Origin of the sequence: Mesonia aquimarina (assembly GCF_003667275.1) — a bacterium.
In the GTDB taxonomy this organism is placed as follows: Bacteria; Bacteroidota; Bacteroidia; order Flavobacteriales; family Flavobacteriaceae; genus Mesonia; species Mesonia aquimarina.
The window spans coordinates 1-57,671 of record NZ_RCNV01000010.1; the positions used below are offsets into that span (position 1 = coordinate 1).

The window sequence follows — 57,671 nt, forward strand, 5'->3', positions numbered from 1 at the left end:
CTTCAATCGCCTTATCTGCGATTGCGGGTGCAAATGTAAAACTTATTTTTAATCTGACAAGCTTTTATTTTACTTTTTTTTAAAAGTTTTTTTTAGCTCCTTAAAACCAAATAAACACTTCCAAATAATCCCGATCCCTCTATGAACTTTTACAACCGCTTAGCGCAATTGCGGGTGCAAATATACAACCCTTTTTCTTCCCAAAACAAACTTTTTTAATGAAAATTTAAAAGTTTTTTAACCCCAACAAGCAATCCGTTGATTGTCAATCTATACAAATGAAAATCCTACAAAAAGAAATTCCAAACTAAACCAAATCGAAGGGAGAAATCACGGGAAGGATGAATCGGTGATGAGAAACTTGTATTCTGATTCCATAAAAATTGAGCGTTTTCTAACTTAAAAAAGATACGCGTTTGACGAATTTTTGCATTCACAATAAAGTCTAAGGAAGGAAAACCCTCTAGCTCATAATCATTTTGAACAAAAAATTCTGCTAAAACAGGATCGTAAGCATTCGCTTTATAAGATGTAAAGTATTTAAAAATAAATCCTGTTTGCAAATAAAGATTTCGCTCAAAAAAATGATTATCATAATAAAGCGCCTGGCGAGTCACAAAATCGGGTACTCTAAAGACATCTTTTCCGTTTAATACTTGCTGATACATTATAGTATTATCTAACGAAAAATGCCCTAATGTGAATTTTCTCTTCAACTTATATTTTGCATAGCTTACATTTTCTCCATATTGAAATGGTGTAACTAAAGAATCTGCCTCTGTATTTTCAGCTATATTATCACGCAAACCAAAATAAGTATAATTATTAATCTGTGTAAAATCTGCTTCTATATTGGCTATTTTTTTTGCATTTAATGTCAAACTTATATTTTGAGACTGTATATTATCGTATGTATTTCTCCAATTGTAATTAACATAATCACTCTGAAAAAGCAAGAAATTAAAATTAGGGGCTCTGGAATTTACGGCAATGCCGGCTTCAACAGCATAATTTTCATTTAACTTATAATCTGCTTTTGCTTTGATGTAATTGCCAGAAAATTCATCGCTGAGATTGATCATCGCATCTGCCTTAAGATTAAACCCGCCGATTCTTTTTTGATAAGCGCCTCCTACTGATAAGAAGTTTCCGGTGAGCCTATTGGGAATTACTCCGTCATCTAATATTAATTTAGAACGGTATCCATAATTATAATCTGTAAAGCGAGTTTTAAAAGTAAAATCTCCTAAGATATTATTTTGATATCTTCCGTAAAGTGTATTGGCTACGCTTTGATATTCTACTTCGTCTCGTAAAGAAGTATCTTCATATGTATTACCATATCCAGCAAAAGCCGTTTCCTGGGTAAAGCTATATTCTTTATCTGTAAAATTTAATTGATGCCCGATTCTTAATTGATTATTTCCTGTTGAGTCATTTCCTTTTAGTACCTTATAGTGATGCTTCAGAAAAAAACGCTTTGTCAATAATAAAGTTTCGGCGTCTTCATAATTAACTTCAAGAACAGATCGATCGTCAAATTCATCATCACCAGAACTATATTGCTGATTTGCTTGGGGACTTAAGCCCCCATTTTCTTCATTACTTAAGTCTTGTGAGACAAAATGTGTTTTTAAATCGTAACGGTTATTTTTTGTTTGGTAATTTATGGTAAAACGAAAACTCCCCTGACTAGCTAATATGTGCTGATATCTTCCCAAGGAACGCAAACCACGATACGCGATTGAAAAATTTAAACGCGGCGTCATATTAGTAGTAAAAAAAGCGTCTACATTTTGTCCTTGTTCAAACGTAGTTTTAAAATAGAGTTCCGTTAAAGGTGTTGGTACATTATAATAATGAATATCATCAACTTCGTAATACGGAAAATGTTTACCGCGCGCACCAATATCCGGTAATAAAGAAACATCTTGAAAAGAGTACCCCAATTGATTGTAGGGTTGACCAACATTGGTAAATGGTAACAGTTCAAAATTATCTTTCCGCAAATAATTATACTTATAGTCCTTATATATACTCAAAGTAGTATCTACATAAGTTGTATCATTTTCTACCGATATAATTTTATAATCTTCAATCGGGGGTTTTTCACGATTATCTACTACCGTTTTATTATCATCTTGATTATTGATATTACGAGTGTTCCCGTTTTGATTTGTTCTGAGTGTTTGCGAAAACAAAACAGCTGGCAGAACAATTAATATGAGTAGAAATAAGTACTTCTTCATTACATAAATTAACTGCCACAAAAGTATAATTTTTTAATGAATGTAAATTTTGATTATTATCTATTCTTTGCATAGCTTCAAAATAGTACCTTTGGCGTATGTTAGCCCTTCAATATAATACCAATTTATTAGAGTGCGGAACCGATGAAGCCGGAAGAGGCTGTCTTGCCGGACCAGTTACTGCTGCTGCTGTTATCTTGAAGAAAGATTTTAGCAATGAAGTCTTAAATGATTCAAAAAAATTATCACTAAAAAACAGAAACACACTTCGGGAAGTTATAGAACAAGAAGCGCTCAGTTTTGGTGTGGCACATATAATGATGAAAAAAATAGATGAAATAAATATTCTGAATGCTTCTATCTTGGCAATGCACAAAGCGATTGAACAATTAAAGTGTTTGCCGGAGCATATTGCGGTTGATGGAAATAAATTTAAACCATTTCAAGAAATTCCACATGAATGCATCATTAAAGGAGACGGTAAATATTTGAATATTGCAGCGGCTTCTATTTTAGCAAAAACACATCGCGATGAATTTATGACAAAAATTGATGCTGAATTTCCGCAATATCAATGGAAAAAAAACAAAGGCTACCCTACAAAAGCGCATCGCGAAGCCATAAAAAATTTCGGTCCCACAAAATATCACCGTCAAAGTTTTAAACTTTTACCAGATCAACTTTCTTTAGACCTTTAATTATTACTGCTTTTTTTATTTTTGTTTAACATAAAAAAGGTTGTAATACACTTATATTTGAAATATTGCTTATGAAAAAGTTTCTAGTTTACCTCATCGTTATTTTTATGTTTTCTTGCGACAATCAGCAAGAAAAAAAGTCTGATTTGCTCAATTTTGTGCCGCCAAAAACAGCTGCAATTTTAAAAACAGACAATTTAGATGCTTTTAGAGAAAACATACAAGAAAATAAACTTGTTCAAGAAAACGCATCTATCGATTTAATTCAGTTTTTTTCTAAAAACTTGTTTCTCTTAAATCACATTCAATTAGACCAAGAAAGCTTACTTTGCTATACAAAAAACGGGCGAGATCAATACGGATTTACACTAATTACCGCACACCGGCCTACAATTGTAAAAACCGATTCTATTACCGATAAAAAAGTAGAAAGTTTCACCTACGACGGACAAGAAGTACAAAAATACACCCTTGAAAACAAAGTAGGTTATGGGACAAAATTAAATGACAAGTTTATTTTTAGTAACTCCAAAATTGTATTAGAAAATATTATTAGAGTACACAATAATAAACTTCCACAAGATCCGCAGCTTACAGAAATCTATGCAGTTGCCGGAAATAATAATGCCGCATTATTTATAAATCATCCCCGCTTAGGTGAAATTTACGCAGAATTAACCCCTAAAAAATCATCGGCTTATTTAGCCAGTTTTTCTGATTGGAGCGCTTTAGATATTCAAATTGAAGAAAATAGTCTTCAGTTGAATGGAGTTTCCAAAGCAAACACACAAGAGAACAGAGTGCTAAATATTTTTAAAAATACGAAAGCGCAAACTAATGAAATTGCCGATATTACCCCTGTAAACGCTTCAGGAATTTATTCATTTACCTACAGAAAATACGAAAATTTACGTCAAAATATTTCAAGCTTTCGCGAAAAAGACGTTCCCGAACTAGAAAATGAAGCTCTATTAAATTCTGCTCAAGAAATTGGCGTTATTTATGCCAACAAAAAAGCTGCGGTAATTTTAAATTCAATCGACAATAGCATTACCCAAGATGCACTTTTAGCAAGTCAGCAATTAAAAGATGAATTTAGAGGAATCTCTATTTACGAATTTTCTAGTCCTAATTTTTTCCATACCGCTTTTTATCCGTTAATAAAACAGAAAAAATTAAACTTTTATGCTGTAATCGATCACTTTTTTGTTTTTGCCGAAAACCAACAAACTATCGAAAATATTATTGCCAATTACCAAAACCGAAGCATTTTGGGAAATCAAGCATATTACCAAGCAACACGAGAAAAATTAAGTGACGAATCTTCTTTATTATTTATAGGAATAAACGAGAATATAAAAAACCTACTAGCCGAAAGTGTTGCCGAAAAACATCAAAACGATTTTAAAAAATTAGCTTTAACCGGCAATCAATTAAGTGCTTTACAATTTGTGTATGATAAAGATTTTGCACACGTAAACCTGTTAATTGAAAAAGCCGAAGCAACTAAAAAAACCGGCGGAAGCGCCCAATTAAACAGCATTAAACTAGAAGAAGAATTGGCAACGCGACCTATTTTTGTAACAAATTGGCGTACTAACAATCAAAATATAGCAGTACAAGGAATTTCTAATACACTTTATATTTATGATGGCAGCGGAAATTTACGTTGGAAGAAAAAATTAGACGGAAGAATTTTAGGTGATATTCAAGAAATGGATATCTATAACAATAATAGAATTCAACTCGTCTTCAATACTCAAAATAGTTTTTACCTTTTTGATATTGATGGCGATACGGTAAAACCATTTCCTAAAGAATTTTCTGAAACTATTACGCAACCACTCGCCGTTTTTGATTACGACAATAACAGCAAATACCGCTTTATTGTTACTCGTGGAAATAAACTTAGTATGTATAATAAGGAAGGGAAAGAAGTAAAAGGATTTACCTTTAACAAAACGAAAAGCGATGTTTCACAAACACCAAAACATATTAGAATTGGTAAGAAAGATTATATTGTAATTCCTGAAAATAATGGTGATTTACATATTTTAAATCGCGTTGGAAAAACTAGAGTGAAAGTTGATCAAAAGATAAATTTATCTGAAAATGATTGGTTTTTATATGACTCTAAATTTACCTCAACTACCAAAGATGGAAAATTGATTCAGATTACAGAAAACGGAAAAAGTAGCACAAAAAATTTAGATCTTGCCGAAGCCCATACTATAGATGCTACAGCAAAAACCTTAGTGAGTTTTTCTGAAAACCTGCTCACTATTAAAGGTAAAAAAGTAGAGCTTGATTTTGGTCTTTATACCGAACCAAAAATATTTTACATCAATAATAAACTTTACATCAGCATTACCGACACGCAAGCGAGCAAGGTGTATTTATTTGACAGCAATGCTAATTTACTTTCCGGTTTCCCTGTTTACGGAAATTCTGCAATTAGTTTAGCAAATTTAGACAACCGCGGAAGTTTAGAATTTTGCGTTCAAGGGGAAGAAGATAGCATTCTGATTTATTCGCTGGAATAAACTATGAATTCAATTGGGCTTTTTCACATTTGTACAAAAAAACCCAATTGAATTTCACTTACAATTAATTTGCTCTTAAATTAAAGTATAGATGTAGATTTGGTTCAGGAATTTGTATAGAATATTTTGTACAAGTTCCTTCACAAGAAGTACAAAAACAACTATCGCCTGCTTTTTTTAGTTTGCATCCGGTTTCACGACAATCAAAAGTTTTACACGTACATAAACCTTCTTTTAAGGAAAAACTTGAAGGTCCTATTTTATTTAAGTCTGATGAAATTCTAATACCTCCTTCTTCATTCTCTACTAATAAATAATAAAGAAGCTCATCATTATTATCAAGAGTTTCTTCAATTGTAATTTCATCAATTGATAAGCTCTCTTCTTCTAAAACTTTTTGATAAAAATCTTCTAACTGTTGAGGAGTTATTTCATGAAATTCGTTATTGTCATCAAAAACACCTATTGTATTCTCTTCAAAAACCGAAAAACTTGCAGCTGTTAAATCAAAATTATCTTGTTTAGCTTCTTCTTCATTGTTTGAACAAGCGCATAGTGAAACGAGTAAAGTAAGAATGATTAAATTTTTAAACTTCTTCATAATTCATTTATTTAATTAATACTTAGAATCTGAAAAAGTTATAACATTCTAGCATATAAACCAAAAATATTTTAGCTTAATTCTATTTCAAATAAGGTAATAAAATGCTTCAATAGTTTTTCCTTTACTTCAGCTACAGGTATTTCTTTTTTCCCTAATTCAACATTTAAGGAAGTAACTGCTTTATCTTGTATTCCACAAGGAACAATATTGTCGAAATAGCCTAAATCAGCATTTACGTTTAACGCAAAACCATGCATGGTTACCCAACGACTCGCGCGAACGCCCATGGCACAAATTTTTCTAGCGAATGGCGTACCTACATCTAACCACACGCCTGTTTCACCTTTACTTCGTTCGGCTTTTAAACCGTATTCGCCCAAAGTTAAAATAACCATTTCTTCTAATAAGCGTAAATATTTGTGAATATCGGTAAAGAAATTTTCCAAATCAAGAATAGGATAACCCACTACTTGGCCAGGACCGTGATACGTTATATCGCCACCACGATTAATTTTATAAAAGGTTGCGCCTTTTTTTTCTAGTTCGGCTTCATTCAATAGCAAATTTTTAAAATCGCCACTTTTCCCCAAGGTATAAACATGCGGATGTTCCACAAAAAGTAAATGATTTTGCGTTGGCAAGTCAAGCTCTTCTCTCCTATTTTTAATTTTGGTTTGTAAAATAGCCTGAAACAGTTCTTCTTGAAAATCCCAAGTTTCCTTATAGTCTTTAACGCCTAATTCTTGTACTTCAATTTTTTTATTCATCACCAATAATTTGCTACTGCAAAGTTACAATTATTATTAGTGGGATATGAAAAGGAGGCTCTCCATAAAATTAAAAAGCGTCATTCTGAATTTATTTCAGAATCTCATCCTACGGAAATACAAAAATTATGAGAACCTGAAACAAGTTCAGGTTGACAAAAGCAGATTTTTCAGACAGCCTCTTTCAACAAATCACCTTCACTCGGTAAACGAGTTTTATTTTTTATTTAATCGATAGTTTTTTGATGATAGTTTTTGTTTTAGTTGAAATCTTCAAGAAATAAACACCGGTAGAAAATTCTGAAATGGAAACTTCTTGTTTTCCCGAAGCGTTTTGAGTAGGAAATTCCTTAACTAATTTCCCGTTCATATCAAAAAGTTGCATTTTTTCAACTTCAGCATTACTTAATTGAATTGTGATAATTTCGCTTGCCGGATTTGGATATACTGAAAAATCTATCGCTTCAAAATTTCCGGTAGAAAGCGCTACGCTATCTTCTAAATAATCGGGTACGCTGTTTGAATTTGTATCGTCATCAGTCGGGTCGCCATTTTGATTGTAATCTTCATCTGCGGTTAATACCCCATCGCCGTCATCGTCATCATCTAAATAGTTTGGAATGCCATCACTATCAGTGTCGTCATCATTTAAATTTCCGTTGTTATTTACATCTTCTGTAGAAGTCACCACTAAATCGCTATCTGAATCTTGGGTACAATCTACAACAGAAAGCATAAAATCAGTCGTCGCGTAACAATTTGAATTAGTACTTTCTACGCGTACATAAACGATTTGACCATTAGAAACATTTGCGTAATTTGTAGGATCTGCAATTTCAAAATCTCCATCATTAGCATCAGCTAAAGTTCCATAAAAACTCACTTCAAATTCAGATGGATTTTGACTTCCTAAAACAGCACTTTCATTCAATGTTAGATCAAACGTTCCTAAACCTTGATTTCCGCATCCTGCCATATCTGGTGCTGGATCTACGGTAACTTCTTCCGCAACTTCTAGAAAAAGATTAGAAATCGCATAATTACCACTCCCTAGCTCTTCTACTCGAGCGTATAACATTTCGTTAAAAGCAGTTGTATTTGTATATGTTGGTAATACTGGATTTACCGCATTTTGAGCATCTGGATTGGTAACATGATAAGTCACTTGAAAATTTGTGGTCAGTTGACCGTTTAACACATCATTATCTGCTTGCGTTAAATCGAATGTAGCAAAACCATCTGTATTTATTTCACATATAGTTAAAGTAGCATCACTTGCTGTTACTTGTGCAAATGTTAGGCTTACAGCCATTAGGCTAAATAATAGTAATAGTTTTTTCATGATATTGGTTTTCGTTTCTATATATAAAACAAATCAACTAAAAAAACTCCTACTTCGCTATTTATTTAAAAAGCTTTTCCTTGCTTTTTTGATTGCTAACTTCTTTGTAATTATCTTTGCGCCTCTAAAAATAGAAATGACTTATGCAATTATCTGAACAAGAACTTGTACGAAGAGAAAAATTAGCTTCGCTTAGAAAATTAGACATCAATCCGTATCCTGCAGATCTGTTTCCCTTAGATCATACTTCTGCTAAGATTAAACAGGAATTCGAAGAAGGAAAAAAGGTTATTATCGCCGGTAGATTAATGTCTAGAAGAATTCAAGGAAAAGCTTCTTTTGCCGAATTACAAGATTCTGAAGGACGCATTCAAGTTTATTTTAATCGTGACGAAATTTGCCCGGGAGAAGATAAAACCCAATACAATGATGTCTATAAAAAATTATTAGACATTGGTGATTTTATTGGGATTGAAGGAGAGTTATTCAACACCAAAGTAGGCGAAAAAACTGTAATGGTAAAAAAGTTTACTTTATTGAGCAAATCCTTAAAACCGCTTCCGTTACCTAAAATTGATAAAGAAGGAAAAGAGTTCGATAAATTTAATGACCCTGAAATGCGTTACCGTCAGCGTTACGCAGATTTAGCGGTCAACCCTAAAGTGAAAGAGGTTTTTATAAAGCGTACCAAGTTATATGGCGCCATGCGAAATTTCTTCAACGAAAAAGGATATTTTGAAGTTGAAACACCAATCTTACAGTCTATTCCTGGAGGTGCTGCAGCAAGACCTTTTATTACACATCACAATGCTTTAGATATTCCGTTGTATTTACGCATCGCAAACGAGTTATATTTAAAACGCTTAATTGTTGGTGGATTTGATGGCGTTTATGAGTTTGCAAAAAACTTCAGAAATGAAGGAATGGATAGAACGCATAATCCGGAATTTACCGTAATGGAAATTTATGTAGCTTATAAAGACTACAATTGGATGATGGATTTTACCGAAAAACTTTTAGAACATTGTGCGATGCAAGTAAACGGTACAACTGAAACCACATTTGGCGAGCACAAAGTAGATTTTAAAGCACCGTACAAACGTGTCACAATGACCGATGCCATTAAAGAATTTACCGGTTTTGATATTACCGGAAAATCTGAAGAGGAGCTTCGAGAAGCTGCTTTGGGAATGGATTTGGAAGTTGACGAAACCATGGGAAAAGGAAAATTAATCGATGAAATTTTCGGTGAAAAATGTGAAGGAAACTACATTCAGCCCACATTTATTACTGATTATCCAAAAGAAATGAGTCCGCTTTGTAAAGAACACCGAGACAATCCGGAGTTAACAGAGCGTTTTGAATTAATGGTTTGCGGAAAAGAGATTGCCAATGCTTATTCTGAATTAAACGATCCGATCGATCAGCGTGAGCGTTTTGAAGAGCAATTAAAATTATCTAAAAAAGGTGATGATGAAGCAACCGAATTTATTGATCAAGATTTCTTGCGTGCTTTAGAATACGGAATGCCTCCAACGTCTGGTTTAGGAATAGGAATGGATCGTTTAATCATGTTTTTAACCAATAATCCATCCATTCAAGAAGTGTTGTTTTTCCCACAAATGAAACCGGAACGTAAAAAGATAGATTTAACGGAAGAAGAAAAAACAGTCTTAGACATTTTAAAGAAAGAATCTCCACAAAAATTGGAAACCATAAAAGGGAACTCCGGACTTAGCAATAAAAAGTGGGACAAAGCCATTAAAGGACTACGTAAACATAATCTCGCGACTGTAAACAAAACCGACGATGGTTTATTTGTGGAGTTGGATGAATAATGGTATTTAGCTATGAGTAGTTAGTAGTGAGAAGTTTCTCAATACGATAGTAAAAAAGGAACCCTTCTTAGTGGAGTGGTTCCTTTTTTATTTTTTACTTTTAAATTCCAAAATAGTTTTCTTTCAAAATATAATGCATGAAATATGTTAGACCTCTTATTTTAATTTTCATTACTTGTACTTTATTTTCTTGTAATAAGCTTTTGGTTGAATTATTTACTTCAAAAAAAGTAAAGACAGAAGTTTTTTATAACCAAGAAAAAGAAAAAACGCTAGTACTTTTCCCGATGGTTCATATTAACCACCCTGAATTTTATGCTGATGTAAAAACCAAATTAGAAAAACTCCGAAAAAAAGGGTATACTGTTTTTTATGAAAGTGTAGCCTTACAAGATTCTACATCTTTTTCTCCCAAGGAAATGGACACGTTGACACGAAAAACACGGAAAATCACAGGAATTTATATGAGTGACTATAAAGATCAGCAAAACAAATCTATTCCAAAAGCAATTAGAAATAACAATTATATCTCACAAAGTAAAGAAAATTTAGGTATAACCCCCCAAGACATGCTCGTAGACATTCCTATGAATGAATTAATTGAGATTTATGAAAAAAAATACGGCGCTATAAAATTAACCCAATGTGATTGGAAAACTGACTATTTAGAAGAATATGATTGCGAAACCGTTCCAAAAGTCCGCACAGATGAAATTATTGTTTACACTAGAAACGATACCATTGAAAAGCGAGTTTATGAGTCTAAACTAAAAAAAATAGCTTTGGTATACGGGAAAAAACATTTTCAATTTATAAAAGGGGGGGGTTATGCACCATGGCTATAAAGAAGTTGATACCTTAGATTTATTTAATGACTAAAAAAATATATAAATTCAAAGGAAATAAAAATAAGTTTATGTATAAGTTCACTTGGTTGCTATTTCTTATCTCCCTATCAGCTTTAGGTCAAAACGATTCAACAGATTTCAGACTTCAAGGAAAAGCGGTTATCAATCCGGGAGAAATAGAAGTTGCTATTGGCAAAAAACACAATAGAATTAAGACGTCAAAATACGGATATATTTACCTAACTCACAATGACGTACCTAGACTAGAAGTGGAAAAAATTGCTAGAAGAACCTATACCGTAACACATAAACAAATTCCTAACAAAAAAATTTTAATCAGTAAAATTTTTATTAAAAACAATAAAATTCATTTTACATCTTCTATAGACAATAAAGAATCACCTTTAGCCCCTTTAGAGTTAAGAGGACAAATTTCTTTTTCTGATAAAGAAAACTATAAGAACGATTATGTGGAGATGATATATAAATATGTTTTACCTGTTATTCATGATTACTTAACTAAATCAACAGAAGACCATCCCAACAGTTGTATTAATCAAGCCATGGAAGCTTGTTTAAAAAAAGTCACTAATAAAACTATTGATGTAAGTCTTTTTCTAATGGGTTGTTCTTATGCTTGTGATTGAATTTCAACTCAACACAGACACTTATACCACAATCTATGTAAATAAGGTTTAACTATTAGATACTATTTTATGCCTTTTTTATTTATTCCGAAGCGATATTGTAAACCTGTTAGCAGAAAACGCTGATTATCAGAAAGGCTGTATTCTCCTCTTACCATCCAATTTTTATTTATTTGTAAGTTCAACCCTATCTGAAAAGTAACCGTCTGCACAAGTTCTTTTTGTATTGTATAATCTACTTCTGTAGAAAAAACTCCACTCTCATTTACAGTATTCTCAATTGTTTTCAAGGCTTGGTTTTGTGCTTGCAATTTAATTTTTTCGGTTACGCTGGTACTAGGATCATTAATAATTTCTTCATTATTTGCTATTTTTGCATCTACTGTTTCATTAAAGGTTGCATCCAAATCTGGAAACACTTCATCTAAACCTATATCTCCAGTATTTCCTTCAGCTCCAATAAAATCTCTATACATCACCCCTAAATAAGGCGCAACAAAAAAATCTTTGTTGGTGTTAGACAATTTAATACGATATCCGGCTCTAGCAGATAAGGTTCCGTAGCCAACTTGCTTTTTTAATAATTCGGTATCTGTACGAGAATAATTAAAATCTGTACTTAAAAAATAATTATTCCACCCAAATATTAAAGTGGTACCAAAACCATAGGTTAAGGCATTAAAACCAACATTAGAAGAAAATTCTGGGAGTTGCAAAATAACTTCGCCTGTTGCATCTTTCCATGTGGGTTGCAGCGACACTTGTGTCCCACCTGTTACAGATGAAAATAAGCCATAGACATTCATAAAAGGTAAAACCCAAGCATCGGCTCTTAAGTTTATACCATTGGTTGTTGCACTTACTTGCTGAAAATTTAAGGTTTCTAGATTAACAATATTTGACAAATCACGATCACCTAAAGACAATCCAAATTCGGTAATCTCTAAATCCATATAAGAATTAACGTAATTAAGATTAACTCCGAAAGGTAATTGCAATTGATCTGCCATACCTCTATCTTGTACTTTTTGCCCCCAAATTGGTAAAACATAAGGAAATACGGTGGAGTCTTTTTCAACAGTATTAAGCTCTTGAGCATAGGTTTGATAAGGCAAACTTAGTATTATGATGAACAATGTGGTTAATAATTTCATAATAGTTAGTGTAGTTTCATTGGAAAGATAATAATTTATCCATAAATACACCTTATATTTTTATTGTCATTCTAAACACCATTTCATAATTTATGATGACGTTGTTAGCTTTACTCGCACAGAAAATTTAAAACCATTTGTTAGAAAACAAATAGCTTAAAAGTTGGTCAAAACTATCTGCCCAAGCAATATACACTTTATAGTAATTACCAAATTATAACTCATGATTAACTAAAGCAACAGAAGACCATCTTAACAGTTGTATTAATCAAGCCATGGAAACTTGTTCTAAAATAGTTACTAATAAAGCTATTGATGTAAGTCTTTTTTTAATGGGTGGTTCTTATGCTTGTGATTGAGTTTTAAATCAAAAAACATTATAACATACTAGCTTTAAAATTATTTTTCTAACTTAGGGAGATGGAAAAGCAAAACCTTCCTAAACAACCTTCGCTTTTTACTTCTTACCTAGAAGTAAGCAAATGGCTGTTGACTTCACAGGGACTTTTTATTGCAGAAAGTATGCTGTATTGGCAACAATTACAAAAAGCGCAATTGCAGAATTCTAGTCTTCTTATTGCTTTTTGGTGGAGCTGTTTTCTGTTTGCTTTTGTGCATATTTTTTTAGTGTTTATGGATAGTTGGTCGCGGTTTCAAAACTACAAACGCATTAAAGATCAACTTTACGCTTATGGATTTCAACCAAAAATCGCTAATAACTATACATCTTCAAAATGCCAGCGACACGCTTTATCGATTGCTTGTAAAGAACTTGGCTTAGAAAAAGAAGTACAACGTTTTTTTAAATTACGTAAAATTAAATGGTATCATTTTATTCCGACTTTTATGGTAAATGATCCCTTCTTTTTAGGTAAAAAACATTTTTGGAACCGAACTTTCCTCGAAAAATATTATGCTCCAAAATTTAATTATAGACTTTTATCAACTAAAAAAGAGGGCGAAATTTTACCCTCTTTAAAATAAACGTGTTACCTTTTTTGATTATGTAGTCGCAAATCTCGTACATTTTTTTGAATACTAATAGACGCATAAAGACTTAAGGTAAAAGCCATTCCGTAAAAGCCTTTTTCACTTAAGGCTAAATCTGCATGCCACAAACCAATAATTAAAAGTAAGATAGAAACAAAACTTGTAAACCAACTTAACCCGTGGTAAGCTTCGGTTACCGGAATTCCTTCTTGTTTATCGCGAACACTTTTTTGCACCGAAATCACAGAAAATAATCCGAAAATTAAAATTGCAAAATAGTATCCCTTTTCATTTAGCCACATATCTGCATTCCATAAACCAATGCAATAAGCAGCCATACCTACAAAAAGGGCAATCCAAGATGCAGTTACAAATGCCGGAGTGGGTTTGCCGGATTCAAAAGTAGAATTACTTTCTTTTGATTTTTTTTCTTCCGATAAAAATTCTTGATTTTCCATAATCAACTGTTTTAGTTTTACAAGTCAAAAATGAAAACAAAAGAAATAGTAGAAAATACAGTTTCAAATAATTTCTTATGACTTAATTAAAAAAGTATTTATAATTTTTACTTATATTTCAATGGTTTAAACAATTATAATCTTACGATATTTTGAATGATTTAATCAACAGTATACATCTACTCACTAAAAAAGAGCAAGAAGAATTCAAGAAAATTCAGCTGAAGAAAAATAAAATTAGTAGCACAAAAAATATTGAACTTTTTAAACTTTTAGCAACTAAAAAAAACACGGAGGAAGAATTAAATAAGTTTTACACAACCGATAATCGAAATGCCTTTTATGCGTTAAGCAAAAGATTGCAAGACAATTTAATTGATTTTATTGCTCAAAAAGGTTTTGAAAAAGAAAATTCAATTGAAAATGAAATTCTTAAAGGCTTCCTTGCCGCTAGAATATTTTTTGAACACAAGATGTATAATTTAGGTTTTAAACTACTTTGGCGAATTGAAAAAAAAGCAATTGCATTTGAACTTTACCCGATTCTCAATGAGATTTATGCTACCGCTTTACAAAATAGCCACTTTTCTAATTCGATTAATTTTGAAGAAATTTCAACAAGGGCACAAGAAAATTTCAATAAAGTAGAAATGGAATTTCGCTTAAATTTGGCTTATGCTGAAATTCAACAGCAACTAAGATCATCAACCAATATAGATGATCTTATTAAGACTGCTTTTGCAAAACATCAAATAGAAATTTCGAAACATTTAAGCTATAAATCTTTAAATAAACTCTTCAAAATTTTTCATGTTCAAGGAAAATATGAAACCAATTATTTTTCAATCTCTCCTTATTTAGAATCGCTTTATAAGAAAATTGACCATAAAAAGCACCTCAGTCAAAAACACCTATTTTATCACGTAGAAATTTTGGTAATTATGAGTTATGCTGCTTTTCGAAAAAGAGATTTCAAGTATTCTAAACAGTATTTACAAAATGTAAAATCCATCCTAAAAGAAAACAACAACAAATTCTACAAACACTTTCAAGAAGATATTATTTTACTGGAAGCTTATCAATTAAACTTTACAAATCAAGCACAAAAAGCAATTGCTATTTTAGAGAATTATGAAGACGATTCTTTCTTTAGAGACTTGTTTTTAATTACCTGTTATATTCAGCAAAATCTAATAAAAGAAGCCTATAAAAAATTTCTTCAACTAAAAAAATCAGATTTATATTACGAGAAAAAATATGGTTGGATCTGGGTCTTCAAGAAAAATATTATTGAATTAATTTTACTAATTGAACTCGACAAATTAGATGTTTTCTCCTCGCGCATTTTATCCTTTAAGCGAAAATTTTTTCCACAACTAAAATCAGACAAAAAAAGCAAGCCGATTTTATTTGTAGAAGCCTTACAAGATTTTTATGACGATAAAATTTCAAAGGCAAAAAAGAAGTGCGAAAAAATTCAGGTAAATAGTGAAAAAGAAGAAGATGTGTTTAACCTTTGCTTTTATGCTTGGCTCCACACCAAAATAGAAAAGCCATCGTCTTCTCTGTATGAAAATACACTTTCGCTACTAAACACCTAACCTAAAAAGAGATTAAACTATTTATAAAAATCATAGTCATACTAATAACCAAATATTAGGTATCATTATGACAAAAAATCCAACAAAACTACTATCGCTTTTTACTGCTTGTCTTTTGCTGTCCAGTTGTGCAATTTTCCAATCGCAAAAAAAGGAAGATTCAGCAGAAAAGTCTTCTAAAAAAGACGGCGATATAAAAGCTTACGAAAAAGTAATCACCGATGAAGCAAAAACCGACGAAGGTCTTTTTAGCGTTCATCAAGTTGACAAGAAATACTATTACGAAATTCCAGATTCGCTCTTAAACCGAGAAATGCTTATGGTTACGCGAATTGCAAAAACTGCAAGCGGCTTAGGTTTTGGTGGCGGAAAACAAAACACGCAGGTATTACGTTGGCAAAAGAAAAACGACCGTATTTTGTTGCGTGTGGTTTCTCACGAAATTGTAGCGGCAGATTCATTACCGGTCCACGAAGCGGTAGTTAACTCCAATTTTGAACCAATTTTATATGCTTTCCCAATAAAGGCTTTTCATAAAGATTCAGTGAATAATGCTTCAGTTATTGAAGTAAGCGATTTATTCGAGAAAGATGTACAAGCTTTAGGCATAAGAGATTCCAGAAGAGAAAATTACAAAATCTCAAGTTTAGATGATGATCGCTCCTATATAGATACCATTAGAAGTTATCCGAAAAATATTGAAGTTCGCCACGTAAAAACCTACAAAGCCGGCAAAGCACCTTCAAATAAAAGTGTCGGATCTATTTCTGTTGAATTAAGCAACTCGATGGTTTTGCTTCCTAATGAACCGATGAAGCGTCGCTATTTCGATCAGCGTGTGGGGTGGTTTGCCAGAAGCCAAACCGATTATGGATTAGACGCACAAAAAAGTAAAAAAGTGCGCTATTTAGATCGTTGGCGATTAGAAGTAAACGAAGAAGATCTGGAGAAATTTAAAAATGGTGAATTAGTTGAACCAAAAAAGCAAATTGTTTATTATATAGACCCAGCAACTCCAGAAAAATGGCGTCCTTACATTAAACAAGGAATTGAAGATTGGCAAGTTGCTTTTGAAGAAGCGGGTTTTAAAAATGCTATTATTGCCAAAGATGCGCCAACAAAAGAAGTAAACCCAGATTGGAGTCCGGAAGATGTTCGCTATTCAGTTGTCCGTTATTTAGCCTCTCCAATTCCTAATGCAAACGGACCGCACGTTAGTGATCCGCGTTCGGGAGAAATTTTAGAGTCTGACATTAATTGGTATCATAATGTGATGACCTTATTGCGCAATTGGTTTTTTGTACAAACCGCAGCCATCAATGAAGATGCACGTGGTGTAGAATTTAAAGATGAAATTATGGGAAGATTAATTCGTTTTGTTTCTTCTCACGAAGTTGGTCACACCTTAGGTTTACCGCATAATATGGGAAGCAGCGTTGCGTATGATGTTGAAGATTTACGCGATGCGGAATTCACCAAAAAATATGGAACTGCACCTTCAATTATGGATTATGCGCGATTCAATTATATCGCTCAGCCGGAAGACGGCGATGTTGCTTTGATGCCAAATATTGGTCCGTATGATAAATACGCGATAAAATGGGGCTACAAACCTATTCTTGATAAAACGGCAAAAGAAGAAAAAGAAGTCTTAGACGATTGGATTCTTGAACACGCCGGCAATCCTATTTATCGCTTCGGAAGCCAACAAAGCGGAAGCGTAATCGACCCGAGTTCACAAACGGAAGATTTAGGAAACGACGCGATGAAAGCGAGTATGTACGGAATTAAAAACTTAAAGCGTATTGTACCCAATCTCATTGAATGGACCAAAGAAGACGGAAAAGATTATGAAGATTTAGACGATTTATACAAGCAAGTTTTAGCACAATACAATCGTTATATGGGTCACGTAACGGCAAATATTGGCGGTGTTTACGAATATTATAAAACTTACGATCAAGAAGGCGCGGTGTACACGCACGTTTCAACAGAAACACAACAGCGCGCAATGCAATTTTTACAAGAAAATTTATTTGAAACGCCGGATTGGTTACTCGAAAATGAAATTTTTAACAAAATTGAATTTGACGGAAGTGTAGAACGTGTTCGTCAATACCAAGTTAGAACACTAAATAATTTATTGGAGTTTGGACGAATGGCTCGTTTAATTGAAAATGAAACTTTAAACGGCGAAGATGCCTATGGCTTGATAGATATGATGACTGAACTTCGTGAAGGAATTTTTGAAGAATTAAGTTCAACTGAAAACATCAATACCTACCGAAGAAATTTACAGCGTGCTTACTTAGATAGAATGGAATATCTTATGAAAAATGAACAAAAAGAAATTCCTGCGCGTTATAGAAATTATATCAATAGAAGTTCAATTAATGTAAGCCAAAGTGATATTCGCCCGGTAGTTAGAGGTGAATTAGAAAGCTTAGAAAATGAGCTACAGCGTAGTTTAAGAAGAAATAGAAATACAATTACTGAATATCATTTAAAAGATTTATTAAAGCGAATTGATTTAATTTTAAATCCGAAGCAGTAAAAAAAAGGCTGTCTAAAAAGTATCAAAATGTCATTCTGTTTCGATAGCTATCGGAACAGAATCTCATTTTACTGAACTACAAATCTGTATGAGAACCTGAAATCGAAGATTCAACGTAGTTATTCGAGTTCAGGTTGACGTAAATAGGCTTTTTAGACAGCTTTTTTTTTAAAAATCTTTAATCATCGTATTCCACTCCATAGTTTTCAATAGCCCAATTAATTCCGGATCAATTTTTTTCAATAAAGGAGAATCTTTTGGAAAAGCATAGCTAAAATAATCTTTCTTTAAGGTCTTCTGTAAAACTTCAAGATCATCATCTTTGCCATTTTTCTGAATCAAATAATTTAGAATAGGCGCATCATAAATAAATAAAGCTGTATTTCCATCGGCCACTTCTTGTAAGCCCTCTTCACCACTTTTCACTTTTGAATGTTGAATATTATAAAGGTCTAAAAATTCTTGTGAGCTTGAGCTTTCTACCGTACTTACGTTAAAACGCTCTAAATCTTGCACATTACTAATTTCATCATTTATGCTTTGTACCGTTAACGCAGAAGCAATACCGGCGGTTAAGCTGGAAATTAAAATAATAGCTACAAACATCCAGATTAAACCTACCACTCTTCCGCCCGTAGTTCTAGGAGATTTATCACCATAACCCACAGTGGTCATTGTTACGGCACTCCACCAAAAACCTTCTTTAATACCGCTTAAGCCTTTTCCGCCAAATTCTTCATGATTGTGTTTCCTTTCAAAAAGCCAAACCAAAACACCAAAAAGAAAAATAATGCCTCCAAGAAGTAAAATAGCCGAAATAAAATCCCAACTCCATAAATTTTTAATAAAATGCCACGCTTTAGATTCTTTTTTCTTTGCAACCGCTGTGTGAGAAATAAAATAAGGTTGCGAAAAATCTAAACGATTCATCCGTTTATCGGTTACGGTAATCGGATTAATACTAAAATCTACTTCGCCTTTTTCTATACCAGTTAATAAATCGCCTAAGGTTTTATATACTTTGTATTCATATTCATAGGAAAGATTTTCATTCAACATTTCCCAAGAAGAAATACTTAAACCGGTAAAATTCGGTCCCTTTTTCATCACAAAAGGTGGTGTTTCAGTAATACCAATTTGCAATTTTTTGGATTGCGTAATTTCTGTTGAATCTTGTGCTTGTAATCCAATAACAGAACTTACAAAAACAAGTAAAAAAAGAAAAGGTTTGACAGACATATAATTTTGCTTTCAGAAAATTTTTATAGTTGAAAAAACTACATGAAATCAAATTGAATTGCAAGTTTTAATTACAAAACTACTTAAGAAGAAATAAAAAACCCTAAGACGCTAATGCTTTCAAGAAAAAATACAACCGATTTGTAATTACCTTTTTCATGCTGAAAACTTAACACCTCTAGGGTTTTAAAATTAGCTTTAACAATTAATCAACTAATCTGTAATGTAAAGGTAAAACGATATCTAGATTGAAAACATCCCCTTTAACGAGTATTTTTTAAAAATACCTCAATATCAAGTTTATTTTATTACATTTGGTGTATCATTACGAACCTCTTGAATGGGGTAGCAACCTGCCAGAACAGGCGAAGGTGCTAAGACAATGAGCCTTTCTAAAGGAAAAGTATGTCAACTCCCTTTAATTCGCTTTGTTTTCGTAATGTTTTAATTTTTAAAACATTAGTAAATGAAACCAACATTAAATCCACAAGAAATTTCAGCAATCAATCAGCAATTTGCGTTTACAGAAAAAAACAAATCCAAAAAAAAGATTAAAAAAATACACAGCAAACTCACAAAAGTTGATCAGGGAAAAATGGGACTCTACATTCAATTGAATGAACATGTATTGCAAAAGAAAGATTTATATCAAATTTACTTACAAATTATTGCCAGCTGGAAAAACTTTGTTCCTATTTTAAGTGAATGCAAAGATTATGAAATAGAAATTTGTGTGGGTTAATTATTATTAGGGTCCGATTAAAATTTCTTGAATTAACGTAAATAATTAGTATAGTTGAGATTCTGTTCCAATAGCTATCGAGATAAATTCAGAATGACGTTTTTCCAACCTTTTTAGACAACCGAATTACTCTTTATCAATTAGTTAGAATCAAGTCTTGGTTCCTGGTTCTTGGTTCTAAAAGCAAAGCCTGTGCCTACCGACAACCGTAGAATCTTGGTTCTTTACCTGGATAATAATTACTTCTTATACAATTTTAACTGAATACGCTTTCGCGGAATATCTACCGACAAAACCTCCACTATAATTTGTTGTTGAAGATGAACGTGTGTATTTACATCACTAACAAATTCATCGGCTAAATTAGAAACGTGAATAAGTCCGCTTTCTTTGATTCCGATATCTACAAAACAACCGAAATTAGTAATATTATTTACAATTCCCGGTAATAATTGCCCCTCGTGTAAATCATCGATCGTTTTTATGTTCTGATTAAAGGTAAATACTTTCGCTTCTTCACGAATATCAAGTCCTGGTTTTTCCAATTCAGTTATAATATCTTTTAAAGTCGGTAAGCCAATTTTTGACGTACAGTATTTTTGAAGGTCTATTTTTTCTAAGGCAGTTTTATTCCCTATTAATTCTGGAACAGTTTTGTTTTCATCTTTCACAATCTTTTCGACAACCGAATATTGCTCCGGATGCACAGCTGAATCATCTAAAGGGTTTTCAGCATTTTTAATTCGAAGAAAACCTGCACTTTGCTGAAATGCTTTCTCCCCTAAACGACTAACTTTTTTAATTTCATTTCTACTTTTAAAAGCACCGTTTGTAGTACGATAATCTATGATATTTTCAGCTAATTTTTCACCGATCCCCGAAACATAACGCAACAAATGTTTGCTCGCCGTATTTAGATTTACCCCAACCGAATTTACACAACTTTCTACCACACGGTCTAATTCGCTTTGCAATTTAGACTGATCTACATCGTGCTGGTACTGCCCTACTCCTATTGACTTCGCATCAATTTTTACCAATTCTGCCAAAGGATCTTGCAAACGTCTCCCTATTGAAACCGAACCACGAACTGTTGCATCATAATTCGGAAATTCTTCGCGCGCAACTGAAGAAGCCGAATAAATAGAAGCCCCGACTTCACTCACCACAAACACTTGCATATCATTTTTAAACCGAATTCTTCGAATCAACTTTTCTGTTTCTCGGGAAGCGGTTCCATTTCCTAGTGCAATAGCATCGATTTTATAAGCTTCGGTTAATGTACTTATTTTTTTAATCGCTCCTTTTTGATCGTTCTTTGGTGCGTGCGGATAAATAGTTTCGTTATGTTTTAATTCTCCTTTTTCGTTTAGACAAACCACTTTGCAACCTGTTCTAAAACCGGGATCAATCGCTAATACGCACTTTTCTCCCAATGGGGAACCCAGCAGCAATTGCTTTAAGTTTTTAGCAAAAACTGAAATCGCTGCATCATCGGCTTTTTCTTTCGCATTTTGCAAAGCTTCTTTACTTAGCGAAGGCAACAATAAGCGTTTATATGAATCTTTTATGGCAAGCTGAATTTCTTCTGCAGTATCAACACTATTTTTTATAATTTTTTGGGCAATTTTTTCCAGAATTCGCTCATCATCTAACGCAATTTTCACTTTAATAAAACCTTCATTTTCGGCACGTTGAATCGCTAAAAATCGATGGGAAGGTAGTTGCGCTAAACGTTCTTCCCACTTAAAATAATCTTGAAATTTTTGCGCCTTTTCCTCTTCTTTTTTTGCTTTTACGACTTTCGTTTTTAAAATTGAAAATCGTTCAAGTTGAAAACGAATATAGTTGCGAATATCAATTCGTTCTGCAATCCATTCGGCTATAATATGGCGCGCCCCTTCTAAAGCTTCTTCGGCAGAATTTATGCTTGCTGAGATATAGTGCTTCCCAACAGTATTTAAATCCGTAGTATTTTGTGCCATGATAATTTTTGCGAGCGGTTCTAAACCTTGCTCTCGCGCTGAATCGGCTTTTGTTTTACGCTTTTTCTTAAACGGCAAATACAAATCTTCTAAGACCGTTAACTCCTTTACTTTTTGAATGCTTTCAGCTAAATCTTCAGTAAGTACTTCTTGTTCTTTTAAACTTTTTAAAATGCTTTCTTTTCGCTTTTCAAGCGCTTCAAAAGTAGTTTTTGCTTTTATAATTTGCTCGAGTTGAACTTCATCTAGATTTCCGGTACGTTCTTTTCGGTAACGTGCCATAAAAGGAATGGTACAATCTTCAGAAATTAATTGAAGGGTGTTTTGAATAGATTGTTTAGGCAAGCCAGTTTGCGCCTGTATAAAAGAAATGTTTTGCATGCTGCTAAGATAAAAATTATGAGGTTTTAGGCTTCTGCGTAAGCTTAATAATTTTTAATCATTAATGTCTACATAGAATTTCTTGGTTTAACGTAAAGAACAATTACTATTGAATTTCAAGAATTTATAAAATATGGTATCTTGCTTGTTGCAAAAAAATAATGCTAAATAATTTTACTACTGTTTATCAATTAATTACAATCAAGTCTTGGTTCTTGATTCTAAAAGCGAAGCGATCTTGGTTCTTTACCAGACAACAATAATTTTTAATCGAAAATAAATCATTTCGATTATATTTGCTGCACGATGAGCCAGCTGATACAAATTTCTATTTTACCCGAGCAAAAAGATGATCATGCATTTATTTTAAAGCGCGGACTGCAAAAAGCGAAGTTAAAATCTTCAGAAATTAAGGATTGGCGCATCAGAAAACGTTCTATTGATGCTCGCCAAAAACAAATAAAGCTCAATCTACAATTAGAATTTTGGTTAGAAGGAGAAAATAGAAAAGAAATTCCGCCATTTATTCCAAAAAACGTTCATTCAGCAGAAAAAATTGCGATTATAGGCGCTGGTCCCGCAGGTTTGTATGCAGCATTAAGAGCTATTGAAGCTGGACTAAAACCCATTATTTTTGAACGTGGAAAAGATGTGCGTTCTCGACGTAGAGATTTAGCTAAAATAAATAAAGAGCAACTTGTAAACCCAGAATCTAATTATTGTTTTGGCGAAGGCGGCGCAGGTACGTATAGCGACGGTAAATTATACACCCGATCTAAAAAACGCGGTAATGTGCTCAAAGCAATTGAATGGTTTGTTCATTTTGGCGCTGATCCAGATATTTTAGTTGATGCGCATCCACATATTGGCACCAATAAACTTCCCAAAATTATTACCGCCATGCGTGAAGCCATTATTGAGTTTGGCGGCGAGGTTCACTTTAATAGTAAACTCACAGATTTAAAGTTAGAAAATCAGGCAATAAAATCAATTGAAATTAACGATAAAAACTGGTTCCATTTTACAGATGTGGTTTTAGCTACAGGACATTCTGCTCGTGATATATTTTATCTTTTACATCATAAAAAAATTAAAATTGAAGCAAAGCCTTTTGCCTTAGGAGTTCGAGTAGAACATCAGCAAGAATTAATAAATTCTATTCAATACCACGGTGACGATGACAACCCTTATTTACCTCCTGCTTCCTACAGTTTGGTAGAGCAAGTTGAAGGTTTGGGTGTGTATTCTTTTTGTATGTGTCCCGGCGGAATTATTGCTCCCTGCGCTACCAATCAAGAAGAAGTGGTTACAAACGGTTGGAGCCCTAGTAAACGGAATAACCCGTATGCTAATTCGGGTATTGTCGTAAGTATTTCGCCAGATAATTTACCTCAATACAAAAAGGACAATCCTTTTGTTTGTTTAGAATTTCAGCAACAGGTAGAACAAGCTTGTTGGGAAGCTGCCGGAAAAACTCAACAAGTCCCCGCACAACGTATGATCGATTTTGTGGAAGGAAAAGTATCTAAAGGTTTCCCGAAAACTTCTTATCAACCGGGAATTGTTTCCGTGGATCTTAATCAAATTTTACCCGAATTAATCGCTCGTCGTTTGCAAAAAGCTTTTGTTGCTTTCGGTAAAAAAATGAAAGGTTATTACACCAATGAAGCTGTACTTCATGCGCCCGAAAGTAGAACCTCATCGCCTATTCTTATCCCTAGAAATACAGAAACTTTAGAACATATAGAAATTAAAGGTTTATATCCTTGCGGAGAAGGTGCAGGTTATGCCGGCGGAATTATATCAGCAGCAATAGACGGGATTAATTGTGTAGATAAAATTGTAGAAAAATTAGCTTCGTCTTCACAAAATCCTTCTTAATTTTCCTAAAATCCTCCTAAGATTTTCTTCGTTTACTAAAAGCAAGCAACAAAGAATTTTTATCTTCAGACCTCATTTCTTCGGAATTATTTAACACCTTACTGCTGTTTTAATTTTTACTTTTAAATTGAATTTTAAAACCTAGCGCATGTCTTTATTCGGAAAAATAAAAAATACCATCGATTTACTGAAAGGAGTCGATTTAGATCAATTGGCAAAAATCAATGAAAAAATTGATCTCAAAAAAACGATGGATACGTTAGGAAAATTAGACGATCGTCAGTTAAAAGGCATGATGAAAATGCTGAATCATCAAGGTAAAAAAGGGCAGCACCAATTACCGCCAATTGATGGCGATTTTTATAACTTAGATTTAAAATTAACCGAAGAACAACGCAAAATCCAAATGGAAGTTCGCAATTTTATGGAAGATGAAGTGCGTCCGTTAATCAATGATCATTGGAATAGAGCTAAATTTCCGTTTGAGGTTATCGAAAAATTCAAAAAACTAAACATTACCGGCATTCCTTATGAAGGTTATGGTTGTCCCAATTTACCATTTTTAATGGAAGGAATTATTGCACAAGAAATTGCGCGCGTAGATGTTTCCATTTCAACCTTTTTTGGCGTTCATAGCGGCTTAGCAATGGGATCTATTTATTTGTGTGGTAGTGAAGAACAAAAACAGGAATGGTTACCAAAAATGCAACAATTAGAAAAAATTGGTGCATTTGGTTTAACTGAACCCAATGTTGGTTCTGCCGTTTCACAAGGAATGGAAACCACTTGTAAATTTGATGGCGAAAATTGGATTCTTAACGGGCAAAAAAAATGGATAGGAAACGCCACTTTTGCCGATGTTATTATTATTTGGGCTAAAGACGAAGACAGCCATCAAGTAAAAGGTTTTTTAGTACGCAAGGAAAATCCGGGCTTTAAGGCTGAAAAAATGGAAGATAAAATGGCCTTGCGCATTGTACAAAACGCGATTATTACCTTAACCGATTGTAAAGTACCCGAAAGCGACCGCTTACAAAAAGCCAATTCATTTAAAGATACCGCTAAAGTTTTAAAAATGACACGCGCAGGAGTCGCCTGGCAAGCGGTTGGTTGTGCAAGAGGAGCTTACGAAAGCGCATTAAAATACACTAAAAAAAGGGAACAATTCGGAAAACCTATAGCATCGTATCAACTCATACAAAATCATTTGGTAGAAATGGTTTCTAACTTAACCGCCATGCAAACTATGGTATTCCGACTCTCTGAAATGCAAGATAACGGCATTTTAACCGACGAACATGCTTCTTTAGCCAAGGTATTTTGCAGTATGCGCACTCGAGATATAGTAAGTAGAGCCCGAGAGGTTATGGGGGGCAACGGAATTTTATTGAAACATGACGTAGCACGTTTTGTAGCTGATGCGGAAGCGATTTACAGTTATGAAGGCACCAAAGAAATCAACTCTCTAATTGTGGGTAGAGCCATTACAGGCTATAGTGCATTTGTTTAAGGAATTTGTAATTTTATTTATAAAAAAACAACAATAATCAATGCCAAAAAAAATTGTAATTATAAGTCCGGGGCGCGATTGTACGCCATGGATTAGAGCTTTAAAAAAAGAAGAACCTAATTTAATCGTAGAAGTTTATCCTGATGATACCAATCGGGAGGATACCGACTTTATTCTCACTTGGAATCCACCGAAGAATGTTTTTGAAAACTACCCCAATCTAAAAGTAATTGCATCGATGGGCGCGGGAATTCGGCATATTTTAAAGGAAAATAAGATCCCCAAACAAGCTGAAATTACCAAAATGGACGACCCGTTACTGAAAGAAGATATGAGCTATTTTGTATTGACAACGGCTTTAAATTTTCTTCGGAATATTCCGCTTTATTTTCAGCAACAAAATGATAAAATTTGGGAAAGACTAGCTTACCAACGACCCGAAGAAATTAACATCGGAATTATGGGGTTTGGTAATATTGGCGTAAAAGTAGGCGAATTATTGGTGAAAAATAAGTTTAATGTTCGCGGCTGGTCAAAATCAAAAAAATCACATCAGCATATTGAAACATTTGCAGGCGATAAAGAATTAACTAATTTCCTTGAAGGAAGTAATATTCTGGTTTGCTTACTCCCGCTAACCGATGAAACAGAAGGAATTCTTTCAAAAGAAATATTTCAGCAATTACCGAAAGGAGCTTATTTAATAAACGTAGGTCGCGGACCGCATTTAATTGAGGAAGATTTAAAAAACGCGTTGAAAAACGAGCGACTTTCCGGTGCGGCGCTCGATGTTTTTCAAGAAGAACCTTTACCAAAAGATCATTGGTTTTGGAATCATAAAAAAATTCAACTTACGCCACATACGGCAAGTGTAACCGATCCTGAATCGATTAGCAGCCAAGTGATTGAAAACTTAAATCGATTAAAAAAAGGAGAAGAATTATTACATGTTGTTTCTTTAAAGAAAGGGTATTGAGTTAGATGTTATAATAATATATTTTTTGAACTTTAATTTCAAAATGTTTTCAATGTCTTTCCAAGATAATTATGAATAGGTATTATAAAATTCAACATATTTTTAAATCATTCAACAATAACTTCATCTCTTATTTCGTAAAAATATGATGCTGGGTGGCTGTAAAATAATCACAAAATATTTGGTGGATTTCTTGATCGGTGCGGCTGGCTTTAACCCCCAAATGCGGGTACACCGAAATAAGGGAATGCGTTAATTCCTTTACAGAATGAGAGGCTTGGTGATGAATGGTATTCATCATTTCACCGGAGATGTCTTGCTCTTTTGTGATGTATTCTTCCACTTGGTCGGCATACATCTTAACTTGTTGATTCACTTGATGTAGCTGTGGTTCTAAATCACCCCATAAATTTCCTGTTTTAAGCCCTTTTCCGGCTTCCATGAAATGGGTCGCCATCCCGATATAATTTACCCAAAGCGTTAAATCAGCAAAGACGGCAAATGGGATTTTAAAGATCGGGTGCGGTTGGTAAAATTGATCGTAAACAAAACTAGCCTCTTGATGCACTAAAACCTTTTCTACTTGAAAGGAATGCGTAGCGGATGCTTTTAAGCCCATACTCTGCCAGTCTTCTATAATACTCACCGCAGATTTGGGCAACACAAACGATAAGACCTTCGGACTGCCATCGGAATGATGTATCGGTTTTCCGTTCTCGTAAATCTCCGCATTTAAGGTAAAATGACTCAAATAAGGAGCTCCGGTAGCATAAGACCACGTCCCGGAAATTTCATAGGCATCTCCTCGTTTTTCTGCAATTCCCGAAACCGCTCCACTTCCACCAAAACATACGTTGTTCGGCTTTTCGCTGAAAATTGACGCTGCCCTGGCCGGCGATAAGTTCCCCACAAAATAATTGGCGCCACTGCACAAGGTTACACACCAACCCAAGCTTCCGTCTATTTGTGCTAATCCTTGCAACTTGGCGAGCCCTTCTGTCAATGAAGATTCCAATCCACCGTATTTTTTAGGCACCCAAATATTCCATAAATTTTCTCGAGCAATCCAATCGAGGACAGATGACGGAAAAGTATCCTGTCCCGCTTTTAGGTCCCTAAGCGTTTGCCGGTTGTTGATCTTGTTCATTTTTTATAATTTTTCTCCATGTAAAGTACCCGGAAGTTCCTACAATAAATAAGAATACCGTTAATCCGGCATACACGTATAAGTCTTTATAGATTAACAACGGAATCGAGATCACATTACTGATATTTAAAAACACCCAATTTTGCAATTTGCGTTTTGCCATCAACCACATGCCTGCCCAGGCAAAAGCACTTGTGGTGGCATCCCAAAAAGGAACATCAGAATCGGTAAAGCCCACCAACCAAGTACTCATCAGAATAAAACACCCCACTACAATGCCAATGGCTTTTATGTACTCGTTTGGACTTGCGCTAGAAATCGGAGCCTCTTCGTGCTGTTTTCCATATTTCCAATAGACCCAACCATAGATACTCATACCCAAATAATATAGGTGTAAAACAAGGTCGGCGTAAAGCTTAGACTCATAATGAACCCATAAACCAATAAGAATCGAAGCGATCCCGAAAAGGTAATTATGAATATTATTTTTTCGAGCTAACAAGACTTGCATCACTCCTAATGCGGTGCCTATGCTTTGTAATCCGATAAGGTTCGTTAGAAATTCCTCTGTCATTGCGATCGTAAAATTCAATGAAATGAGGAGACAAGCTAGAAATCGGCCATAAACAATATTGTTTAGCCTCAAATTTCCTACGCCGGCATTATCCGGATCAGGTCTTGAGCATCTTGCTCGCGGGTATGATCTCAGCCTGTTTGACAAGCACCCCATTTCAAATTCCGTAGCAAAGCTACTATTTTTCTTGGGAAGAATTGTGTTGTGAGGAGGGAAAATTAGTGCTTAGTGCTTAGTGCTTAGTGCTTAGTGCTTAGTGCTTAGTGCTTAGTGCTTAGTGCTTAGTGGAAAATTAAAATTTAAAATTCAGTATTCAAAATTTTGACTTGCCATATGGTTTAGGTTTTAAGCTGGAGGCTGGAGGCTTGTTTTTTATGGAAAAATGAATCAGGAAACAAGAAAATAGTACTTTTTTCGTTTTTAAATTAATACTTTCCAACTTCAAACCTTTAACCTTAAACAACACGAATGTCATGCTGTTCCGATAGTCCCGATAGCTATCGGGATCGGAAATGTAGAAGCATCTCATTGTGTTTAGCTTTTAATTGTTAGCACATTGGTTTTAAGTAGACATTTCTTTTCTGATGCTTAATTTTTCATTTTTTTCATTGCTGTAAAAATGCATTCCTCTCCCGTTGGTCGTCGGATGCACTAAAAGTCTAGGCTTAAGAAACTAACTCTAAATTTATTGCTTGACTCCTAAATTTTAGGAACTCGCTCCGCTCAAACAGCCTAAAATTTCACGGAGCCTGCCCTTCAAATTTTACAAGCTATTTTCTGTAGGCCGGGTTAACATCCTAATTGTCATGCTGAACTTGTTTCAGCATCTCATCGAGTAGCTATATGCTTTATGGTCGTTTATAAAAAAATCTTCATCTTCAAAACACTTCGACAGGCTCAGTGTGACAGATCATTTTCAAATTTTCAAATCGACACATTACTACATCAACCCCTTCCAACATCCAGCTTACAACTTCAAACCTTTAACAACACGAATGTCATGCTGTTCCGATAGCTATCGGAATTGTCGAAGCATTCGTTAAGCTGTATGCTGTTATGTTGCTATGCTGTTATGGTGTTATGGTGTTATGGTGTAAGCGAGTTTTTATAGAAACACGAATCAGGAAACACGAACCAGGACTTTTTTCGTTTTTAAATTAGTCCTTTCCAGCTTCCAACTTTATACTAATAAATACTCATGGACATAATCTATATAACATTTCAATTGAACATTAAACATTATTCATTTAACAATTAAAAACACTTCGACAAGCTCAGTGTGACAGGTAATTTTCAAATTTTCAAATCGACACATTACTATATCAACCCCTTCCAACATCCAGCTTCCAGCTTCCGCCTTCATCTTAAAACACTTCGACAGGGGCGTGTGACTATTAGCTATTGTCTTGTAAAACGAAAACCCCGTTTAAAAGAATTTTCCGTTACGCAACACACAGCCTCCTTGAACCCTTAGAGATAAATACTTAACTTAATTTCGCTGCTAAGCTTAAGGTGCGGTTAACTTGAACTTCAATAGCTTTCTTTTGTTTATCGTTTAGCGCTTCCCCGCCGACCATACTAAAACCGTACGGATTTCCTCCGGTTTCAAAGAGTACTGGATCGCAATAACCGGGTGCTGCAATTATTGCTCCCCAATGCATCATCGTTTTGTATAAGGACAACAACGTGGTCTCTTGCCCTCCATGGGGGTTCCCGGCACTTGTCATACCGCTAACAACTTTATTGACCAGTTTGCCTTTTTGCCACAGGCCTCCGGTAGCATCGAGCAAGCTTTTAAATTGTGAAGGTAAATTTCCATAACGCGTAGGCGCACTAAAAACAATAGCATCTGCCCAGTCTAAATCGTCAACACTTGCGGTTGCAATCGATTTGGTTTGTTGATAATGATTGTACCAACCCTCATTTTCTTTCATCACTTCCTCCGGAACAGTTTCTTCTATTCTTCTTAACCGTATCTCTTTAACCCCTAACTTTTGAGCTGCAGACTCAGCTTCTTTAGCTAATTGGTGATTTGTTCCGGTCGCACTGTAATAAATAATCGCTAGTTTTAGATTTTCCATAAGTAATTTTTATTTGGAAGATACTCTAAATCAATTCATCATAAAAAAAACAAGTTTTAAAATTTTTATAATTTTTCAACTAAGTATTGTTTATTGGCTCTTTCCTGAGTAGACTGTTAGTTGTATGTTTAAGGCTTTAGGCTGTAAGCTAGTTTTTATAGAAACATGAATCAGGAAACAAGAAATAGTACTTTTTTCGTTTTTAAATTAATCCTTTCCAGCTTCAAACCTTTAACAACACGAATGTCATGCTGAGCTTGTCGAAGCATCTCATTGTGTTTAGCTTTTAATTGTTAGCACATTGGTTTTAAGTAGACATTTCTTTTCTGATGCTTAATTTTTCATTTTTTTCATTGCTGTAAAAATGCATTCCTCTCCCGTTGGTCGTCGGATGCACTAAAAGTCTAGGCTTAAGAAACTAACTCTAAATTTATTGCTTGACTCCTAAATTTTAGGAACTCGCTCCGCTCAAACAGCCTAAAATTTCACGGAGCCTTCCCTTCAAATTTTACAAGCTATTTTCTGTAGGCCGGGTTAACATCCTAATTGTCATGCTGAGCTTGTCGAAGCATTAGGTAAGCTTTTTGTTTCTTTTCAACTTCATAACAACATCACTTGATAACTTCATAACTAAATTATATAAGCTTTATGCCTTAGGCTATTAGCTTTACGCCAGTTTCAAAATAAAGAGCCTTCGGTTTCAAATTTTCAAATTGACACATTTCCACATCAATCCCTTCCAACATCCAACTTCAAGCTTCCGCCTTCAACTTAAAACTGACCGCTATCCCTCGTGAAAATAGGCTTCAAATCTACGTAGATGTTTTTTTGTTAGAGGCTTAGAAATAAAGTCAATAACCATATCAAATTTGGCTGCTTTATCCTTATCCGATTGATCGATTGAAGAGGAAACTATAATGACTTTTACATTTGTAAAAGCTTTTTCATTTTGCATTTCTACTAAGAAATCCCATGCGTTCATCAGCGGCATATTAATATCTAAAAAAATAAGGCAGGCTTGTTCCTGATGAAATTTCAAGTAAGTTAAGGCTTCTTTAGCATCCGTAAATACCTTTAGATCGCTAGCCGGAAATACCGAGTTTATCACTTTTGATTGCACCAGATTAATGATCGGATCATCGTCTATGAGTAAAACCTTATAGCTCATAAGTCTTTAATAGTTATGGTTTCACTTTTTTTTGTCACACTTTTAATCACTTCATCCATTTCTTCACATGATTGAAGCATGAGTTTGTATAGGTCTTCTTTAGACTTCCCTCCTCCTTCAAATTCTGTAATCAGTTGCACTATACTTATAACACGAGTTAAAGGAGCTCGCAGCACATGCGATTGTATCCAAGCAATTTCCTTTAATTTCTTATTTTGAACTTGTATAGCCTCAATATGCCTTCGTGACGGGGTTACATCTAATGCGGCCCCCACAGCACGAATGATTTCTTTTTTTTCATTTCTAACAATAAAGCACCGATCTATTACATACACCAACTCATCGGCGGAAGTTATCATTCTATACTCTTTTGACCATTGATTAATCTCAGGATCGGCGATGGTTTCTTCTATTGATGCCCATAAGCCATCAAGATCTTCCGGGTGTACTTGGGAGAACCATGAATTGTTTTTCCCACCTTTTTCATGCGACAGGTAATTTAAGAATTTGTCATACCCACTACTTCGGTCTATTTCGTTGGTTTCAAAATTCCAATCCCACATCATCTCATTAGTCGCTTTCATAGCAAGGCTAAAGCGTTCATTACTCCTCCTTAATTTCTGTTCGATTAAACGTTGTTCAGTAACATCTTGAACGGTTCCTTCCAGCAAGGTTGGATTCCCTTTCTGATCTTTTTTTAAACTGATCCGTTGGTGTATCCATCTCAGCTTTCCTTTTCCCGAAATAATCCGATGCGTAAAATCATGCTCTTCATCATCCGGCAAGTGAACAGACAAATCTTCTTCTATAAGGTAGCGGTCTTCCGGGTGAAAACTATGGGTTACATTCTGTAAATTAGGCACAAAATGTTCCGGGTCTTGATCAAAAATTTTATACATTTCTTCCGACCACTCGGTTACATCTTCAGCTATATCTCTTACCCAATAGCCCAGATTAGCCATTTTCTGTGCATTTTTTAGACGCGCATAAGCATTTCGTAAATTCTCTTCAGCAACTTTTTGTTTTGTAATGTCTTTTCCTACCGAATAAATCATTTTCTCTTCATGCTTTGTTCCCGAACTCCACAAAACCCAAATTCGCTCTCCTTCTTTTGTCTGAAAACAAGTTTCATAAGCATCAACACTCGGTTTACGCACTAAAGACTGCAAAGCCTGATGGAAGTTTTCTCTTTCGTCCCAAGGAATAAAAGCGGTAATTGGTTTAGAAATTAGCGTTTGACGGGAATAGCCCATTTTATTGACAAAGGCTCTATTCACTTTCTTAAGGTAACCATCAAAATTCCATATACACAAAGGATCCGGAGAAATATCAAAAAAGTAATTCAATTCATCTTCGATGAGTTTGTGTTTTAAAGATGCACCGATCTGCTTTCCGATAGTACTTAAAATATGCTTGATGGTAAAGAGGCTGTCGGCAGACTGTCGCGATAGTAATAAAAACATGCCTTGAAATTTCCCATGATAAATGATGGGAACGCCCAAAGCCGACTGAAGCTTGTATATTTCTGCATTATGTTTACGAATAAAAGCATCATGCGTTTGTGTTTTCCAAATCAACGCCTTTTTCTCTTTCCATACACAACCGGGCAGTCCTTCTCCAATATTCACCGAAGAAAGTCCGTTCTTCCGCTCGTAAAAACCGACTACTTCCGGCTGATCTACCGCATAAGCAATAAGGTTTAGTTTTGTTTCGTCTCGCGAACACAGCCATACTTCTGCAGCTGCCAGGTCAGAAAATTCTCGGAGCTGCGTGGCAGCGGTTTGAAGGCAAGTCTCTAAATTAGAAGATTGACTGAGTACACTTGATAAAGAAAGTAAGAGTTTTTCCTCCTTTTCTTTTTCAACAATCGACGTAATATCTTTTACCGCTCCTATTAAACGTATGGCATTACCTCTTACATCACGTATAATATGACCCGAATCTACAATTGTAGCATAGGTTCCGTCTGCTTTTCTAAATCGGTATTGCTGTTTACAAATCGATTTAGATAAGTCCTTAAGATAACGATCAAGCTTATCATAGACTTGTACTTTCTCATCGGGATGTAAATGCTCCTCCCAAAATTCACTATCATAAGATCGATTAGCGGTATACCCGAAAAGGGTAATCAAGGACTCTCCTACCCGGGTTACTTTTCCGGTTTTTAAATCCCAATCATAAATATGATCTTGAGAGGCTTCAGAGGCAATTCTGTAACGTTCATGAGCAATTTGCAACTTTTCTCGTGTCTTTACCCGTTCAGTTACATCCCTGGCATTCATCACAATCCCCTTAACAATATGATCTTCCAGCAAGTTCGTAAATGTACTTTCGATGTAACGCCAGTTCCCATCTGCATCTTGATGACGAAATACCGGCAGCTTGGTTATCTTTTGCTGACTTGCTTTGTTAAAGTATTTTTTTACCAAACTTGCATCCTCCGGATAAATGAAATGGCTAGGGCGATGTTGCTCCAAGCTTTGAATTTCAAAACCGAGAATATGCTTAAAGTTCGGACTGAGATAGGTATAATGACAACTTGCATCGATCACCGCAATCAGTTCATTTCCTTCTTGCACAAGGGAGCGAAATTTATATTCGCTGTTTTGCAATTGTTCCAGAATTTGTTTTTTCTCTATAATTCCGGAAAGGTTATGGAGTAAAGTTCTTAAAAATTCAAGTTCATCGGCAAGCCAGACTCTTTCTTTTGTACAATCATCAAAGCCTATAAATCCATGAAAGGAATCTTTTATAAATAAGGGAAAAACTATGATTGATTTAATTCCTTGATCAACCAACATTTCCTTAAGAAAAGAGGTCTCCATATCCGAAATCAATGCCTGATAAGGTTTATTTTCACTAAGTGGTTTTGTAAAAGTTTGAATAACATCAAAAGGTATATTCTGCAAGTCGCTATTCTCAATTTGCGGCACTATGCCCTCCCGCGACCATTCCAGCCGTTGCGAACTCAACCTTTTCCCTGAATTGTTATCGGTATGATTTTCAAAATAATAAACCCGATCTACTTGGAGGTTCTGACCTATTATTTTCAAGGAGTCACCAAGTGCTTGTAACCAATCATTTGAAGCATATAAAGCGGTATTCACTTCAGAAAGGGCTTGTAAAAAGAGTCTATTTCGATGTACTACTTGCTTCTCCCGCAATTCATCACTAATATCAAATGCCGCAAACATCCCTAGCTTTTGATCATCCATCGTTATCAGATTACAGCAGGTCTTCACCTCCATCAGTTTCCCCTCTTTCGTTAGATGTTGTACATGTGCTGAAGCGGCGAGCAAGTCATTTTTATCATGAGAGGCCGACGGGAGAATAGCCTGCATATCCATAGATAAAAACTCCTCCTTTGTATAGCCATACTGTACTAGTGCTGTTTTATTTACGTGAAGAAATTTTAAGCTTTCAACATCAATTATCCACATAGGTACTGGACTGGCATCAAAAAACAGCTGATAAAATTCTTGATCGGAATTATAGTGTTGAATGTTTTCCACGTAGCGGTTTTTAATTGATCGATTAATGTCTCATCCTTTTGAGCGATCAACCTAAGTTTGTATACTAATTTTGAAAGAAAAGTAATTATTTTAAAAAAAACGTGCAATTTTTTTAACCCAAAGATTACACTATTTCTCTACTACTTACCTCGATTCTTATGCGGTTAACATTTTACTCCCTACAAACCAGTATTATGCACAAAATAAACGTTAAATATCCAAGAAAGTAATTACAATTAAATCTTCATTAATTTTTTAACAAACCTTTTATAATAGGGCAAAAAAACTATTTTTGCATTTTTTTAACTTTTTAACCAATTATCACCGTTCTATGAAACAAAAACTACTGTTATTATTTTTATTGACCACAGGGCTCGTAAATGCACAGTTTACGGGTATCTATGATTTAAGCAATTGGACTTTGACCAATAACAATCCAAATTCTACTGCTAGTGTAGACTTAAGTGGCGCACCAAATTCTTTTGTATTTACGGGGAGTGATTCTGGGATTTCAGGTAATAATTTGTATGATGATTTTGAGATTATCGTCCCTAATACAACCACACTTAATTTTAATTACAATCATTCTAATCCTGATATAGATAATTTTCAATATGTTATCAACGGGGTCTCCACCTTGGTTACCAATAACGGAAGTGGAACTCTTTCGATACCCGTTTCTACAGGCGACACATTTGCATTTAGGATCTATAATGATGATGATATTTTTGGGGCTGGAATCCTTAGCATATCTAATTTTAGTGCAGGTTCTACATGTACCTTAACCGCTTCCATCACCTCACAAACTAATATCGCTTGCCATGGAGACTTAACAGGTACACTTACCGTAACCGCAACTAATGGAGCTGCAAACTATAACTATGAATGGACACAAAATTCTTCACCTTATAACTCAACACTCGGCACAAGCTCTGCCAGTAATACAATTAATGGACTATCGGCAGGTTCATACACCGTAACTATTACCGATAATAATGGATGTACCGATACGGCATCAGCCACCATAACAGAACCTACCAGTGTTTTATCGGCCAGTGCAGTCGCTACCCATGTTTCCTGTAACGGTGGGAACGACGGGGCTGTAGACCTGACCGTCGTTGGTGGTACGCCACCTTACACCTTTGCGTGGAGCAACACCGCTACTACCGAAGATATGACCGGTTTAGAAGCAAACACTTATTCTGTAACCGTAACCGATGCAAAAGGATGTACCGCTACAGATTCTGTTGAGGTTCAGCAGCCGGCATTATTATCAGCCAGTGCAGTCGCTACCCATGTTTCCTGTAACGGTGGGAACGACGGGGCTGTTGATTTAACTGTTGTTGGTGGAACGCCACCTTACACCTATGCATGGAGCAACACTGCTACTACCGAAGATATGACCGGTTTAGAAGCAAACACTTATTCTGTAACCGTAACTGATGCAAACGGATGTACCACTACTGAATCTGTGGAGGTAACAGAACCCGCTATTCTATCGGCCAGTGCAATAGCTACCGATGTTTCCTGTAACGGCGGGAACGACGGGACTGTAGATTTAACTGTTGTCGGTGGAACGCCACCTTACACCTTTACGTGGAGCAACACCGCTACTACCGAAGATATGACCGGTTTAGAAGCAAATACTTATTCCGTGTCCGTAACCGATGCAAAAGGATGTACCGCTACCGATTCTGTAGATGTACTTGAACCGAGTGTACTTCAAGCAAGCATTACTATTAATCAACTTGCCGGTTGTATTGACACTTATAACGGAGAAGCTACAGTAATTGTTAGCGGAGGAACTACCCCATATACTTTTAACTGGGACAACGGAGAAACTACAGCAAACGTAACTAATTTAAACGCAGGGGTTCATAACCTTAGTATAACGGATGCAAATGGATGTCAATTAACAAAATCAATCACAATGAGCTATTCTGACACAACACCGCCGCTAGCGGATAGTGCTTCTCTAAGTGACATTAGCATGGAGTGTGAAGTCTTAGCTACCGATGTTCCAACGCCAAACGCAACCGATAATTGCAGTGGGACTGTAAGTGTAACGCATGATGCAAATTTCCCGATTACAACACAAGGAACTACTGTCATTACTTGGACCTATACCGATGTAAACGGAAACTCCTCAACCCAAATACAAAATATCATCATTGATGACACAACGCCGCCGGTAGCGGATAGTGCTTCGTTAAGTGACATCACTACAGAATGTGAAGTATTAGCTACGGATGTTCTAACACCAACGGCAACCGATAATTGCAGTGGGACTGTAAGTGTAACGCATGATGCGAGTTTCCCAATCAATACGCAAGGAACCACCGTAATCACGTGGACCTATGAAGATGAAAACGGAAATACATCTACGCAAACGCAACAGGTAATTATAGATGATGTAAGCGCACCGGTTGCCGATCAAGCTACTTTAGCTGATGTAACCATGGAATGTGAAGTATTAGCTTCTGATGTTACCACGCCAACCGCTACCGATAACTGTGGTGGAACGGTAACGGTAACGAATGATGTGAGTTTCCCTATTGCAACACAGGGAACTAGCGTCATTACTTGGACCTATACCGATGTAAATGGAAACTCCTCAACCCAAATGCAAAACATCATCATTGATGACACAACGCCGCCGCTAGCGGATAGTGCTTCTTTAAGTGACATTAGTATGGAATGTGAAGTCTTAGCTACCGATGTTGCAACACCAACGGCAACCGATAATTGCAGTGGGACTGTAAGTGTAACCCATGATGCGAATTTCCCGATTACAACACAAGGAACTACCGTCATTACTTGGACCTATACCGATGTAAACGGAAACTCCTCTACCCAAATGCAAAATATCATCATTGATGACACAACGCCGCCGCTAGCGGATAGTGCTTCTTTAAGTGACATTAGTATGGAATGTGAAGTCTTAGCTACCGATGTTGCAACACCAACGGCAACCGATAATTGCAGTGGGACTGTAAGTGTAACCCATGATGCGAATTTCCCGATTACAACACAAGGAACTACCGTCATTACTTGGACCTATACCGATGTAAACGGAAACTCCTCTACCCAAATGCAAAATATCATCATTGATGACACAACGCCGCCGCTAGCGGATAGTGCTTCTCTAAGTGACATTAGTATGGAGTGTGAAGTCTTAGCTACGGATATTCCAACACCAACAGCAACCGATAATTGCAGTGGAATTGTAAGTGTAACGCATGATGCGAATTTCCCGATTACAACACAAGGAACTACCGTAATCACGTGGACCTATGAAGATGAAAACGGTAATACCTCAACGCAAACGCAACAGGTAATTATTGATGATGTAAGCGCACCGGTTGCCGATCAAGCTACTTTAGCTGATGTAACCATGGAATGTGAAGTATTAGCTGCTGATGTTACCACGCCAACCGCTACCGATAACTGTGGCGGAACAGTAACCGTAACCAATGATGCAACTTTCCCTATTGCAACACAGGGGACTAGCGTAATTACCTGGACCTATGAAGATGAAAACGGAAACACTTCAACGCAAACACAAAATGTAATCATTGATGATGTAACCGCGCCGGTTGCCGATCAAGCTACTTTAGCTGATGTAACCATGGAATGTGAAGTATTAGCTGCTGATGTTACCACGCCAACCGCTATCGATAACTGTGGTGGAACGGTAACGGTAACGAATGATGTGAGTTTCCCAATCAATACGCAAGGAACCACCGTAGTCACGTGGACCTATGAAGATGAAAACGGAAACACTTCAACGCAAACGCAAAATATCAATGTAGTAGCTTCACCGATTGCAGGCGTTACTTTTGATGATGCTAGTCTTACCTATGATGAGAATGTACACACATTATCTGTAAATAATTTGCCTGCCGATGCCAGTGTAAGTTATACTACTTCACCAAGTACAGGGACACCAAACGGAGCTAGCGAGGCAGGATCGTATACCATCACGGCAATAGTAACTCCTCCCGCCACCGCGGTAAATTGCGAGCCTATTACACTTACGGCAACGCTAAGCATTAGCCAGGCAGCACAAAGCATCGATTTCGATGCGCTTCCGGTAAGGATACTAGAAGAAGATCCTGATTTTCAATTACAGGCAGCTGCAAGTTCTAATCTTCCGGTAACCTATACATACACCTACACCGCTGTAAATCCTCCGGCTACTGTTTCTGCCACAGGATGGGTTGAGTTACTAACATCGGGTACTATTGAAATTACGGCTCATCAGCCGGGTAATGAGAATTACCTACCCGCCACCCCTGTTACCCAAGACCTACAAATCAACAGTCGGGATGCCGCTGCACATACCGTGCATATAGAAGGAGAAGCCTATGAGACACCGGAAAGCGATATTTATTACCGCATTGAATGTCAGGATAATAAAAACCAAGTAGAGGTTATATTTGAAACGGAAACCAATGCTAATATCACTCCAAGTCATACCTTTATTATTGCGACCCCTACACCGGGTATTTATCGTCAAACTGTAGAAATTACTTCTCAAGACGGAAGTACGCAACAAAACTTTACGGTAATCGTAGAAAAAATGTTTCCTTTTAAGGCTATTGTAGAACAAAAATTCAATAATGTATTGTTGGTCAATAACAACCCGAATACCAACGGAGGTTATAAATTTGTTGCCTATCAGTGGTATAAAGACGGAGAGCTTATTGGGGATGGACAATATTATTCTGCCGGACCTCAACAAACTGATGTTTTAGATACAGAAGCCAATTATTATGTACAGATGGAAACGGAAGAAGGAGACCTACTTCAAACTTGTATCGGCAAGGTAAACTTAATCAACAACTTTGCTGTTTCCATGTATCCTAATCCGAATACTTCCGGAACAAATTTAAATATTGAAGTTGAAGGCTATCAAATAACAACCGAGAACAACTTACACGTAAACTTGATTTCCTTACAAGGAATTTCTGTTAAACAATGGAAAACTGACCGCAATACCAGTACGGTAAATTTACCGGAAAATTTAGCTTCAGGAATATATATTGTTAAATGTACGATTGGAACCACCAGTCGTAATTTTAAATTGATCATTGAATAAAAAATAAACGAATGAATTTAGTTCACATATCAACCTATTTATCAAAAAAGCAGTTTTCTTTTATCTGCTTGTTCATTAGTATTTTAAGCATTAACATAGGGCAAGCTCAAACAAGAAGTGAGTTTGCTATCGAAGCCGGAGGAATATTCAACAAATTAACTTACGAGCTTTCTTCGGAAGACGCTTCTATAAATCATTCCGATGGTGCTAGCATTGGAATCGGTTATAGTTTCTATTTGAAACCGCAATGGGCTATTAGTATTGGAGGTATTTATCAACACTATCAATCCGAAGCTCGTTTCGGTATACTTCAAGGAAGTTACACGGCCACCGATATAGAAGGAGAAAACTTTGAATTTCGTTATACGGCAACCGATTATTCCGAAGAACAGAACCTAAATGTTGTTCATATACCCTTAACCCTACAATTTCAAACAGAGGGCGACACTAAGATTTATGTACGTGCCGGTGGACAAATCGGAATCTTACTTTCATCGGAGTATACAAGTATAACAGAGAGATTAAGCACCAGTGGATATTATCCGCAATATGATGCAGAACTATTCGACCCACAGTTTATGGGGTTTGGAACCTATAACAATCTTAAAGCTCCTGCCCGAGAACTGGATTGGAACACTTCTTTTTCAGCGGTATTGGAAGCCGGAGTAAAACGAGAAGCCGGAAAAAACAGTCATTTGTATATCGGGTTTTTCATAAACTACGGACTCAATACCATTAGCAATGATAATCGTGAGGAAGCTTTAGTAGCCTATCAAACTTCCAAACCGGATGACTTTTTATTCAACAGTATATTTAGTACCGGTAATGCAAAACAAGCAAGGCTACAATCCTTCGGTGTTAAACTTCGTTATGCATTTGGAGGCTATTAATGCTTCGTGTGTTTATTACAAACAAGCCGTTTTAGGAAATCTAAGCGGCTTGTTTGTACACTTAGCAATATATTAAATTCACGATTCTACAGTAAAATTATAGATTGACATCTGTCAGCGAAGGAACGAAGTCGAAATTTCTTTCTCTGACAAATAGGAAGACGCTTCGACTTCATTTCATTTCGCTCAGCGTGACAACATTGATTCAACATTTTTCAAAGCAATATGCTCTTAGCAGTTAGGAGTTAACAAAATTGTAAATTTGATATTGAAATAAAGTAAATGACTTATTAACTTTTTATCTCTTTAACTTTTTAGCTTTCATTTCATTTTCAAATTGATCCATCAACACATTATCACATCATCACATCAACCCCTTCCAACTTCAAGCTTTAAACAATCAACATTAAACATTAAAAAAAACACTTCGACAGGCTTAGGGTGACAAGTCACATTCAACTCTAAACATAAAACTCTATTCATTACCTCTTAAACCTTTCAAACTTACAGCTACCAACCCAATGGTTTACTTATAGCAATCCCGACGTTAGCACAAGGCTTAACCAATGCTGACTCGAAGCTTAGTCGTATAAAGTTCCTAAATACGGGTTAAGTACGGTTCTGCTTCGAAGGAGTAATGATTTAGCTATACTAGAGCTATGGTTTATCCATACTTTTTCTATGGAAAAACCTGCTTACATGCCATGCGCATTCTAATATTTTTGAAGAAGATTTTTATGAAGCCAACAAACATTAACCATAAAACACTTCATAGCATATGGCACGATTACTCAACAATCCTTTTGGAAATATTAGCGGAAAAGCGGGAAGCATTGTTTTTAAAAGAAACAAAAACGGCATATACATTAGCACACTTCCTACTCCTAGCTTACAAAAACCTAGTGCAGCGCAAAGCTTACAGCAATCTAAGATGACAATAGTGATGCGCTTTTTACAAGCATTGAAGTTTTTATTCAAATCGAGTTACTTCCCTTTAGATCCTAAAAAGTCAGCATTTAATCATGCTAAATCTTATTATTTAAAAGAAGCCTTAATCCATACGCCCGTCGGCTATGGTATTAATTACGCAAAAGCTATAGTCAGTTATGGAACTATACGGGTACCGGAGCAAGTGCACGCGCATCGACCGGCAGCGGATCATTTAGAACTCCATTGGCTGGCACAAAGCGGTCAAGCTTTTGCATCTACAAAAGATCAAGTGCTATTGGTTCTGTATCACGAAAAAACGCAAGAAGTCTATTTTCAAACCCAAGCGGGACTGCGTGCAGATGCATATTTAAATTTTAGCATCCCCAAAAAATGGCAAACACTTCCTTTTCATCTTTGGATGGGTTATATACAACCGGAAGCAAAGCGAGCTTCGGTTAGTGTGTATTTGGGGGAGTTTTAGCATATTAATTAAATGTTTAAACACATATTTTTTATTCTATTAGTTGGCTGTTACTCTCCACTTGCTAATGGACAACAAACAATTGGTAAAATAGAAGGAGCCGAAGTTTTTGAAACCAAAAAGCATTATGAGCTTATCTTTAAAAATAAAGCTATTAATAAGTATACCTCTGCTTACTTAACTAAAAATGGTAAAAAAGAAAATGCTTACACTGTTTTAAAGAGATACGTGTTTTCATTATTTGATAACCCTACTATAAAAAGTTATCTCTTGCAGTTAGAAGACGATAGCTTGTATTTGGTTTATAAAGACAAGAAAGTTAGAATCGAAATATGGAGGAATCATAATAGCAATAATCGTAAATCTTCCCAATGGTATAGTTATGCTGAATATTTACAATTATTTGGTATTACGCTAGATAAAAATACTTTTTAATACAATTATATTGACCTTATACGAGTTTAAACTTTTGGATAATGAGAAACAATTTGAGGTTACTTTTAAAGAAGGTAATTTTATTGACTACCATTTAGAGACTAAAAGGCGCTTCATACTTTATGCAGTAAATAAATTATTGCGATGAAATAACTATAAATTTTCAATAAATCTTTTTTCTCTCCAATTGGTATGCTAATGACTTTAATTACCGTATGCTATAAGCTACTAAAAACAGGCTTTTGCCATAGCAAAATCAGTAGTACTTTATTATTCAATCCGATTTTCATCATTCATTTTAGTCGGATTTTGTCGTGTATCAAAGACATCATTAATTATAATTTCATTACCGATTATTCTGTAAATAAGTTTATAATGTCCACTTATTAAGTATCGGTGATTTTTATTTAGAATTGTCAAATTAGGTTCTACTGGACCAGAATTCGGGTTTTTTATTAATTGTTTAGAGGATTCAAGTATTTGTTTTCTGATTTTATGAGCAAGTTTTTTATTTACTTCAATAGAATAATAATCAAAAATGTCTTTTAAATTTCTGATAGCAAAATCAGTCCAAACTATTTTCATTGTTACCAATTTGCTGATATTCGCTCTAAATCTTCTTGACTTTTTACATTCCCATTTTTGAAATCCAATTCAGATTTTTCAATTCGATTAATTAATTCCTCGACAGTAAATGGTTTTAATTCAGGATTGTGTTCAATCTCTCTTTTTAGGATATAATTTTCCAATTTGTCAAATAATATCTCGTCCTTAATTTGGGCTAGATAAGTTATTAAATTGAGTTTTCGAGTTTGTAAATCCATAATTCGTGTATTTAATCAAAAATACAATTTTTTTACTAAATGTTTATTTGGAAAACGATTTTGTATTATTGCCAACGGCAGTCTTTCTCAAAACTACCTGCTTTATAGTTAAAAATAGTTATAATCTGGTATCAAACCAAAAAGCTAATCTTATCCGGTTTTTTTATTTCATAGACCAATCAAATCTGATTTATTGGACTTTATATATACTAAAATACACTTATCTTGTCTACTAAGGTTTTGTGTATAAGACAGTTGATAAATTAACAAGAAAAAGTTTTCTGCTGCAACTAGAAGACGATAGTTTGTATTTGGTATACAGAAAAGATAAAGTAAGAATAGAAATTTGGGCAAAACATGATAGTAACAATCGTAAATTTTCCCAATGGTATAGTTATGCTGAATATTTACAATTATTTGGTCTAGCACCAAACAAAAATTCGTTTTAATTGTAAGCTGATGACCTTATACGAGTTTAAATTATTAGATAAAGAAAAACAGTACGATGTAATATTTAAGCAAGGTACTTTTATAGAGTATCACTTAGAACTTAACAGGCGTTTCGCTCTATATGCGGTAGATAAATTATAGTGATGAAACACCTAAGCATTTTTCAACAACTCCCTTTTCTCCTCAATTTGTGTTTTAATGGATTTAATAGCATTTAGAAAAAAAGCTTCTGATTCCTCAAGGCTTTTGTGACTCTCTTTTAATAACAGTAAATGCTTTTCTAAAACTTTCACCTCCTTTTGTAAAAGATAAGTAGGATCTTCTTTCGGTTCTTCAGCTTTTTGGTGAGGTTCAGCTAACATATCTCCCTCTTGACATAATAACCAAGCCGGATTTAATTCAGGACATCTTCGATAAACCAATTCAGCATCAAATGTATTTCTTCCTTTCCAATTAGAAAAAACCTGTGGTCTAATTCCAAGAAAAGCTGCAAACTTGGCATCCGTTTCAAAGCCATAGTGTTGTTTAATTTGATTCAGCATTTCTGATTTATCCAACATAACTTAATTTCTTATATATTTTAACAGTAAACATTTTGAATACAAACAAAATGTTTATATGTTTGATATCTAATTTATTATTACTTGTTCCCGAGCTCGGAACAACTGTAAAAGTTTTAAAGATACAAAAAAAGTGGAACAAGCCTGTCATGCAGCCATTATTAAGCGATTAGCAGAAAAGTATGAAGTCAGCATGCGGTATATACGTTATTGCTTAAATAATGAACGAAATCCACCTTTTTCAGATAAGTTGAAACAGGACTATAAACAAATGATTAGAAAGGTGATGGTAGTGATTAAAGAGTAGTTTCATGATAAGAATTAATGGAGTAGAAAGCAGTAATAAAGAAAACTTGTAAAGCTAAATGTTTTTTTTAGAACTGAAGATCGGCCTATAGAAAATAGCTCGTGAAATTTGAAGCGCGGGCTCCGTAAAATTTTAGGCTGTTCGAGTGGAGCGAGTTCCTAAAATTTAGGAGTCAAGCAATAAATTTAGAGCTAGTTTCTTAAGCCTAGATTTTTTTGCTTCGTTTTTTCATCAATGGAAAAAATGAAGAATGAAATACTAGAAAAGAAATGTAGAATTAAAACCAATGCTTATGTAGCAAAAATCGAACAGTTGATAGCGATTAGAATAGAACTATTATTTGTAGCATGGTAAACTTGATTAATGCTTCGACAAGCTCAGCATGACAGCTAGAAGCTAAAGGCTAACAACTAAAACAAATAAGCTTTTTTATTTCCTTTGGAGGAGCAGGAGGAAGACAATAAAGGCTGTTCATTTTCTTTGCTTACCCAAAGAAAAGAACCAAAAGAAAGGGAACTTTTTTGTAGGTGTTTTGCCTAAGGGCAAACCGAATTCCTTCTCCTAAATTGCTTCCAAGGCTTCAGCAATTTTTAACGGAGAAATAATTCTACACTTAAAAAAAGGATAAAAAACTAAAATATATAAGGCTATGCTATACAAAAATAAGGAGAAACTGGAAGTTAATAGTAAACAGCTTAGGGTAAGCTAGAGTTAAACCCGGCCTATCGAAAATATTGCGTGAAATTAGTAGTGAAGGAAGCGTAAAATTTCAGACTGTTTGAGTGGAGCGAGTTTCTGAAATTTAGCTTTCGAACAAATAATTTAGCAATAGTTTCGTAAGCCTAGACTTTTTTGCTTCGTTTTTTTGGCAATGAAAAAAATGAATAATGAAATACTAGAAAAGAAATGTAGAATTAAAACCGATGCTTATAAGAACATAAGAGATGCTAAAAGCTAAACAGGATGAGATGCTGAAACAAGTTCAGTATGACAGCCAGGATAGAATTTTAAACTGGCCTATAGAAAATAGCTCGTAAAATTTGAAGCGCGGGCTCCGTAAAATTTTAGGCTGTTTGAGCCCCGATGGTCCCGATAGCTATCGGGAGAGTTCCTAAAATTTAGGAGTCAAGCAATAAATTTAGAGCTAGTTTCTTAAGCCTAGATTTTTTTGCTTCGTTTTTTCATCAATGAAAAAATGAAGAATGAAACATCAGAAAAGAAATGTTGAATTAAAACCGATGCTATAAGAAAATACTAAAAGCTAAACAGGATGAGATGCTGAATCGAGTTCAGCATGACAGCTACAAGCTAAAGGCTAACAGCTAAAAAACAAAAAAAACCTCCCCTTCAGTTTGCAGACCGCGGGAAGGTTCAAAATTTTAATTAAAGAATATGTAACTAAAATTTACTACAAAATTATGAAAAATTACTACACGCCCGCCTATGGGGCAGGACTATTTATGCTCCTACTCTACCTTTATAGCGGGCAAGCCTACGGGCAAACCACCTACCCTCTTAGCGGAACCGTTACCGATACCACGGGACAAGTCATCCCCGGCGTGCATGTGCAACGCCTGGGCACCCCACAGGGAACCACCACCAATTTTGAGGGGCAATATTCATTAGCCGTACAAGCCAGCGACAGCCTTATGTTTACCTATTTAGGACTCACGCCACAGCGCATTGCAGTAAATGGCCGGCAGGAGCTGCATGTACATTTACAACCCGACCAAGAAGCACTGGATGCGGTGGTCATTAATGCGGGGTATTACAGTACGACGAGAGAAGAAAGCACAGGAAGTATAGCCAAGGTCACTGCTAAAGAAATGGAAAAGCAACTATTAAGCAGTCCTTTAGAAGCTCTGCAAGGACGAGTGCCCGGAGTCGTCCTTACACAAAGTAGCGGACTTCCCGGCGCGGGGGTAAATCTACAAATACGCGGGCAAGGAAGTCTGCGTTCACGTGCCAATTACCCGCTCTATGTGGTTGATGGCGTCCCTATACAATCGACTCCTATTCCTTCAGTTAACGGATTATACCCGGCAAATGTTGGGTTTAACCCCTTGAGTAGTCTAAATCCTGACGATATAGAAAGCATAGAAGTCTTAAAAGATGCTGATGCCACTGCCATCTACGGCTCTCGCGGAGCCAATGGCGTAATATTAATAAGTACTAAGCAAGGGCTAGCCGGAAAGCCACAATTTAGTATAGATGTACGCAGTGAAGTTTCGCAAGTGAGTAATCAATTAGCGCTTTTGCATACAGAAGATTACTTGGCGATGCGTCGGGAAGCTTTTGCCAATGATGAGGTAGAACCTACGGTGGCGAATGCTCCTGATTTGGTGTTATGGGATCAAGACCGCTATACCGACTGGCAAGATAAATTTATAGGAAACAGCGCATATAGCCACCAAGTCTCTGCCGCCCTAAAAGGAGGAAGTAAAGCTATGCAGTATCGCCTTTCGGGTCGTTTTAGAGATGAAGAAACGGTATTTCCGGGAGATTTTGGCACCCAAAGTGCAAATGTTGGGCTGCATTTGAGTCAAGGTGCGCCCGATGATGCTTTTCAAGCACAATTATCGGTTAATTACGCCTATCAAGACCAGTCTTTTTTTAACGCTTCTTCTTTGATGAATACCTTACTTACTTTGCCTCCTAACGCACCAGCGCTATATGATGAACAAGGCAACTTAAATTGGGAACTTGATGAGCAAGGAAACCCTACTTTTTCTAATCCGATGGCACTCTTACTACAAGAATATAGTGCGCAAACCCATAATTTGGTAAGCAATGCCGTATTAGAATATGAGGTGCTTCCGGATTTACGGCTAAAAGCAAATTTAGGCTATACCCGAATTGAGCGACAAGAAGAAACTATTTACCCAAGAGAAGCCATTAGTCCGGCCTATCTGGAGACAAGCGAATCGAATACCCAAACCGGCAGCCTTATTCGAACTTCGGGTATTGTAGAACCGCAAGTGCTTTATGAATTAGAAGCGGGCGCTTCGCGTTTGCAACTGCAAGCCGGGTTAACCTTTCAGCAACGAAATGAACGCCAACAACAATTATTTGGCTCGGGCTATGCCAGTGATGCCTTGTTGGGTAGTTTAGCTCCTGCTGCTGAAGTTCGCTTACTACGCGATGATGAAGAAGAATACCGTTATACCGCTGTATTTGGTCGCGTAGGTTATCAGTATAAACAACGTTACTTACTAAACCTAACCGGCAGGCGCGATGGCTCCAGTAGGTTTGGACCCGGAAAACGCTTTGGGAACTTTGGGGCCATTGGTGCCGGATGGATTGCTTCACGCGAAGCATGGTTTCAACAGGTATTGCCCTTTATAAATTTTGCGAAGTTACGGGGAAGTTACGGGATTACCGGAAGTGACCAGATTGGTAATTATGGATATGCCGATACCTATTCGCCTATTTCTTTGTTTGCGGGAAGTTTAAGTAATGGTGGTCTATTGCCAAGTCGTCTAGCGAATCCTAATTATGCCTGGGAAGAAAACCGGAAGTTAGAAGCCGCAATCGATATGCAACTATGGAAGAACCGCTTGCAGTTTTCGGTAAACTGGTTTCGTAACCGAACCGATAACCAATTGATTGGATATAACTTACCGGCCACGACGGGCTTTGGCAGTGTACAAGCCAACTTACCCGCTGAAGTAGAGAATAAAGGTTGGGAACTATCCCTTTCGGGGAGCCCGATTGCTACTGATGAGTGGCATTGGGAAATTGGAGCTAATATAAGTTTTCCTTCAAACACCTTAGTTGCCTATCCTGAATTGGAAAGCTCTTCGTATGCGTATCAATACAAAATTGGGGAACCCTTAGCCATACGACAGTTATACCGCTATGAAGGGATAGACCCCGAAACCGGCACCTATGCGTTTACGGATATTAATGGTGACGGGGTTTTGACCCCCGAGGATTATGCGGAAACCGCATTTTTAGGAAGAGAATATTATGGCGGCTTAAACAGTAGTTTACGGTATAAGGGCTTTTCATTAGATGTTTTGGTAGAGTTTGTTAAACAGCAAGGCGTAGGTACGCGCGGTTTATTTGCTTACCCCCCGGGCTTTCGGTATAACCAGCCTGCAGGAGTTGTGGAAGGTGGCGAAAATCGAGCTGAATATACGCAATCCTTTGGAAATTATATGCCTTATAGCAGGAGTAGCTCCAGTGAGCTTAACATTGAAGATGCTTCTTACATTCGTGTAAAAAGTCTTTCGATAGCTTACGATTTGCCAAAAAGCTTCTTACGTAAAACAGGCATTCTACGTACACAAGTCTATGTGCGCGGGCAAAATTTATGGACGTTTACCGATTATTCCGGTTTAGACCCGCAAGTACCCGGAAGCACAAACCTTCCTATTTTAAAACGCCTAGCCTTAGGACTCTCTATTAACTTTTAAAAATTTACAAGATGAAATATATCTATATTTATTTAGTAATAGGCCTAGTAAGCCTACTTTGGAGCTGTGAAGACTATGTTGATATCGGGCAACCTCCCAATGATCTAACTCAAACCAGTGTTTTTACAGAAGAACGAACGGCCCAAGCTGCATTAGACGGCATCTATCATCAGCTTCAAGAAAGCGGTTTTGCCAGTGGCGATCGAAATAGCGTAAGTTTATTAAGTGCGGTAAGCAGCGATGAAATGATTGAATATGCACAAGAAAACGACCGACAAGCTTTTTTTAGCATGACCTTACAAGCAGAAAATAGCCATAATGAAAGTTTATGGGCTAGTTTTTACGAACGTATATATTCGATTAATGCTTTTTTGGAAGGAGTGACAACGAGCGAAGCTTTACCGCCGGAGTTTGTAAAGCGGGCACAGGGAGAAGCCTTGGCATTACGTGCTTTTAGTTATTTGTATTTAACTGAGCTTTACGGGGCCGTACCCTTGGCGCAAGGGACAGCCTATCAAGAAAATGCTCAATTAGAACGAAGCCCGCAAGTTGATGTATATAACTTTATATTGAGTGATCTGTTGCAAGCCCGAGAACACTTAGAAGACCACGGGATATCGAACCCGGGTATACGTACGCGTATAGGTGCTGCGGCTGTGGAAAGTTTATTGGCTCGTGTATATTTATACCAACAAGCTTGGCCTGAAGCTGAAAAAGCCGCTGATGCGGTATTGGCTGAGGGAAGCTATACATTGGAAAATGATTTGAATGCGGCATTTTTAGCGGATAGTGCCGAAGCTATTTGGCAGTTGTTGCCCACAGACCCCCGGTTTAATACTTGGCAAGGGCAGTATTATATTTTAACCGGCTCGCCAGAAACCCCTTTAGCGCCGGCTTCTTTAGCAATGCGGGAAGAATTGGTAAATGCTTTTGATGCCCAAGACTTACGAAAACAAGCTTGGATAGGAAGCTTAAATGAAGGCGGAAACACCTATGCCTATCCGTTTAAATACAAACAAAAGCAGCAAGGCGAACCTATGGAATACAATATGATGTTACGCTTGGCTGAAATCTACTTAATTCGTGCCGAAGCCCGTTTGGAACAGGGAAAAATTAGCGAAGCCCGTAGTGATTTAAATATGATAAGAACCCGTGCTGGTTTAGCTGATTTTACAGGCCAAGGAGAAGCTGCTCTGCGGGCTGAACTTTACCACCAACGCCGCTTAGAGCTTTTTGCGGAAGGAGGGCATCGCTGGATTGACTTAAAACGATGGAACAGAGCCGGTACGGTATTAGCTCCCTTAAAACCTGCTTGGGATCCCCACGACAAATTATATCCCATTCCTGCTTCCGAATTGTTGAAGAATCCAAATCTCGATCAAAATGAGGGCTATTAAAAAACAATGCTTACAAGGAGTTTGGAGTATGCTATTCTTGTTTAGCATAGCGATGTTAGGACAGCCTGCAGAACATAAGGAGATTAATTTTGAAACACAGCAATTTACCAACCCCCATCTTTCGTTATCCCCAAACGGAGAAGACCTTTTATTTGATGTATTGGGAGACTTATACCTCGTGCCTGTAAGCGGAGGAACTGCCATTCCTTTATTGCGTGATGCCCATTGGAATATGAAGGCTAGTTTTTCTCCCGATGGTAAATCTATTGCTTATTTAAGTGATCGTGGTGGCAACATTGCGCTATGGCAAACGAATTTGGATACTGGCAAAAGTACCTCCTATGCTTTAGCACGGAAACATTGGAGCGCCACTTATTTCTGGTTAGGCAATGCCTTAGGCTATGAAAAAGACGGATCAATTTATTATTTTACAAAGGACAACACAAAAGAGGCATGTTATTCGGCAATAGCGGTACCCCCTTATCAAGTAGGCTCTATTTCAGCAACCGGATGGAAGGCTTATTGTGGCGGGCAAAACTTACAAGAAATTGATTTAGCAACAGGAACCTCGCATACATTGTTCGAAACTGATAATAGCGCCATACAGCCCAAAGTAAATGCAAGGGGTGATGCAGTTGCTTACCTATCGCCTCGCCCCAGCTTTTCAGGATCCAAATTTGATTTGATGCTTTGGAATCGCACCACCAGTGAGCATGATACCATTGCCGCTGTTTCGGCAGCTGAGCGCTTATTACCTGATTATAATTTTGGAGCCTCTGGTGACTACTTGTATTTTCCTTTAGAGGGGAAGATACACCGGTATTCCCTAGCTACAAAAAAAATTAGACCGCTACCTATACGTCTGTCCATTAAAAAATCAATTAATGCTCCTTTGCAACATGTGGATTCCCTTGCAAAAGATAGTATTACGCATCGTATTATCCGCTGGCCGGATCTTGATGCTAAACGTAATCGCTTTGTTTATACGAGTCTAGGCGAGTTATACTTTCAAGAAAAAAAAGTAACTGAACCTAGGGTACTTGCAACCGGCAAAGGCTTTGCTTTTTCTCCTGCTTTATCGCCTGATGGTAATTGGATAGCCTATGTACAATGGCAAGACGAAGCACAAGGACAAATTTTTATACGTTCGGTAAAAGAAGAAGGAAAGCCTATTCCTATTACAAAAAAAGCCGGACGCTATATAAACCCTACTTGGTCTCCCGACGGGAAGCAATTAGCCTATATTGAAGATGCCAGCAAAGCCCGTTGGGGACTAAAGTCGCAACACGCAGGACCCAATTACCGAGGATGGGATTTGAGTTTACAACTTGTGAATGTAAGCGGAACAAAAAAATTGTCGAGTGGTTTTCACACCAAAACACTGGATAGTTTAACAATTGCTGCGGTACGACCGGGGCGATTTTATCCAGCCATAACGTATCATAATAAAGGAAAGAAACTTTACATAAATACATTCAACCAACAAAAAGACCAACCGGAAATTCGAGAAATCAGTCTGAAAGGAAACATAAAATCACGTTATCCGATACCGTTTTCTGATGAAGCCAGTATGGCTCATGACGGTAAACGTGTTGCTTGGGTGGCTGAAGGTCGCTTATGGATAGGAAGTCCTCAAGAAAATGGAGTTCCAATTCATAAAGCAGTATTATCGGAAAGCGACCCCCGCTATCTGCGGTGGATAGGAAGTAAGGAATTAATTTGGACGGAACGTAATACACTGGTACGCTATGACTTAGAGAGTAATAAAAACTACCGCTCGTCGATTAATTTATCTAGTGCCATTGACAAACCCAACGGAAGTTATGCTTTAGTGGGTGGTCGGATTATTACGATGGAAGGCGATAAGATTATTGAAAACGGGACGCTTATTATTAAAGACAATCGAATTGTAGCAGTGGGGAGTAAGGAAACAGTAAAAGTACCCGCAGGGATGAAGCAATTTTCCTTAGAGGGCACAACTATTATGCCGGGCTTGATAGATGTGCATGCGCATGATCACCACGAAGGCCCTGAAATTTGGCAAAGACAAAATAGTAATTACATCGGGAAACTGGCCTTTGGGGTTACGGGTTTATATGATCCGGCGGCCATAAGTACCGATGTTTTTGGAAAAGCTGATTTAGTGCGGACAGGGAAAGCTATAGGTCCTCGTATTTTTTCTTCGGGGGCAGTAATTATGGATGCTCCAAAACAAACAGAGTTTAGAGCGCTGAAGGATTCAGTAGATGTGGCACGCGTGGTGCGTAATCACTTGGAATATGGCGCACGAATGTTAAAAGAATATGACCAAAAAGATCGCCGAAAGCGACAAGCCCTTCGTGAAGAAGTTGCTTTGCAAGGCGGACTACTTACCAGTCATATAAGTGAACAACTTGCCGAACGTTTAAGTCGAGTAGTTGATGGCTACAGCGCCTTAGAACATGAATTGGCTGATTATCCTGTTTATAAAGATGTAATAGAATTGATGGCACAAAGCGGAATTCATTATACACCCACTTTTATCGTAAGTCCGGGATTCGGTGATCGTTACCTCAGCAGTATGGAAGATTATTCTACAAAATTACAAACCTTGATGCCGCCTTTTCAATACCAAGAAATGCTATCTCATTATATGCATTTGGATCCGCGCTTACGAAAACGCTATTCACATGAAATTATACGTGCCGGAGAAATGGTTGAGAAGTTTGTTGCCGCCGGAGGAAAATTAAGTGTAGGTGCTCACGGCAACGGGCCACCCGGCTTGGGAACCCATTGGGAACTTTGGGCTTTAACAGAAGGTGGTTTATCGCCCATGGAAGCACTTCGGGCAGCTACGTATAACGGAGCTGATAAATTGGGGCTCGCAGAAGAATTAGGTTCTATTAAAGAAGGTAAATTAGCCGACATAGTTGTATTGAATAATAATCCTTTAACGGATATTCGCGCAACCGCAGATGTAATGTATACCATTAAAAATGGTGTGCTTTATAAAGCATCTACCATGAAAAGCTTGTGGCCGGAACAGGAGACTTTAGCTCCTTGGCCTTGGGAAGTTGAATGATAGGAGTTAGAAACGATAAAATGCTCAACTAAAAAAGAGAGAATCAAAAAAATGATTCTCTCTTCGTTTTTCGCGGTCAGCTTATATTAGTCTGCCGGTAGTGCGTCAGGACTATTATGAAATACTTGCTGAGTACACATAATGTCATTCCATACATTTCGTACTCCATCAGGAGTGATTACTTTGCATAGAAAATCTCCAGAATTACTGCAACCTACCGTGATGTTGGTGCAAGAATTCGGATTTGTCGGTTGTTGTAAGTAACGATAACTGTTTTGTGTTGTAAAAGCAAAAGCTCCAAAAACAGCTAATGCTAAAACAGATAACTTTACATACCATTGTTTAATTCTCATAACTATAGAATTTAAAATTACTAATAGGCTTATTTTTTTTACAGGTTTATAAGCTTCATTCCTGATCGATTCGGATTAATGGGATTAAATACCTTCCTGAGGGAGTTTATACGTGACGAGTGTTCGTTCATATAGCGCTATTAAATAGTTGTCTGTGACCTCAAATTGTTTTAATAGTGCGTGATTATAGCTTGGCACTTTTATACTTTGCTGATATGTTCCGGTATCTAATTGATAGATGTCAATTATAGTATTTGTTTTAACGGTTTTTGGGCTATCAGACTGGGATTGAATATTATTACTGATATAATGGTAATTACCATAAGAAGTACTCGTTTTATGAATAGGGGTTAATTGTTTAGAAGGTACTTTCTCTTTACCACTACTCACCCTGACCTCACTAAAGGTATTATCTGGAGGTTGAACCTCTGTTTTGAAGGTACACCATTCTGAAAAGTCCGTTTCTAAGACTATGTATTTGCTTTGATAGAAAAAGGTATAAATTACTTTATCATTTGCGGCATTATAGCTAAACATCCCATCGAGATCAAATATACCGTCAGAGCGTTTTGTAAGGATATCGGGTTTTATATTTAAACTGAGATTGTGTGGATTAAATAAAGCTAATTCCTGCTCTTGTGTAGGTCGCTTAAGCACTCTGATTGCATACTTGTTACAAGGGAGCACTTGTATGGCATTAAAATAGGGTATTTGTTTATTAATAGGATGAGCTTGCCAATCCGTATGTTTTCCTTTTAAGATAATCCCGTTGCTGCCATCAATTAAATAAAAATAATCATGCAAAACACTTAATTTTGGAATACTAGTTTTGGGAAGCGGTTCAGCCTTAATAGTGTTGTATCTAAGAGAAGTTAATTCTAAATCACCTGCCACTACGGTTAAATAACCAGTACTATTGCCTAAATAGACAGAATCGTTAGTTGTACCAGCAAGGTAATAAGAATTATAAGGAAGCGCTTGGGTATTAAGGAGTGTTAAGTCAGGTAGATAAGTTCTTTTAAAAGATTTATCTTGTAGCATTTTTTTCTCTTCCATTCCTAAAAGTAAGCTTCCTATTATTACTATACAGCTTATGAGAATACCTATCATTAAAAAACTATAGCGTTTGCCATTAAAATTACACTTTTGATGTAAAAAACTAGCGGTAAAGGCAAGGACAACAAATATTAAATTCACATAGAGATGCTGTTCCCAACCCAGATTTTCTAAGATCCCTCCACAGGAGCAAGGAATACTGGGACTGAAATTTAAAATTGCCACAATATACAGGCTGAATAATAGCATAAGTATTCCTGAAGCATATAAAGCGAAATATTGTAGTTTAGGAAGCAGTAAAGCTATGGCAATCAAAATTTCAATAAAGGGAATTATGAAAACCAGTAACGAGGAGTAGTTGGTAAGTAATGGTGATTGTGATAATTGTGAACGAAACACCTCAAAATCTATCATTTTACTCACCGCCGCATAGACAAACAATAAAACAAATAAGTAAGAAACTATTCTTACTATTAAATTACGCGTTTTTAAATTTGTTTTAAGCATAGCAGTAAATTATACCACTAAGATAAATTTACTATAGGTTAAAAAGTGAGGGTTTTACCATACAATATGTATGCTGTTTCCCTGCTTAAAGCTCATCTAAAAATGTTATGGGTTAAATTAATTCTAGCTAACTTATATATATACTATAATGTAAACGCTTATATTAGGTAAATCTTACAAGACCACATGAGAATGGTTTTTTGCGTTAACTCGCAAAATTTTATTTGAATAGCCATTCTACTTCTTTTTAAATATAACCCAAATTCCGCGCTTTTTGTAATAATGCCCTGTCTCCTTTATGGGCTACGCCAAAAATTTCTTTGAGTTGTTTTTTTCTACGCTCAATGCCATTTCGCGATAAGGGAAGTAAAGATGAAAGATCTTTTGTTTTAGAACCTAAAGATAACTGATACAATATTTTGCGGTCAATAAAATCTAATCGCATATCATTAGATACATATTTACGTAATGCGCGACGTACAGTCTTACTGTAATAAGGAACTCCTTCTAGCATATCACTAATGCAGAATTGAAGCTCATTCTCCGTAAGATCATTTTTAACTAGAAAACCATCGGGATTTACACTTTGAAAAATACTATGTATTCTAAAATTGTTATTGAACATGGTGGCGATAACTATTTTTGTGTCCGGGAATTTCTCTTTAATGGCTAGGGCAAAATCTTCACCGGATAAAAGATCCACGTCGGGTGAAGGGGACAGTTTTAAATCTACGAAAACAATATCGGGAGGTTGATGGCTATTATATTGCGCCAATTCGTGATGAGCACGAGCCAAGGTATGCGCTTCTATTACCTTAAAACCTGTAGGCGGGTATTTTTCTTGGATGAGTTGAAAAGCTTTTTGATAAGCTGCCGTAATAAGCGGATGATCATCTACTAAGAGTACGCGATATATTTTTTCCATAAGGTTTAGTTTAATTCGTTAGTCTTTGCCCATTATTAATCTTATAAAAACACAAGTACCTTTTCCCGGTTGGCTTCTGAAATGTACCTTCCCTTCTAGTTTTTGTACTCGTCTTTTGATGTTCATTAAACCTATACCCTGTTCGTTAGACTTTACCCTAAATCCACATCCATTATCGGCTATCATCAAGTTTAAACTACGCGAACTTCTTCGCAATCTTAGTCTTACCTCAGAAGCCTGAGCGTGTTTTATAATGTTATAAAGTGTTTCTTCTAACACACTGTAAAGAGAAGTACTTATTTCTTGTGCGATCTTTTTTTCTTGTACCGAATTTTCGATTTGCAGCTCGTAGGTAAATCCACCTAGTTCAGCTTTTTCGCTTATTAATTTGTTTAGATTTTTCATGAATGGAAAATTAGCAGAAGGGTGTTCACTTTTTAAATTATGAGATATATCCCGAATCTCCTTTTCCATAGATTTTAAAGTG

The 57,671-nt window shown here is 36.1% G+C and carries 40 protein-coding genes and 2 riboswitches (1 of these 42 running past the window's edge); of the genes, 20 read left to right on the forward strand and 20 right to left on the reverse strand.

Annotation, left to right across the window (positions count from 1 at the left end; translation table 11 throughout):
- Window positions 1-287: 287 nt before the first annotated feature.
- Window positions 288-2,249, reverse strand: a complete 1,962-nt coding sequence (locus D9R05_RS12225; RefSeq protein WP_121667514.1) for a putative porin — start codon at window positions 2,247-2,249, stop codon at window positions 288-290.
- A 98-nt stretch (window positions 2,250-2,347) separates the two neighbouring features.
- Between D9R05_RS12225 and D9R05_RS12230 the strand changes: the two genes are divergently transcribed.
- Both D9R05_RS12230 and D9R05_RS12235 read left to right on the forward strand, forming a co-directional pair.
- Complete coding sequence (locus tag D9R05_RS12230; protein ID WP_121667515.1) at window positions 2,348-2,947, forward strand: ribonuclease HII; 600 nt, start codon at window positions 2,348-2,350, stop codon at window positions 2,945-2,947.
- A gap of 71 nt (window positions 2,948-3,018) precedes the next feature.
- A complete protein-coding gene (locus D9R05_RS12235) occupies window positions 3,019-5,490 on the forward strand; it encodes a hypothetical protein (protein WP_162984979.1) in 2,472 nt (823 codons plus the stop codon).
- A gap of 64 nt (window positions 5,491-5,554) precedes the next feature.
- Here D9R05_RS12235 and D9R05_RS12240 read toward each other — a convergent pair whose 3' ends face one another.
- From D9R05_RS12240 to D9R05_RS12250, 3 genes are all read right to left on the reverse strand, one after another.
- Window positions 5,555-6,091 (reverse strand): hypothetical protein, encoded by a 537-nt coding sequence (locus tag D9R05_RS12240; protein WP_121667517.1) that lies wholly within the window; start codon window positions 6,089-6,091, stop codon window positions 5,555-5,557.
- 71 nt (window positions 6,092-6,162) lie between these two features.
- Window positions 6,163-6,861 (reverse strand): lipoyl(octanoyl) transferase LipB, encoded by a 699-nt coding sequence (gene lipB / locus D9R05_RS12245; RefSeq protein WP_121667518.1) that lies wholly within the window; start codon window positions 6,859-6,861, stop codon window positions 6,163-6,165.
- A gap of 223 nt (window positions 6,862-7,084) precedes the next feature.
- A complete protein-coding gene (locus D9R05_RS12250; RefSeq protein ID WP_121667519.1) occupies window positions 7,085-8,203 on the reverse strand; it encodes a T9SS type A sorting domain-containing protein in 1,119 nt (372 codons plus the stop codon).
- 143 nt (window positions 8,204-8,346) lie between these two features.
- Between D9R05_RS12250 and lysS the strand changes: the two genes are divergently transcribed.
- The 3 genes from lysS to D9R05_RS12265 all read left to right on the forward strand — a co-directional run bounded on the left by lysS (window position 8,347) and on the right by D9R05_RS12265 (window position 11,536).
- Window positions 8,347-10,041: a lysine--tRNA ligase gene (lysS, locus tag D9R05_RS12255; RefSeq protein WP_121667520.1), complete on the forward strand. Its 1,695-nt coding sequence runs from the start codon at window positions 8,347-8,349 to the stop codon at window positions 10,039-10,041.
- Window positions 10,042-10,178: 137 nt separating this feature from the next.
- On the forward strand, window positions 10,179-10,886 hold the full coding sequence (locus D9R05_RS12260) for a hypothetical protein (protein ID WP_121667521.1): 708 nt from the start codon (window positions 10,179-10,181) through the stop codon (window positions 10,884-10,886).
- Window positions 10,887-10,957: 71 nt separating this feature from the next.
- Window positions 10,958-11,536, forward strand: a complete 579-nt coding sequence (locus tag D9R05_RS12265) for a hypothetical protein (protein ID WP_121667522.1) — start codon at window positions 10,958-10,960, stop codon at window positions 11,534-11,536.
- Window positions 11,537-11,598: 62 nt separating this feature from the next.
- Here D9R05_RS12265 and D9R05_RS12270 read toward each other — a convergent pair whose 3' ends face one another.
- On the reverse strand, window positions 11,599-12,690 hold the full coding sequence (locus D9R05_RS12270; protein ID WP_121667523.1) for a hypothetical protein: 1,092 nt from the start codon (window positions 12,688-12,690) through the stop codon (window positions 11,599-11,601).
- A gap of 420 nt (window positions 12,691-13,110) precedes the next feature.
- On the opposite strand from D9R05_RS12270, the gene D9R05_RS12275 reads away from it, so the two are divergent.
- Entirely contained in the window at window positions 13,111-13,674 is a 564-nt protein-coding gene (locus D9R05_RS12275; protein ID WP_121667524.1) for a hypothetical protein, read from the forward strand.
- 5 nt (window positions 13,675-13,679) lie between these two features.
- Here D9R05_RS12275 and yiaA read toward each other — a convergent pair whose 3' ends face one another.
- Window positions 13,680-14,138: an inner membrane protein YiaA gene (yiaA, locus tag D9R05_RS12280; RefSeq protein ID WP_121667525.1), complete on the reverse strand. Its 459-nt coding sequence runs from the start codon at window positions 14,136-14,138 to the stop codon at window positions 13,680-13,682.
- A 152-nt stretch (window positions 14,139-14,290) separates the two neighbouring features.
- Between yiaA and D9R05_RS12285 the strand changes: the two genes are divergently transcribed.
- Window positions 14,291-15,739, forward strand: coding sequence for a hypothetical protein (locus tag D9R05_RS12285; protein ID WP_121667526.1), 1,449 nt, complete (start codon window positions 14,291-14,293; stop codon window positions 15,737-15,739).
- A 67-nt stretch (window positions 15,740-15,806) separates the two neighbouring features.
- On the forward strand, window positions 15,807-18,293 hold the full coding sequence (locus tag D9R05_RS12290; protein WP_121667527.1) for a zinc-dependent metalloprotease: 2,487 nt from the start codon (window positions 15,807-15,809) through the stop codon (window positions 18,291-18,293).
- A gap of 168 nt (window positions 18,294-18,461) precedes the next feature.
- On the opposite strand, the gene D9R05_RS12295 is transcribed toward D9R05_RS12290, so the two are convergent.
- Window positions 18,462-19,532 carry a transporter substrate-binding domain-containing protein gene (locus D9R05_RS12295; RefSeq protein ID WP_121667528.1) on the reverse strand — a complete coding sequence of 357 codons (1,071 nt, stop codon included), beginning with the start codon at window positions 19,530-19,532 and terminating at the stop codon, window positions 18,462-18,464.
- 317 nt (window positions 19,533-19,849) lie between these two features.
- A riboswitch (SAM-I-IV-variant riboswitch) is annotated at window positions 19,850-19,947 on the forward strand.
- Between the two features lie 51 nt (window positions 19,948-19,998).
- Between D9R05_RS12295 and D9R05_RS12300 the strand changes: the two genes are divergently transcribed.
- Window positions 19,999-20,274 (forward strand): hypothetical protein, encoded by a 276-nt coding sequence (locus tag D9R05_RS12300; RefSeq protein ID WP_121667529.1) that lies wholly within the window; start codon window positions 19,999-20,001, stop codon window positions 20,272-20,274.
- Window positions 20,275-20,513: 239 nt separating this feature from the next.
- On the opposite strand, the gene D9R05_RS12305 is transcribed toward D9R05_RS12300, so the two are convergent.
- Window positions 20,514-22,640 carry a Tex family protein gene (locus tag D9R05_RS12305; protein WP_121667530.1) on the reverse strand — a complete coding sequence of 709 codons (2,127 nt, stop codon included), beginning with the start codon at window positions 22,638-22,640 and terminating at the stop codon, window positions 20,514-20,516.
- A 306-nt stretch (window positions 22,641-22,946) separates the two neighbouring features.
- Between D9R05_RS12305 and D9R05_RS12310 the strand changes: the two genes are divergently transcribed.
- The 3 genes from D9R05_RS12310 (at window position 22,947) to D9R05_RS12320 (ending at window position 27,007) form a co-directional block, all read left to right on the forward strand.
- Window positions 22,947-24,521, forward strand: coding sequence for an NAD(P)/FAD-dependent oxidoreductase (locus D9R05_RS12310; protein WP_121667531.1), 1,575 nt, complete (start codon window positions 22,947-22,949; stop codon window positions 24,519-24,521).
- Between the two features lie 148 nt (window positions 24,522-24,669).
- Window positions 24,670-26,031 carry an acyl-CoA dehydrogenase family protein gene (locus D9R05_RS12315; RefSeq protein WP_121667532.1) on the forward strand — a complete coding sequence of 454 codons (1,362 nt, stop codon included), beginning with the start codon at window positions 24,670-24,672 and terminating at the stop codon, window positions 26,029-26,031.
- Window positions 26,032-26,071: 40 nt separating this feature from the next.
- Window positions 26,072-27,007 carry a 2-hydroxyacid dehydrogenase gene (locus tag D9R05_RS12320; protein WP_121667533.1) on the forward strand — a complete coding sequence of 312 codons (936 nt, stop codon included), beginning with the start codon at window positions 26,072-26,074 and terminating at the stop codon, window positions 27,005-27,007.
- 130 nt (window positions 27,008-27,137) lie between these two features.
- On the opposite strand, the gene D9R05_RS12325 is transcribed toward D9R05_RS12320, so the two are convergent.
- From D9R05_RS12325 to D9R05_RS12345, 5 genes are all read right to left on the reverse strand, one after another.
- Window positions 27,138-28,154, reverse strand: a complete 1,017-nt coding sequence (locus D9R05_RS12325) for an acyl-CoA dehydrogenase family protein (RefSeq protein WP_162984980.1) — start codon at window positions 28,152-28,154, stop codon at window positions 27,138-27,140.
- A complete protein-coding gene (pnuC, locus tag D9R05_RS12330) occupies window positions 28,123-28,728 on the reverse strand; it encodes a nicotinamide riboside transporter PnuC (RefSeq protein WP_121667534.1) in 606 nt (201 codons plus the stop codon). Before pnuC ends, D9R05_RS12325 begins: the two co-directional genes overlap by 32 nt.
- Window positions 28,729-28,784: 56 nt before the next feature.
- Window positions 28,785-28,893: riboswitch (TPP riboswitch) on the reverse strand.
- A 1,319-nt stretch (window positions 28,894-30,212) separates the two neighbouring features.
- On the reverse strand, window positions 30,213-30,809 hold the full coding sequence (gene wrbA, locus D9R05_RS12335) for an NAD(P)H:quinone oxidoreductase (protein WP_121667535.1): 597 nt from the start codon (window positions 30,807-30,809) through the stop codon (window positions 30,213-30,215).
- Window positions 30,810-31,593: 784 nt separating this feature from the next.
- A complete protein-coding gene (locus D9R05_RS12340) occupies window positions 31,594-31,977 on the reverse strand; it encodes a response regulator (protein WP_121667536.1) in 384 nt (127 codons plus the stop codon).
- Window positions 31,974-35,489, reverse strand: coding sequence for a PAS domain S-box protein (locus D9R05_RS12345; protein ID WP_121667537.1), 3,516 nt, complete (start codon window positions 35,487-35,489; stop codon window positions 31,974-31,976). The genes D9R05_RS12340 and D9R05_RS12345 overlap by 4 nt, the downstream gene beginning before the upstream one ends.
- 331 nt (window positions 35,490-35,820) lie before the next feature.
- On the opposite strand from D9R05_RS12345, the gene D9R05_RS12350 reads away from it, so the two are divergent.
- The 4 genes from D9R05_RS12350 to D9R05_RS12365 all read left to right on the forward strand — a co-directional run bounded on the left by D9R05_RS12350 (window position 35,821) and on the right by D9R05_RS12365 (window position 43,326).
- Window positions 35,821-40,590: an HYR-like domain-containing protein gene (locus D9R05_RS12350; protein ID WP_162984981.1), complete on the forward strand. Its 4,770-nt coding sequence runs from the start codon at window positions 35,821-35,823 to the stop codon at window positions 40,588-40,590.
- Window positions 40,591-40,601: 11 nt separating this feature from the next.
- The gene (locus tag D9R05_RS12355; protein WP_121667539.1) at window positions 40,602-41,480 is read left to right on the forward strand and encodes an outer membrane beta-barrel protein; all 879 of its coding nucleotides are present in this window, start codon (window positions 40,602-40,604) and stop codon (window positions 41,478-41,480) included.
- A gap of 778 nt (window positions 41,481-42,258) precedes the next feature.
- The gene (locus D9R05_RS12360; protein WP_121667540.1) at window positions 42,259-42,891 is read left to right on the forward strand and encodes a DUF6266 family protein; all 633 of its coding nucleotides are present in this window, start codon (window positions 42,259-42,261) and stop codon (window positions 42,889-42,891) included.
- Window positions 42,892-42,903: 12 nt separating this feature from the next.
- The gene (locus D9R05_RS12365; RefSeq protein WP_121667541.1) at window positions 42,904-43,326 is read left to right on the forward strand and encodes a hypothetical protein; all 423 of its coding nucleotides are present in this window, start codon (window positions 42,904-42,906) and stop codon (window positions 43,324-43,326) included.
- A 270-nt stretch (window positions 43,327-43,596) separates the two neighbouring features.
- Here D9R05_RS12365 and D9R05_RS12370 read toward each other — a convergent pair whose 3' ends face one another.
- On the reverse strand, window positions 43,597-43,911 hold the full coding sequence (locus D9R05_RS12370) for a type II toxin-antitoxin system RelE/ParE family toxin (RefSeq protein WP_121667542.1): 315 nt from the start codon (window positions 43,909-43,911) through the stop codon (window positions 43,597-43,599).
- 2 nt (window positions 43,912-43,913) lie between these two features.
- Window positions 43,914-44,150 (reverse strand): hypothetical protein, encoded by a 237-nt coding sequence (locus tag D9R05_RS12375; RefSeq protein WP_092447518.1) that lies wholly within the window; start codon window positions 44,148-44,150, stop codon window positions 43,914-43,916.
- A gap of 242 nt (window positions 44,151-44,392) precedes the next feature.
- Here D9R05_RS12375 and D9R05_RS12380 point away from each other — a divergent pair, with 242 nt between their 5' ends.
- Window positions 44,393-44,599 (forward strand): hypothetical protein, encoded by a 207-nt coding sequence (locus D9R05_RS12380; RefSeq protein WP_121667543.1) that lies wholly within the window; start codon window positions 44,393-44,395, stop codon window positions 44,597-44,599.
- A 153-nt stretch (window positions 44,600-44,752) separates the two neighbouring features.
- Here D9R05_RS12380 and D9R05_RS12385 read toward each other — a convergent pair whose 3' ends face one another.
- Window positions 44,753-45,160 (reverse strand): helix-turn-helix domain-containing protein, encoded by a 408-nt coding sequence (locus D9R05_RS12385; RefSeq protein WP_121667544.1) that lies wholly within the window; start codon window positions 45,158-45,160, stop codon window positions 44,753-44,755.
- Between the two features lie 1,725 nt (window positions 45,161-46,885).
- Between D9R05_RS12385 and D9R05_RS12390 the strand changes: the two genes are divergently transcribed.
- Genes D9R05_RS12390 through D9R05_RS12400 form a run of 3 tightly spaced genes read left to right on the forward strand, consistent with a single transcriptional unit; the run spans window position 46,886 to window position 54,343 of the window.
- On the forward strand, window positions 46,886-49,885 hold the full coding sequence (locus tag D9R05_RS12390) for a SusC/RagA family TonB-linked outer membrane protein (RefSeq protein WP_162984982.1): 3,000 nt from the start codon (window positions 46,886-46,888) through the stop codon (window positions 49,883-49,885).
- Window positions 49,886-49,896: 11 nt separating this feature from the next.
- Window positions 49,897-51,282: a RagB/SusD family nutrient uptake outer membrane protein gene (locus tag D9R05_RS12395; RefSeq protein WP_121667546.1), complete on the forward strand. Its 1,386-nt coding sequence runs from the start codon at window positions 49,897-49,899 to the stop codon at window positions 51,280-51,282.
- Window positions 51,269-54,343: an amidohydrolase family protein gene (locus D9R05_RS12400; protein ID WP_121667547.1), complete on the forward strand. Its 3,075-nt coding sequence runs from the start codon at window positions 51,269-51,271 to the stop codon at window positions 54,341-54,343. The genes D9R05_RS12395 and D9R05_RS12400 overlap by 14 nt, the downstream gene beginning before the upstream one ends.
- An 86-nt stretch (window positions 54,344-54,429) precedes the next feature.
- On the opposite strand, the gene D9R05_RS12405 is transcribed toward D9R05_RS12400, so the two are convergent.
- From D9R05_RS12405 to D9R05_RS12420, 4 genes are all read right to left on the reverse strand, one after another.
- A complete protein-coding gene (locus D9R05_RS12405; RefSeq protein WP_121667548.1) occupies window positions 54,430-54,696 on the reverse strand; it encodes a DUF6520 family protein in 267 nt (88 codons plus the stop codon).
- 84 nt (window positions 54,697-54,780) lie between these two features.
- Entirely contained in the window at window positions 54,781-56,259 is a 1,479-nt protein-coding gene (locus D9R05_RS12410; RefSeq protein WP_121667549.1) for a MauE/DoxX family redox-associated membrane protein, read from the reverse strand.
- A gap of 247 nt (window positions 56,260-56,506) precedes the next feature.
- Complete coding sequence (locus tag D9R05_RS12415) at window positions 56,507-57,184, reverse strand: response regulator (protein ID WP_121667550.1); 678 nt, start codon at window positions 57,182-57,184, stop codon at window positions 56,507-56,509.
- A gap of 18 nt (window positions 57,185-57,202) precedes the next feature.
- Window positions 57,203-57,671 carry the 3' portion of a tetratricopeptide repeat-containing sensor histidine kinase gene (locus tag D9R05_RS12420; protein WP_162984983.1) on the reverse strand. The gene runs 1,469 nt beyond the window's last position, so only the last 469 of its 1,938 coding nucleotides appear in the window; its start codon lies off the right edge, out of view; its stop codon occupies window positions 57,203-57,205.

What these genes read in the sequence shown, in the direction of transcription:
- lipB (WP_121667518.1), bottom strand. Translation starts at nt 6,861, where the DNA reads ATGAATAAAAAAATTGAAGTACAAGAATTAGGCGTTAAAGACTATAAG.
- D9R05_RS12295 (WP_121667528.1), bottom strand. Translation starts at nt 19,532, where the DNA reads ATGTCTGTCAAACCTTTTCTTTTTTTACTTGTTTTTGTAAGTTCTGTT.
- lysS (WP_121667520.1), top strand. Translation starts at nt 8,347, where the DNA reads ATGCAATTATCTGAACAAGAACTTGTACGAAGAGAAAAATTAGCTTCG.
- D9R05_RS12365 (WP_121667541.1), top strand. Translation starts at nt 42,904, where the DNA reads ATGTTTAAACACATATTTTTTATTCTATTAGTTGGCTGTTACTCTCCA.
- D9R05_RS12230 (WP_121667515.1), top strand. Translation starts at nt 2,348, where the DNA reads ATGTTAGCCCTTCAATATAATACCAATTTATTAGAGTGCGGAACCGAT.
- pnuC (WP_121667534.1), bottom strand. Translation starts at nt 28,728, where the DNA reads ATGACAGAGGAATTTCTAACGAACCTTATCGGATTACAAAGCATAGGC.
- D9R05_RS12265 (WP_121667522.1), top strand. Translation starts at nt 10,958, where the DNA reads ATGTATAAGTTCACTTGGTTGCTATTTCTTATCTCCCTATCAGCTTTA.
- D9R05_RS12305 (WP_121667530.1), bottom strand. Translation starts at nt 22,640, where the DNA reads ATGCAAAACATTTCTTTTATACAGGCGCAAACTGGCTTGCCTAAACAA.
- D9R05_RS12225 (WP_121667514.1), bottom strand. Translation starts at nt 2,249, where the DNA reads ATGAAGAAGTACTTATTTCTACTCATATTAATTGTTCTGCCAGCTGTT.
- D9R05_RS12415 (WP_121667550.1), bottom strand. Translation starts at nt 57,184, where the DNA reads ATGGAAAAAATATATCGCGTACTCTTAGTAGATGATCATCCGCTTATT.
- D9R05_RS12235 (WP_162984979.1), top strand. Translation starts at nt 3,019, where the DNA reads ATGAAAAAGTTTCTAGTTTACCTCATCGTTATTTTTATGTTTTCTTGC.
- D9R05_RS12375 (WP_092447518.1), bottom strand. Translation starts at nt 44,150, where the DNA reads ATGGATTTACAAACTCGAAAACTCAATTTAATAACTTATCTAGCCCAA.
- D9R05_RS12260 (WP_121667521.1), top strand. Translation starts at nt 10,179, where the DNA reads ATGAAATATGTTAGACCTCTTATTTTAATTTTCATTACTTGTACTTTA.
- D9R05_RS12320 (WP_121667533.1), top strand. Translation starts at nt 26,072, where the DNA reads ATGCCAAAAAAAATTGTAATTATAAGTCCGGGGCGCGATTGTACGCCA.
- D9R05_RS12370 (WP_121667542.1), bottom strand. Translation starts at nt 43,911, where the DNA reads ATGAAAATAGTTTGGACTGATTTTGCTATCAGAAATTTAAAAGACATT.
- D9R05_RS12410 (WP_121667549.1), bottom strand. Translation starts at nt 56,259, where the DNA reads ATGCTTAAAACAAATTTAAAAACGCGTAATTTAATAGTAAGAATAGTT.
- D9R05_RS12395 (WP_121667546.1), top strand. Translation starts at nt 49,897, where the DNA reads ATGAAATATATCTATATTTATTTAGTAATAGGCCTAGTAAGCCTACTT.
- D9R05_RS12300 (WP_121667529.1), top strand. Translation starts at nt 19,999, where the DNA reads ATGAAACCAACATTAAATCCACAAGAAATTTCAGCAATCAATCAGCAA.
- D9R05_RS12405 (WP_121667548.1), bottom strand. Translation starts at nt 54,696, where the DNA reads ATGAGAATTAAACAATGGTATGTAAAGTTATCTGTTTTAGCATTAGCT.
- D9R05_RS12275 (WP_121667524.1), top strand. Translation starts at nt 13,111, where the DNA reads ATGGAAAAGCAAAACCTTCCTAAACAACCTTCGCTTTTTACTTCTTAC.
- wrbA (WP_121667535.1), bottom strand. Translation starts at nt 30,809, where the DNA reads ATGGAAAATCTAAAACTAGCGATTATTTATTACAGTGCGACCGGAACA.
- D9R05_RS12290 (WP_121667527.1), top strand. Translation starts at nt 15,807, where the DNA reads ATGACAAAAAATCCAACAAAACTACTATCGCTTTTTACTGCTTGTCTT.
- yiaA (WP_121667525.1), bottom strand. Translation starts at nt 14,138, where the DNA reads ATGGAAAATCAAGAATTTTTATCGGAAGAAAAAAAATCAAAAGAAAGT.
- D9R05_RS12355 (WP_121667539.1), top strand. Translation starts at nt 40,602, where the DNA reads ATGAATTTAGTTCACATATCAACCTATTTATCAAAAAAGCAGTTTTCT.
- D9R05_RS12310 (WP_121667531.1), top strand. Translation starts at nt 22,947, where the DNA reads ATGAGCCAGCTGATACAAATTTCTATTTTACCCGAGCAAAAAGATGAT.
- D9R05_RS12350 (WP_162984981.1), top strand. Translation starts at nt 35,821, where the DNA reads ATGAAACAAAAACTACTGTTATTATTTTTATTGACCACAGGGCTCGTA.
- D9R05_RS12400 (WP_121667547.1), top strand. Translation starts at nt 51,269, where the DNA reads ATGAGGGCTATTAAAAAACAATGCTTACAAGGAGTTTGGAGTATGCTA.
- D9R05_RS12340 (WP_121667536.1), bottom strand. Translation starts at nt 31,977, where the DNA reads ATGAGCTATAAGGTTTTACTCATAGACGATGATCCGATCATTAATCTG.
- D9R05_RS12315 (WP_121667532.1), top strand. Translation starts at nt 24,670, where the DNA reads ATGTCTTTATTCGGAAAAATAAAAAATACCATCGATTTACTGAAAGGA.
- D9R05_RS12325 (WP_162984980.1), bottom strand. Translation starts at nt 28,154, where the DNA reads ATGAACAAGATCAACAACCGGCAAACGCTTAGGGACCTAAAAGCGGGA.
- D9R05_RS12270 (WP_121667523.1), bottom strand. Translation starts at nt 12,690, where the DNA reads ATGAAATTATTAACCACATTGTTCATCATAATACTAAGTTTGCCTTAT.
- D9R05_RS12385 (WP_121667544.1), bottom strand. Translation starts at nt 45,160, where the DNA reads ATGTTGGATAAATCAGAAATGCTGAATCAAATTAAACAACACTATGGC.
- D9R05_RS12250 (WP_121667519.1), bottom strand. Translation starts at nt 8,203, where the DNA reads ATGAAAAAACTATTACTATTATTTAGCCTAATGGCTGTAAGCCTAACA.
- D9R05_RS12390 (WP_162984982.1), top strand. Translation starts at nt 46,886, where the DNA reads ATGAAAAATTACTACACGCCCGCCTATGGGGCAGGACTATTTATGCTC.
- D9R05_RS12240 (WP_121667517.1), bottom strand. Translation starts at nt 6,091, where the DNA reads ATGAAGAAGTTTAAAAATTTAATCATTCTTACTTTACTCGTTTCACTA.
- D9R05_RS12360 (WP_121667540.1), top strand. Translation starts at nt 42,259, where the DNA reads ATGGCACGATTACTCAACAATCCTTTTGGAAATATTAGCGGAAAAGCG.